Source organism: Streptomyces sp. NPDC005485, from assembly GCF_040606085.1.
Taxonomy (GTDB): Bacteria; Actinomycetota; Actinomycetes; order Streptomycetales; family Streptomycetaceae; genus Streptomyces.
Window position 1 is genome coordinate 1 of sequence record NZ_JBEXDZ010000067.1, and the last position, 45487, is coordinate 45487.

The window sequence follows — 45487 nt, forward strand, 5'->3', positions numbered from 1 at the left end:
CGCGGGCCGGCTGCGCGGCGCCGCGCACGAGCAGTTCGTCGTCCTGGGAGGGGGCCTCCTGCGGAATGGTGCGTACGGCGGTCAGGACGCGGTCGCGCAGGGCCGGCGGGGGCGGCGCCGCGGTGGACCAGGCGAGACGGACGGCGTCCTCGGCGAGGGCGCGCACCTCGGCGGCGCAGCGCGTGCAGCGCCGCAGGTGCCGCTCGAAACGGCGCCGCTCGGCGGGCTCCAGGGCGTCGAGTGCGTAGGGGGCGGCAAGCGAGTGCGGATCGCGGCCCCTCAGTCGGTCGAGGACGCTCATGCGACTCCTCCCAGGCAGTCCCGCAGCCGCGTGAGTCCGTCCCGCATCCGGGTCTTCACGGTGCCGAGCGGCAGGGAGAGCCGTTCGGCCACTTCACGGTACGTGTACCCGTCGTAGTAGGCGAGGGTGACGGACTGCCGTTGCAGTGCCGTCAGACGGTCCAGGCAGCGGCGGACCCACTCGCGTTCGAGCCCGGCCTCGACCTCTTCGGCGACCTGGTCGAAGGCGGGGTGGTGGGCGCGCCGTCCTTCGCGCTGCTCGCGTTCGGTGGCCGCGCGGGCGCTGCGCACCCGGTCGACGGCCCGCCGGTGCGCAAGGGTGAGGATCCAGGAGAAGGCGCTGCCGCGGCCGGGATCGAACCGGGCGGCGGAGCGCCACAGTTCGAGCAGCACCTCCTGGGCGACCTCCTCGGACTGGGCCGCGTCCCGCACCACGCGCCGTACGAGTCCGAACACCGGCCCGGACACCAGTCCGTACAGCTCCTCGAATGCCTTCTGGTCGCCTCCGGCCACGAGCACCAGGAGTTCGTCCGCCTCCACCCGCTCCCCCTCTCCCTCTCCGGCCGCGCACGGCCCGTCCCCTCGGTCACACCGTCATTCGCAGCGAGTGCCCCTTCGGATGGGGTTACGGATCAGCGGGGCGAAAACGCGGGTCGACGGCCGGTCAACTGGCGGCCGGGACAGGAAGGTTCACACAACATGTTCCGCGAGCGGTGAAACAAGATTCGAAAGCCGACGTAAGAACGTTTGAGATTCGACCAATCCACCCCGGCGGGCGCTCCGAATGGCGTTGCGTCAGGCAATTGGGACGTGAGGACGGACGGCATGACACCTATCTCCAGGAGTGGCGCGCGACGCAGGAGCATCGCGACCCTCGTCTGTGGTGCGCTGGCCGCCGGGGGGCTCGCAGCCGCCGGCGTGACCGCGCTGGAACCGGGGGCGGCCAACGCCTCCAGCCACCGTGAGGCCCCGCTGATCTCGGGGCAACCGCAGTACGACAACACGGACGTGTACGCGTTCGTCAGCCCGGACAAGCCCGACACGACGACGATCGTGGCGAACTGGATCCCCTTCGAGGACCCGGCCGGCGGACCGAACTTCTTCACGTTCGCGGACGACGCCCAGTACGACCTGCACATCGACAACAACGGTGACGCGCAGGGCGAGCTGATCTACCGGTACACCTTCAAGACGCACCGCAAGAACGGGGACACGTTCCTCTACAACACGGGCCCGGTCACCAGCCTCGACGACCCCGACCTGAACATCACGCAGACGTACGACATCGATCTGCTGAGGCTGCACAACCAGAAGCTCGTCTCCCGGACGAAGGTCGCGGACGACGTGCCCGTGGCGCCGTCGAACGTCGGCAAGGCGTCGATGCCGGACTACGGCAAGCTGCGCGACCAGGCCGTGTACAAGCTTCCGGGCGGATCCACGACGTTCGCCGGTCAGGCGGACGACCCGTTCTTCCTGGACCTGCGTGTCTTCGACCTGCTGTACGGCGGCAACCTGACGGAGGTCGGGCGGGACACGCTCAAGGGCTACAACGTCAACTCGCTCGCCCTGCAGGTGCCCAACGACATGATCCGCGAGTCGTCCGGGCAGCCGATCGTGGGGATCTGGTCCACCACGCAGCGCAAGGACGCGCACGGTGACTGGACGCAGGTCTCGCGGCTGGGCAACCCGCTGGTCAACGAGGTCGTCAACCCGCAGAAGGACAAGGACAAGTTCAACGCGTCCGCGCCGTGGTACGACGCCCAGTTCCTCAAGAACGTGACCAACCCCGAACTGCCGAAGCTCATCGAGGCGATCTACAAGATCAAGGCGCCCGCCGAGCCGCGCAACGACCTCGTCGACGTCTTCCTGAAGGGCGTGAAGGGCCTCAACCAGCCGCCCAACGTCCGCCCGGCGGAGGAGCTGCGGCTCAACACCTCGATCAAGCCGACCATGCATCCCAAGCGGCTCGGCGTGCTCGACGGCGACAACGCGGGCTTCCCGAACGGGCGCCGGCTCACCGACGACGTGATCGACGCCTCGCTCCAGGTGGTCGAGGGTGAACTCGTCGGCTCCAAGAACGACCTGGGCGACGCGGTCGACAAGAACGACAAGAAGTTCGAGAGCTACTTCCCGTACGTCGCCGAGCCGACCTCGGGCTCGCGCGGCGCCCTCGCCAAGGGCACGACCAGTGGGACCGACGTGCGCAACCAGCTCGGTGACGCGCTTCAGCCTGCGGGTGCCTCGGGCAGCTCCGGCGACACCACGCTGATCGCCCTCTCGGCGGGCGCCGGCGCCGCGGGAATCCTCCTCGTCGGCACCGGCCTGATGTGGTGGCGCCGTATGCGCGGCCGCGCGTACTGACCCCCACCACCGACTGGCGCGGCCCGCACGTACTCATCCCCCACGGCGCGGGCCGCGCCGCTCCCCCCGCAACGACCGTTGCACCCAAGGACTTTGAGGAGAGCCCATGTCCCCGCGTAAGAACCACGACGCGCCGACAACCGCCCCCGGCGAGACACCGGCCGACCGCACAGCGGAGGCCACGCCCGGGGGTGAGGAGACGGGGGTGGACACCGGGCAGGCCACCGAGACCGAGGCGGCAGCGGACGGCAGTACGGCGACCGGGGCCGAGGCGGGAACGGACGGCGCCGCGGCAGCCGGTGACGGGCAGGACGCTGCGGCCGACGAGCGCGTGGTCGCCGTGCGGCGGGTGGCGGCGGCCGGGCGGCGTTGGCGGGGAGCTCAACTCGCCGGGTGCGCCGCTCTGCTGGCCGTCGCGCTGACCGGCGGGGCCATCGCCTGGGGGGGCGCGCGGGACGGCGGCACGGCGACCGTGGCGGCCGCGCCCGCGGGGCTGTCTCCCGAACTGCTCACCAGCGGCAGCCTGGACGCGAGCATCAGCTCGCTCCAGGCCCATCTGCGCGCCCAGCCACAGGACTTCGGCTCATGGGCGACGCTCGGGCTCGCCTACGTGGAGCAGGCGCGGACGAAGGGGGATCCCGCGCGCTACCCGCAGGCGCAGCGCGCGTTGGACCGCTCGCTGAAGCTGCGCCCGGACAACGACGCGGCGCTCACCGGACGCGCGGCGCTCGCCGCCGCCCGGCACCAGTTCCCCGAAGCGCTGAAGTACGCCGACAAGGAGCTCGCCCAGAACCCGTACAACGAGCGCGCGCTGTCCTCCCGTATCGACGCCCTGGTCGAACTCGGCCGCTACGACGACGCGTCGAAGGCCGCCGACCTGGCCGACAGCCGCCGCCCCGGCGTGCCGGTCTTCACGCGGTACGCGTACGTGCACGAGCTGCGCGGGGATGTGAAGACCGCCCGCCGTGTCCTGAAACTGGCACTGTCCACGGCGACTTCGCGCGGGGACGTGGCGTACGTGGCGTCGGCTCTCGGCCAACTTTCCTGGAACCAGGGCGAGTACGGCACCGCACTGACCTACTACGCGCGGGCGCTGGCGGCCGACGACACCTACCTTCCCGCGCTGGAGGGCCGGGCCCGCGCACAGGCCGCGCAGGGCGACCGGGCCGGTGCGATCCGCGCCATGGAGGACGTCGTGTCCCGCTATCCGCTGCCCCAACCCCTCGTCGAGCTCGGCGAGTTGTACGAGGCGCGCGGCGCGAAGGGGGACGCGCGCAAGGCCCACGACCAGTACGCCCTCGTCGATGCCTGGACCGCGCTGGCCCGCGCCAACGGCGTCAACGCCGACCTCGACACGGCCCTGGCCGCCGCCGACCACGGCGACCGCGGGGCCGCCCTCACCGCGGCTCGCGCCGAGTGGGCCCGCCGGCACACCGTGCACACCGCGGACGCCCTCGCCTGGGCGCTGCACGTCAACGGCCGGGACGCGGAAGCTCTTGCGTACGCCCGCCGCGCCACGGCCACCGGCTACCGCAACGCGACCTTCCTCTACCACCGCGGCATGATCGAACGCGCCACCGGCCACAAGAAGGACGCCCACGACTCCCTGACGGCGGCCCTGAAGCTGAACCCCGGCTTCTCGCCGCTGGGCGCTCGCGTCGCCCGCAAGGCTCTGGAGGCCGGCGAATGAACCCCCGTCGTCTCTTCGCGTCCTGCGCGGCCGTCCTCACGGCCGCCTGCGCCCTCGTCCTCGTGCCGGCGAGCGCCGCGAGCGCCCACCCGCTCGGCAACTTCACCGTCAACCGCTACGACGGCCTCGTCGCCGCCCCCGGTGAACTGCGGGTCGCCCACGTCGAGGACCTGGCGGAGATCCCGGCGACGCAGGCCAAGCCCGACATCGAGAAGCTGGGCATGACCGCCTGGGCCCGGCAGCGGTGCGAGACGGCCGCGGTCGGCAGCAAGGTCACCGTGAACGGGCGCCGGGTCGCGCTCGGCGTCGGCACCAGTCACGCGCGCGTGCGGCCCGGTCAGGCGGGTCTCGACACCCTCCGGGTGGAGTGCGGGCTGACGGCGCCGCTCCCCGAGGGGGACACCGTCTCCGTGGGCTTCCACAGCGCCGGGGCGTCGACCGGGCCGGGCTGGCGGGAGATCACCGCCCGCGGCGACCGTATGACGCTGACCGCGTCCGACGTACCGAAGAAGTCGGTGTCGCACGAACTCACCGGCTATCCCAAGGAGTTGCTCTCCTCGCCGTCGGACACCGCGTCCGCGTCCCTGCGGGTGCGCCCCGGCGGTCCGGCCCTCGTCGACGAGCGGTCGAACGCGCCCGCGGCCTCCGTGCTCCCCCGCGGCGCCGACCGCTGGACGCGCGCCCTGGACAACCTGGTGGCCCGCCACCACCTCACGCTCGGCTTCGCCTCGCTGGCCCTGGTGATCGCCATCGGCCTCGGTGCGATGCACGCGCTCGCGCCGGGCCACGGCAAGACGCTGATGGCGGCGACGGCAGCCGCCCGCGGCGGCCGGGCCGGACTCCGCGACGTCCTGCCGCTGGCCGCGTCGGTGACGATCACGCACACCCTCGGGGTGGTCACACTGGGCCTCCTCGTCACGGCCGGCTCGGCGGCGGCCCCTTCCGTGATCGCCTGGCTGGGCCTCGCGAGCGGCCTCCTCGTGACCCTGGCCGGCGCCTCCCTCGTACGCCGCGCCTGGCGCAACCGCGAACGCGCCCACGGACACAAGCACCCGCACCCGCACCCGCACCCGCACAGCCACGATCACGATCACGACCATCCCCACAAGGACGACCACCACCACGAGGACCCGCACACCCACACCCACACCCACACCCACGGCGGCGTCACCCACACCCACGCCACCGCGCCCACCATCCGCGGCACGATCCTGCTCGGTTTCGCCGGTGGACTCGTGCCGAGCCCCTCCGCCGTCGTCGTACTGGTGGGCGCCGCGGCGCTCGGACAGGCCTGGTTCGGCTTCCTGCTCGTGCTCGCCTACGGCGTCGGGCTGGCCCTCACGCTCACGGCGGCCGGGTTCGCCGTGGTGCGGCTCGGCGGCGGGATGTCGCGGCTGCTGGCCAGGCGGCCGCGCTGGACCGGTGGCCCCGTGGCGGCGCTGCTGCGCAGGGCCGCGCCGCTGGGATCCGCGTTCGTCGTCGTAGCTCTTGGGGCTGGATTGGTGTTCAGGGGGGCGGCATCCGCACTCGGCTGAGCTACTTTTGGGGAGAAATCACGCGGAGTGGAGATTTCGCGCGGATGCGCATGCGGATGCGAATGGGGGGCGCCCGTGTCCGAAGCACCGGGCAGTGAACGTGTGATCGCGGGACGATACCGGCTGCTGTCCCCCTTGGGGGAGGGCGGCATGGGGACCGTCTGGCGCGCCCGCGACGAGGTGCTGCACCGCGAGGTCGCCGTCAAGGAGGTGCGCGCGCCCCACGGACTCCCGGACAGCGAGGTCCAGCGGATGTACGCCCGCCTGGAACGGGAGGCGTGGGCGGCGGCGCGGGTCTCCAACCGCAACGTGGTGACGGTGTACGACGTGGCGACCGAGGACGGCCGCCCCTGGATCGTGATGGAGCTGGTCCGCGGTCTGGCCCTCTCCGACATCCTGGACGCGGAGGGTCCGATCACTCCGCAGCGCGCCGCGCACATCGGCGCCGAGGTGCTCGCCGCCCTGCGCGCCGCCCACGAGGCCGGGGTCCTGCACCGCGACGTGAAGCCGGGCAACGTACTGATCTCGAATGACGGCCGGGTCGTGCTGACCGACTTCGGGATCGCCATGGTCGAGGGCAGTTCCGCGCTGACCATGACCGGCGAGGTCATCGGCTCGCCCGAATTCCTCGCCCCCGAACGGGCGCTCGGCCGTACGCCGGGTCCCGAGTCGGACCTGTGGTCGCTCGGGGTCCTGCTGTACGCGGCGGTGGAGGGCAACTCGCCGTTCCGGCAGAACACCCCGCTCAGCACCCTGCGGGCGATCGTCGACGAGGAGTTGCCGCCGCCGTACCGTGCGGGGCCGCTCGCCCCGGTGATCGAGGGGCTGCTGCGCAAGGATCCGGAGCAGCGCCTGTCCGGCGAGCGTGCCGAGCAGGACCTGCGGGTCGTCGCCGCGGGCGGTACGCCGCGCGCGGACGCTCCGCCGGTCGCCCCCTACGCGCCGACGGTGCACACCTTCCCGGCGGAGCCGCCGACCGCGCCGCTCCCCTCCCCCGCCCCCACCGTTCCGGCCCAGCCCGCCGGGACGGCCACGACGACCACGGCGGAGCCGGGGCGCAACCGGCGCGCGGCCGTCGTGCTGATCGCGGGCCTGGCCGCCCTAGCCCTGGCGATCGGCGGGCTGACGTACGCCCTGCTGAACCGGGACGACGGCACCCGTGGAGGCTCTGCCGGGCAGACCACCAAGGAAGGCTCGGGCGGCGCGAGTTCGAGCGGGGGGAAGAGCAGCAGCTCGCCCAGCGGTACGCATGCGAGCAGCAGTCCTTCCAGCAGCTCGCCCAGCAGCGGGGGTACGACGACGCAGCCCCAGCAGTCCGTGTCGGTGTCGGTGGCGGGCTCGCACACGGACTACTCCGGCAGTTGTCCGCCGCCCGAGGCCCAGGCGCCCACCTTCACGGCGACGTTCACGGTGGGCCGCGTCCCCGTGGAGGTCGACTACCGCTGGGTGACGAAGACCGGTGAGGTGTCCGACCCGGGCTGGAAGACCCTCTCGTTCCCGGCGGGCGGCGGCCGGTCGCAGCAGAAGACAGTGATCGTGACGACGTACGACGAAGGCGGGACGTACGAGAACGAGATCAGCGTGGAGGTCCGCGGTCCGGTGCACGCGACGTCCAACTCGGTGCCGTTCTCGGTGACGTGCGAGACGGACACCTCGAACGGCGGGACCTCCGTCTCCCCTTCGTCCTCGGCTTCGTCGGGCGGGCTGTTCGGTGGTCCGGTGGGCCCCGATGCCGTGCTGCCGGCGCCGGGTCCCACCGGAGCGGGTCGCTGAGGCCCTCAGGCCACTGCGTTGAGGACGGGCAGGTAGCCGCCGGACTGGCCGGCCGCGGTCGGGTGGTAGGACTCGCCGATGTTCAGCCATTCGAGGCTGTGCAGCCAGGAGCTGCCGGAGCAGATCTCGTGGCCGCTGAAGGTGGGCCGGACATCGCCGAAGGTGAAGCCGTGGTTGCCGGCGACCTTGGCGATCGCGCTGTCCAGGTAGTCGGCGGCGCCGTTGATCGCGGCCCGCTTCGTGTCGGAGAGGCCGGTGAGGCAGCTGCCGCCCAGCTTGTAGAAGCGGGGGTAGCCGAGGACGACGACGTGCGCCGAGGGGGCCTTGGAGCTGATCGCCGAGTAGACGGTGTCGAGTTGGCCGGGCAGCGTCGAGTCGACGTACGCCCTGGCCGTGGCGATCCGGGACAGACAGGCGCTGTCGGACTGGAGTACGCAGGTCGTCATGACGTCGGAGAAGCCCGCGTCGTTGCCGCCGACGGTGATCGAGACGAGGCCGGTGGAGGACGTGAGGGTGCCCAGCTGGTTCGCCAGAACATCACCCGTACGAGCGCCTGAGCAGGCCTGGAAACTGAACGACGAGGGTGAGTGCGCGGCCTGCCACAGGTACGGATGGGCCTTCGTGCTGCGTTTGCAGTCGCCGCTGGAGCTGAGGTAGCTGCCGGATCCGACACCGGAGGCGTAGGAGTCGCCGAGGGCCACATAGCCGGTGCCTGCGGCCAGTTGGGACGCCTGCGCCGTCGCGGCCCCGGTGAGGGCGACGCCGACGGCGAGGAGGAGCGAGGTCATGTATGCCGTAAATCGGGAACGTCTCATGGAACCTCCCTTTAGCAGGATCTCTGCCACAACTGTCGTAGCAGCTACGCGTGTTGACAGGAAGTGTCCATGCCAAGACTTTCGCCCTTACCGGATCCCCCTCCCGGGGCGGACGGCGCCTCCGGGGAACTCTCGCGCCCCCCTGCACACCAAACGGCGTGAACGTATTCCGCACCTTGACGACCCCCCGCCCGCTGCGCGACATTGAAGTCCGGCATCCGGCGCTTCAGGGGGCAAAGTCGCCAATGCAGACGATAGGCATCAACCCGCCGTCGGACGGTGACGAGCGGTCGGGGCAGGAACCGGGGAGGGACCTGCTTCCACTGCTCGCGGGTGCGGCGGTGGCCGTCGCGGGAGTCGGTGCGGTGCTCGCACTCACCGACGTGGACTCACCCCTGCGCGGCCCGTTCACCCTTTTCTTCCTGATCGCCGCACCGGGAGCCGCCGTCGCAGCGGCGTTGCACGGCCTCGAACCGTGGGGCCGCACCATCGCGTCCGTAGCGGGAGCGATCGCCATTGATCTCCTCGTCGCCGAGGGAATGCTGGCGGTGCACCGGTGGTCCGTTCACGGAGGTATCGCGGCCGTGACCGTGATCAGTTCCGTGATTCTGCTTCTGGTCGTCCTCAAACGGATGAGGAAAATCCGTTCGAGGCGTTAGGTAACAGCCAAATCAACAAAAACGTGAGGCCACGTTCCAGGTCTTGCCATACGTGCACAATCGTCAATACCGTCGTACATCTCACCCGCATCGGTCCATCATCGAGCGGCTCATGGGGAGGGCTCAAGGACCGCGATGGATCCCGGCGCGGGGCGCGGTAGGGGGGTGCCGTGCTCGGTGACCGCACTTGTGCCGAGTCGTGCCGCGCGACCGACTACCGACTTCTGTAGTCGGCCAGCTTTGCCAGCTCACCCGGCATGCACGGAGATCGATTTCGTCATGCCGTAAGTGAGAACCCCCCTTTCGAACCGGAGTAGAGAACCGGACCGCCCAGGGGCGGGCGGTCCACCGGACGAGAGGGACCAGACTCATGAGTTCATTTCTGCGACCCGCATTTTCGAGTCAAGATCCGTTAATGGCCGGCAAGTACCGGCCCATCTCCTCTCACCTGGCCATTGCGCCTCCGGTGAGCGTCGTGATTCCCGCCATGAATGAGGCCGAGAATCTTCCCTACGTCTTCAAGACCCTTCCTGACTGGATTCATGAAGTGGTGCTGGTCGACGGCAATTCCACGGACGACACCGTCGAAGTGGCCCGCGGGCTGTGGCCGGAGGTCAAGGTCGTCGAGCAGCGCGGAAAGGGCAAGGGAGATGCCCTGATCACCGGATTCGAGGCCTGCACCGGCGACATCATCGTGATGGTCGACGCGGACGGCTCGGCGGACGGCAACGAGATCGTGTCGTATGTGTCCGCACTGGTGTCCGGGGCGGACTTCGCGAAGGGGTCGCGGTTCGCCAACGGCGGCGGCACCTCCGACATGACGCCGATCCGCAAGCTCGGCAACCGGGTGCTGTGCGCGGTCGTCAACGCCAAGTTCGGCGCCCGCTACACCGATCTCTGCTACGGCTACAACGCGTTCTGGCGGCACTGCCTCGACAAGATCGACCTCGACTGCACCGGCTTCGAGGTCGAGACCCTGATGAACATCCGGGTCGTCAAGGCCGGCCTCAAGGTGCAGGAGATACCCAGCCACGAGTACCTCCGCATCCACGGCGCCAGCAATCTGCGCGCCGTGCGGGACGGGTTCCGGGTACTCAAGGTGATCCTCAAGGAGCGCTCCAACCGGCGCGCGCTGGCCCGTAGGCCGCACGCGGTGGCGCTCAACTCAGGCCGGGGAGAGATGCCTTGAACGATCCGGACATCTCGGTGGTGATCTGCGTCTACACCGAGGACCGCTGGGAGGACATCCTCGCGGCGGTCGCCTCGGTGCGGGCGCAGTCCCTGCCCGCCCTGGAGACGCTGCTGGTCGTGGACCACAACGCGGCGCTCCTTGGCCGGCTGACCAGGGAGTACAAGGAAACCGGGGAGGTCCGGGTGCTCGCCAACGCGGGCCCCCGCGGCCTGTCCGCGGGCCGCAACACCGGCATCGCCGCCTCCCGCGGCGGGATCATCGCGTTCCTCGACGACGACGCCGTCGCCGAGCGCGACTGGCTGCGGTACTTCGCCGAGGGGTACGCGGATCCGCGGGTGATGGCCGTCGGCGGCCGTACGATGCCGATCTGGGCGTCGGGCCGCCGCCCGGCTTGGTTCCCCGAGGAGTTCGACTGGGTGGTGGGCTGCACGTACAAGGGACTCCCGCCGGGCCGCGTCCGGGTGCGCAACGTCCTGGGCGGCAACGCCTCCTTCCGCCGTACGGCGTTCGACGCGGCCGGCGGCTTCGCCACGGGCATCGGACGGGACGGCGACAAGCGTCCGCTGGGCTGCGAGGAGACGGAACTGTGCATCCGCCTCACCCGCGCCAGACCCGACGCCATTCTGCTGATCGACGACCGCGCGGTGATCCATCACCGGGTGCCCGAGGCCCGCGAGCACTTCGCCTACTTCCGCACCCGCGCCTACGCCGAGGGCCTCTCCAAGGCTCTGGTCGCCCGAAGCGTGGGCGCCGGCAAGGGGCTTGAGTCGGAGCGCCGGTACACCACGCGTGTCCTGCCGGCCGGGGTGGTCCGCGGGGTGCGCGACGCGCTGGTGGCCCGCGGGGCCAGGCCGGGCGGCGCGGGCCGCGCGGGTGCCATCGTCGCCGGAGTGCTCACGGCGGCGGGCGGGTACGCACTCGGCAGCGTCCGGGCCCACAGGGGTGGCGCCGTGTTCTCGGTGGTGCGGATCGAGGAGGCTCCGGACAGCGAGGGGGCTGCCGCATGACCATGCGCACCGTGCACGGGGGTGTCCGATGAACGCCCCCGTGCCCATCCTCATGTACCACTCCGTGGCGACCGCACCGAACGACGCCACCCGGGCCCTGTCCGTCGCGCCCGAGGCGTTCGCGGAGCAGCTGACACTGCTGGCCGACCAGGGGTTCACCCCGGTGAACACGGCGACGCTGGCGGCGAGCTGGCGCTCGGGCGACCCGCTGCCGCCGCGCCCCGTCCTCATCACCTTCGACGACGGCTACGAAGGCGTGCACCGACACGCGCTGCCGGTCCTCGCCAAGCACGGCTTCGCCTCCACCCTGTTCGTCTCGACGGGCTGGCTGCGCGGCGCGCACGACACCGGCGGCGGCCTCGACACGATGCTCGACTGGGACCAGGTGCGCGCACTCGCCGGCGAGCAGGTCGAGATCGGCGGGCACAGCCACACGCACCCGCAGCTCGACCAGCTCGACGACGACGCGCTCCGCTTCGAACTGCTGCGCTGCAAGGAGATCATCGCCGACGAACTCGGCACCCGGCCGGCCTCGTTCGCGTACCCCTACGGCTACTCCAGCCGCCGGGTGCGGCGCACGGTGCGCGAGACGGGCTTCACCCAGTCGCTCGCCGTCGGCAACGGTCTGGCGCGCCGCCGGCAGGGCCCGTACGCACTGCAACGGGTCACCGTGCGCCGTACGACCGGCATCGAGGAGTTCGAGCGGTTGGTCGAAGGCCGCGCGATCGCCCGGAACTTCGCCAGGGACCGCGTCCTCACCAAGGGGTACGCGTTGATCCGAAGAGCACGACAGGTCCGCCGAAAGGCCATCCGTTCCCGTGTCTGACACGACCACAGCCCAGGCAGAGTCGCCCGCGCCCGAGGCGCCCGAGCAGCAGTCGGGGCGCCGCCTCCGGCTGCCCGGCCGGGGCAAGGGCGCCGGAGGCAACCAACTGTTCCGCAACGCGTACGCGCTGATGCTCAACACCGGCATCTCCGCGGTGCTCGGGCTCGGGTACTGGCTGGTCGCGGCGCGCTACTACACCGAGGACGCGGTCGGGCAGGGCTCCGCCGCGATCGCCGCGATGAAGCTCCTGGCGGGGCTGACCGCGGTCACCCTGACGGGCGCCCTGGCCCGCTTCATCCCGGTCGCGGGCCGCCACACGGGACGGCTCATCTTCCGTACGTACGCGGGCAGTTCGGTGATCGTGGCGGTGGCCGCCGTGATCTTCCTGCTCACCCTCGACCTGTGGGGACCCTCGTACCGCTTCCTGCACGGACCGCTCAACGGCCTCGGCTTCATCCTCGCCGTCGCCGCCTGGTCGCTGCTCACGCTGCAGGACGGGGTGCTGACCGGGCTGCGCAGCGCGCTGTGGGTGCCGGTGGGCAACACGGTGTTCTCCGCGGTGAAGCTGGCGCTGCTGGTCGCCCTGGCGGCCGCGATCCCCACCACGGGCGTCTTCGTGTCCTGGGTCGCCGCGATCGCGATGTCGGTGGTCCCGCTCGGCTTTCTGGTCTTCCGGCGGCTGGTGCCCCGGCACATCAAGGCGACCGAGGAGCACGCGAAGCCGCCCACTCTCAAGGAGATCGGGCGGTTCCTCGCGGGCGACTACACCGGCTCGCTGTTCTCGCTCGCCGTGGTCTACCTCGTTCCGGTGCTCGTGGCCTCGCAGGTCAGCTCCACCGACAACGCGTACTTCTACATCACCACCACGATCGGCGGCACGGTCAACCTGCTCGCCATCAACATGGGCGCCTCGCTCACCGTCGAGGGCTCGCACGACCCGGCTCAGCTCGCCGCCAACACCCGGGCGGCGCTCCGGAGGATGGCCCGGATCATGCTGCCGGTGTGCGGCGGGCTGTTCGTCGGGGCGCCGTTCATCCTGCACGTCTTCGGACAGGGGTACGCCGATGCGGCCACGCCGCTGCTGCGCTGGTTCGCCGTCGGCGCGCTGCTGCGGGTCGTCATGGAGACCTACTTCGCGGTGCTGCGCGCGCAGAGCCGCACCTCAGGACTCGCCTATCTCCAGGGCCTGCTGTGCGCTCTCGTGCTCGGGCTGACCGTGCTGCTGCTGCCCCGCATGGGACTGACCGGCGCGGGCGTCGCGGAGATCTCCAGCCTCGCGGTGATCGTCGCGATCGCGGCGCCGAAGCTCTACAGGACGATCAGGGCCGTACCCGCCGCGGTGCCCGAGGCCGCGGCCCCCGACGGGGACCTCGCCGACCTGGGGGCGCGCGAGGTCCCCGCCTCGAAGACCCGCGAACCGAAGCGGGGGCCCGCCTGGTCCCTAGACTCGGACACCATCGCGCTCGGCATCCACGTCGACTTCGACCACCAGGAGCGCCGCCCCGACGTCCGCCCGGGCCCCGGGACCCCGCCCGCCGGAACGCCCCGGGCGCGGCCCGACCACCGGCCGACCTGGGCGCTGAAACCGGTGCCGCCACTCGAACGGGAACTCTTGCTGGGCCTGCCCGTCGAAGCGCGCGAGCCCGGCTCGGAGGCCTCGCTGGGACCGGTCGAAGTGCCGGAGGTGGACGCGCCGTTCAGCCCGCAGGAGTCGGCGCTGCGGGAGATCACGCCCGTAAGGGAGGCCGCGGCATCCTCCACAGAGGCGGAGGAGTCCCCGCTCGTCCTCGGCGCACCCGAGCCGCCGCAGTCCCTGCGGGAGCGTCTGCGGCACCCCACCCGGCCGGGTGTGGTCCTCGGCTGTCTGCTGACGGCCGCGCTGCTGCTCTACTGGGTGCCCGTACTGGGCCTCGGCGAGTCCGACCTCGACCGGATGGGCGGGCTCGGACTGATCTCCGTGCTCCCCCTGCCGACCCTGGTCGGGGCCGCTCTGCTGATCACGGTCTTCGCCGCGCTGCTGTGGACGGCCCGCGAGCACAAGGGACTTCTGCTCATCACGCTGCTGGCGACCGTGGTGTCGCTGCACGCGCTGCCCGCCGTGATCGAGACCGAGCCGCGGTTCGCGACCGCGTGGCAGCACCTCGGCTTCATGGACTACATCGACCGGACCGGCTCGGCCGTGCCCGATCTCGACGCGCGCTGGAGCTGGCCGGGCTTCTTCGCCGCGGCCGCGTTCTTCGCCAAGGCCTGCGGTGTCACCGACCTCACCGAGGTCATCCGCTGGTGGCCGCTGGCCATCCAACTGCTGTACCTGGCCCCGCTGTTCCTCCTGGTGCGCTCGATGCGGGCGAGCTGGCGCGCCAAGTGGACCGGCATCTGGATCTTCGTGCTCAGCGGCTGGGTCGGCCAGGACTACTTCTCCCCGCAGGGCTTCACGTACCTTCTCTATCTGGCCTTCGTGGCGATCCTGCTCGTCTGGTTCCGGGCCCCGCGCGTGCTGTGGACGAAGCGGCGGCCCGGTGAGGCGGAGGTCGAGCCGAGCAACCGGCGCCAGCGGGCCGTGCTCCTCATGGTCCTGATAGGGCTGTTCGCCGCGACCGTACCGGCCCACCAGCTCACGCCGTTCGTGATGCTGGGCGTCCTCGCGGTCCTCGTCCTGGTCGGCCGCTCCGAACTGCGCGGCCTGCCCGTCCTGTTCGCCGTACTGGTGGCCGTCTGGGTCGGCTTCATGGCCGAGCCGTACTGGTCGGGGCACTTCGACGACCTGTTCGGCGGGGTCGGCGGGGTCGGCAGCAATGTGTCGACGTCCGTCTCCGGCCGTATCCAGGGCGGCAGTTCGACCCACAAACTCGTCCTCTACACGCGCGTGCTGCTCGCCGGTGGCGTGATGGCCTTCGCCTGCTGGGGCTGGTGGCGGCGGCGCGACCACAAGTACCGCGAGCGCTCGCTGCTCGTCCTCACCTTCGTACCGTTCCTGGGCTTCGGCATGCAGTCGTACGGCGGCGAAATGGCCCTGCGCGTCTTCATGTTCGCCCTCCCCGGCGCGGCGCTGCTCACCGGTCTCGCCCTGTTCCCGCGCACCGGAGTCACCGCGAAGGAACGGGAGAAGGACCGCATCAGCCTGGCCCCGGTGGCCGCGCTGCTGGCGGGCCTGATCCTGATGGGCGGCTTCCTGGTGGCCCGTTGGGGCAACGAGCCCTTCGAGCGGATCCGCCCCGGCGAGGTCACCGCCATGAACTACGTGTACGCGCACGACGATCCGACCGTGCGCCTGCTGTGGATGAGCAACGACACCCTCGACAACGTGACGCCCGCGATGCCGTGGGGGGCGCGGGACATGGAGAAGGTGCAGTACGTGCCGACGCTGGCGCCGGCCGACCCGGTGCTGGTGTCGGGGCTGGTCAAGGCGCTCAAGGACGCGGGCCCGAACTCGTATCTGATGATCAACCGCAGTCAGGTGGTCTATCTGCAGATGGACGTCGGCTACTCGGCGAGCTGGGACTCCCGGCTCGTGCGCAACCTCGACGCCCGGAAGGAACTGAAGAAGGTCCTCGTCAACGACGACGTCACGATGTACGCCCTGCGCAAGCAGCCCGCCGGAAAGGTCCCGAAGGCCGAACCAGGCCCGATCGGACCCCAGGTGACATGGACACCATGGTCCGTGGTCGGCGGTCTCGCGGCGATCGCGCTCATCCTGATGCTGACGGCCCGCGAGATCGTACGGGTCGCGTTGCGGCCGAGCGTGCGGCAGTTGCGGTGGCTGCAGAGCACCTTCTGGTTCTCGCTGCCCCTGCTGGCGGTGCTGCTGGCGTCGCTCGTGCAGCGGTTCCTGTCGATGAAGTAGGGCTGGGGGACGGCAATTCGTACGGGGTGAAGCGGCTCAGCGCCGGAGCCACTTCACCCCGTACGCCTGCATCTCGAACCGCTTTCCGTCGATCTTCGCGCTGATCGACCGGTCCAGGGTGTTAACGACCAGGACGGCCTTGTCGGTGGCGAGCACGCGCACGTTGGGCACGTCGTCCGCGGCGACCGACACGGTCCGGTACTCGGTGCCCGGCGGGAACTCCTGGCTGAAGCGGGAGATCAGGTCGTACATCGCGAGCGGCTTGCCGCCGTCCGCCGCGGAGGTCGGCGTCCACATGCAGCCCGCGCAGCCGGAGCCCTTCTCGTCCTCCGGGTTCCAGTAGAAGCCGGAGGAGGCGCCGCCCTTGACCATGGCGATCATTCCGGAGGCCTGGACGGCGACTCGGCGGGTCTCGGACCAGCCCTTGCGGTCGTCGTTGCCGTCGGCGGGCTCGACGTAGTACTCCGCCCACCACAGCGGCAGGTCGCGGGTCTGCGCGCGCACCCACTTGCCGACCGCGGTGAGCTTGTCGGTGGCCCCGAACTCGTCGGGCAGCAGTTCGTCGTCGTTGGTGTAGCTGGAGCCGTCCACGACGACGAAGTCGGCGCCGGCCTTGTTCTTGTTCCAGTAGTCGAAGGCGTCCAGGATCCGCTGGTCCATGGCGCCCCAGGGCCCCTTGAAGGTCTTGGAGGCGTCGTCCGAGCGCGGGTCGACGCTGTCCATGACCAGGTACGGGCCGCCGACCATGATGTCCTTGTCGACGTTCTTGAGCGCCTTGTAGACCAGGTTGTAGAGCTGGGTGTAGCCCTCGTAGTCCCAGCGGGCCTCGCTGTTGTTCCAGAAGCCCTTGAACTCGTTCCAGACGACGAAGTGGCGTACGTCCGGATAGCGCTTGGCGACGGTCGCGGCGAGCGCGGCGAAGTCCTTGTAGTGGGCGCGGTCCGGGGCGGTCTCCAGCGCCTGCTGGCTCCAGTCGGTGTTGCCGGCGCCGGCCTTGCCGCCCTTCATCCAGTCCGGCGCGCAGCACAGGGTGACGACCGGGGTGCCGCCGGACTTGCGGATGAAGTCGATCCGGCGGTCCATGTCCTCGAAGTCGTAGCGTCCTTTGACCGGTTCGGGGTTGTCGGAGCCCCAGCCCATGATGTGCTGGATCTGCGGCAGCCCCTTCCCCTCGAGCAGCCCCTCGACGCGTTCGGTCGCGGCGGAGCTGCCCTCGTCGGCGCTGTACTGGGTGTGCGTGAAGCCCCAGCCCACCTCGGGTTTCGGCGTGCCGGGCGGCACCACCGGGGTGCCGTGCACCTTGTCGCCGTCGCGGGTGGTGCCCGCGTTGCTCGAACTGTCTCCGGGCAGGGTGTTGAGCAACGTCACCACCAGCGCCAGAGCGGCCACCCCTACGCCGAGCAGCGCGGTGAGCCGCCACCGCAGTGCCCCCGAATTCCACCCATGACGTCCCATCAAGGGCAACAGTATCGGCGAGTATCGGCCGTAGGACAGGCCTCGTCGGTGCACAGCCGTGCCACATTTTCCGGAAGCCGGCCCCCCGGGGCCTCCGGCCGGGAGCCGTTTGGCCGGGACACGCCTCGAAGGACGCCTTCGAAGAAACCGCGGACGGGCGGGCTGTGGAAATTCCATGCGGAGGTTCCCTTGGTGACAGATCATGGCGACATGTCTGCGAACCCACACGACGCTCTGCCGATCCGGCTCAACGTCGACGACAGCGACTCGCCGTCGGATGTCGTCGACGCGCTGTTCCTCGGCCGCTTCGCGACGGGCGAGCAGCCGCACTCGCACGCGGCGAACATCGACCGGGTACGGTCCGGGGCCACCCTCCTGCCGTCCGGCGCCCGTGTGCTGCGCTCGGCCCGCGACGACGACCGCAGCGCCACGCTCGCCGAGGGCGACGGCTGGACGCTGCTGGTCTCGCGCTGGAACCGCGGCGCCGACATCACGGTGACCGCCACCAGCGCCGAGCTCGCCGAGAAGGTCCTCGACCAGGCCACGGACGGCGCGGCGGACGAGCCCGAACCGCAGCCGGAGAACGTCACGATGGGGTTCTGGTACGTCTCGCCGAGGCGCGGCCCGCACCGCACCACCCGCCAGATCTCCGCGGGCACGTGGGACGAGGTGCGGTCCAACTACACAGCGCCGGTCGCCGACGCGATGGACCACCTGATGAAGACGACCCCCGAGGACATCGCCGGCCGGCTCCTGCTGCTGCACGGCCCGCCGGGCACCGGCAAGACGTCGGCGCTGCGCACGCTGGCGCGCTCGTGGCGGGACTGGTGCCAGGTGGACTGCGTTCTCGACCCGGAGCGGCTCTTCTCCGACGTCGGCTATCTGATGGACATCGCGATCGGCGAGGACGACGGCACGGGCAAGGGCCGCTGGCGGCTGCTCCTCCTGGAGGACTGCGACGAGCTGATCCGCGGCGAGGCCAAGCACACGGCCGGCCAGGCCCTGTCGCGGTTGCTCAACCTCACGGACGGTCTGCTCGGCCAGGGCCGCAACGTCCTCGTGGGCGTCACCACCAACGAGGACCTGGAGCGTCTGCACCCCGCGGTCGTCCGCCCCGGCCGCTGTCTCGCCCGCATCGAGGTGGGCGCGCTGACCCGCCGCGAGGCCGTGAACTGGCTCGGCACGGAGGAGGGCGTCGGCCGCGAGGGCGCGACCCTGGCGGAGTTGTACGCGCTGCGCCGCGGTACGCAGCCGACGTCGGTGCCGGATCCTCGCGAGGGGGCCGACGCGGGCTTGTATCTGTGAGGGACGGCTCCCCTTCTGTCCTGCCGCGACGGCGATCAACCACCGCCGCGGCATCCAACGGTGCCGCACCCGGCACAGACCGGGCCCTCCGACAGCGGTGCCCACAGCCACCGGGCCCTGGTCCGGCCCCGGGGTGCTTCTGATGGCTCCTGGTCGGGCGCCGAGCGGCCGGTCCGCCCGCCACCGGGCACCTCGCGAGGCGCCGGCCGCCTCTCCGGACCCGCCCGTTCCACCCCGAGGGCCGCTTCAAGACTCGTCAGAAGCGGCCTACTCCCCGTACGCCGCCCGCAGGGCGTCCCGCACCGCGGCAAGCGCGTCCGACTCGCCGAGTCCGAGGCGACGCACGCGCTCGGCATAGCCCTGCGCGGCGGTCGCCGCCTCGCGCTCGGCGGCCGAACCCGCGGCGGCCACGAACGTGCCGTTGCGTCCCCTCGTCTCGATCACCCCGTCCGTCTCCAGAGCGCGGTACGCCTTGGCGACCGTGTTCGCGGCGAGGCCCAGCTCCTCGGCCAGCCCCCGCACGGTGGGCAGCTTGTAGCCGACGGGCAGCGCACCGGACCGGGCCTGCTCGGAAATCTGGGCGCGCACCTGCTCGTACGGCGCGGCCCCCTCTTGGATGTCGATCTTCAGAGTCACGGGGCGATTCTCCCGTACCTCCGGGGAAATGACGCGCTGCGCCGCCTTGGCGAAGAGCCGCGGCCCGCCGCGAAATTGAGGGGCGCCCGCGCGCTCCCCGCACGTAACGTGCGCATTCATGACTGTGATCGTTCGTGACCTCCGCCCTCACGACCGGCAGGACGCCGAGGGCTTCACCCGCGTCCGCCACCTGGTCCTCCCCTTCATGCTGCACACCCCGGAGTCCGTCGCCTACGACGTGCTTCACGCCCACCCCGACGCGCACTACCGACCGCTGGTCGCCGAGGCCGACGGCGAGATCATCGGCACGGCGCAGGTGGGCCTCGCCCATGACAGCCCGGAGCCGGGCCAGGGCTACGTCAACGTGTATGTGCACCCGGAGCGGACCGGCCGCGGCGCCGGCGCGCTCCTGGTCGCCACCGCCGAGCGGCGGCTGGCCGCGCTCGGCGCGACGAAGCTCTTCGCCTGGGTCCTGGACTCCCCCGGAAACCGCGCCTTCGCCGGACGTCGCGGCTACCGCCCGAGCCGCTCCGCGCACTTCCTCCGCCTGGACCTGGCGAACGGCGTGCTGCCGCCCCTCCAGGAGCCCCCGGCGCGCGTGGAACTGCGCAGGGGCTCGGACTTCGCCGACGACCCGCGCCCGCTGTTCCTCCTGGACGCCGAGGCGATGGCCGACGAACCGAGCGACGTGGCCCAGGAGTTCACGGACTACGAGGCGTGGCTCCTGGAGACCTGGAAGCATCCCCTGTTCAACGCGGAGCTGACCTCGGTCGCGGTCGTCGACGGCCGGCCCGCCGCGTTCAGCGCGGCCCGCACCGACGGCTCCACCCGCTACGGCACCGTGATGACGGGCTCGGCGCGCGCCCACCGCGGCCGCGGCCTCGCCAAGCTCGCCAAGAACGACTCGCTGCACCGCGCCCGCGCCGCCGGCCTCACCGAGGCGTTCACCGGCAACGACGGGGGCAACGGGCCGATGCTGGCGATCAACGAATGGTTCGGTTACGAGATCTGTGCAACGGAGGTCCGCCATGTCCGCGAACTCACCTGACTCACCCACGTCACCTCGCGCACCTGAGGCAGCGGCCGTCCTGGAAGTCGTCCTGGTCAAGGCGGGCCGGACGAAGATCCGTTACCCCGCCGACCTGCTCGACGACGACGGCAACAGGATCACCGTCCGCGCGCCGTGGGCGGGTGAGGGCGTCCGCGACTTCGGCTTCGTACGGTTCGAGCCCGGCGATGTCTTCACCGAGTACTACTGGCGGGACCGCTGGTACGCCGTGAAGGAGGTCCGCGACGCGGAGGGCGTGCTGAAGGGCTGGTACTGCGACATCACCCGCCCGGCCGCCGTCACCGGTGGCGAGCTGGTCGTCGAGGACCTCGACCTGGACCTGTGGCGCTCCGCCGACGGCACCGCCGTACTGCGTCTGGACGAGGACGAGTTCGAGGCGAGCGGCCTGTCCGCCACGGACCCGGAAGCCGCGGCCGCCGCACACAACGCCCTCGACACGCTCGAACGCCTCGCCCACGAGGGCGGCTTCGAGTCGCTGACGGCCCCGCGGGCGTCCGCCTGACCGCTCACGGCGACCCTGGGGCCTTGAGGCCGGCCACCACCGCGTACCGCTCGTCCGCCACCTCCCGTCCCCACAGCCGCGCGTCGTCCGACAGCCGCTCCAGGCGCACGTCCGCGACAAGAGGCTCGAGGAGCGCGGTGAGCCGGTCGGCGGGTATGCCCACCGGGCTGACCGTGCCCCAGACGCCCTCGACCAGGACGAGCCGCCCTCCGGGACGCAGGAGTCCGCACCACTGCCGCAGCACGCGCGCGGGGTCGGGCAGCGCCCACAGCACATGGCGCACGAGGACCACGTCGAACCGCTGCTCGCCGACGGGCGGCGCCGCCGCGTCACCGACGAGGAACACGGCGTCACGTCCGGCGAGCTTGGCGCGGGCGAGGTCGATCATGCGGGGCGAGAAGTCCACCCCGGTGACATGGTGGCCCCGCTCGGACGCGAGGAGTGACAGGCTGCCGGTGCCGCAGCCGAGGTCGAGCACGTCGGACGCGGCTCTGGGCAGCCACTCCTCCAGCCGGGCCGCCCAGGCCGCGCGCACGCCGGGGTCGCGCAGCCCGTGGTCCGGCTCGTCGTCGAAGGTGGCGGACTGCGCGTCCCAGTCGACGTCCGCTTCCGGGTTGATGCCGTTGTCACTGGTCATGGGCCCCAGAGTGACACCCGCCACTGACAATCGAATCGTGACGGCCGCCACTGACAGACCGCGACCGATGAGGAACCCTCGCCGAAAGGGTCTATCTCCGTGCAATCGCGGAACTCGGATAGGCACAAGGAGGCAGCCATGCGCCGTGTAACCGTGCAGAAGCCCCTGAGGAAGTCGGATTCCCGGCGTGTGCGGGACGAGGCCGACGAACGCCCGGCCGAGCGCCCGGAGGTCCGAAAGGACATCGCGCGCACCTGGTGGCCGGACGGCTGATCGAGCCGTGGAGCCGTCAGGCGGCCAGCCGCCTGCGGTAGTGGATGCGGTCGTAGGGACCGTCCACACGACGCTCCACGATCTCGTAGCCGTACTTCGGGTAGATCTTCTGGTTCTCCCACATCATCGCGTTCGTGTAGAGCCTGACCTCGGGCAGACCGAGCGCACGCGCGCGTGCGTCCACGAACTCCAGCAGCCGTCGCCCCACGCCCTTGCCGTGGGCGTCCGGGTGCACGGCGATGCTGTCGAGGAACAGATGGTCCTCGTACGCCTCGATCACCACCAGGCCGATCACGGGCTCCCCCGTGACGAACACCCGTCCGGCGGCCACGTTCGCCGCGTGGTCCGCCTCCATGGGCACGGGCACCACCCCGATGCGCGCGATGTAGGGCTGATACGCGGCATCGGTCACCGACTTCACCGCGGCCACGTCTCCGGCACCGGCCGGCCGGATCTCCTCGACTGTCATACGGCGAACGGTACCTACCTGATCGCGGTTGGCCCGAGCCCTCGCCCGCGATGGCCGGCGCGCTGCCCGGTCGGACCTTCTTGGGCAGGTAGATCCGGCCAAGTCGGTTCTCCCGTCGGTGAGTTGTGGCAGTATCGGCTGGCATGTCGCCGTCAATCGCATGGCCGCACCTGTCCCGTCGTCGCCTGTTCCTCGTGCTCCTCGTGCTGCTCGTTGCGGTCGGCGCCGGTGTGAGCGATGCTCGCGCGGTGCCCGGGCCGGGAGCGACCAGGGCCGCGGCGACGCCCGATCGCGCCCGCTACGACGTCGCTCTGCGCTCGGATGCCGACGGCAGTCACTGGACGGGACGGCAGCGGGTGTCGTTCCGCAACGCGTCGGACCGGCCTCTGCGTGAGGTGTACCTACGGCTGTGGGGCAACGGCGAGGACAAGTGCGGCACGCCCGGTGCCCCCTCCCCCATCACCGTGTCAAAGGTAAGTGGTGGCACACCAGGGCCTCTCGCCGTGGATTGCACGGCCCTGCACATCGCCCTGCCGAAGCCGCTCGCGCACGGCGAACGGACGTCCCTCGCCTTCGATGTCTCCATCACCGTGCCCGACCGCAATGCCCGCTTCGGCCGCGAGGACGCCTACCGCTTCCTCGGCAACGCGCTGCCGGTGCTTGCCGTGCACGACGCGAAGGGGTGGCACCTCGACCCGTACGTGGCCCTCGGTGAGAGCTTCTACGCGCTGACGGGCGACTTCCGGGTCCGTCTCGATCACCCCTCGGCCCTGCGAGTGCCCGCGAGTGGCCGCACCCGCACCTTCCCCGGCCGTCCCGGCCGCACGGTCACCCTCAGCGTCGCGGACCGGGTGCGGGACTTCGCGTGGGCCGCGGGCCCGTTCCGCACGGCGACGCAGACCACACCCGGGGGCGTGCGCGTGAAGTCGTACTGGGCGCCCGGCACGTCCGCTGCGGGCGTGCGCTCGACCCGCGCGGACGCCGCAGCCGCGGTCGACCGGTTCGGCCAGGAGTTCGGCCGCTATCCGTACGGCGAGATCGACCTCGTGATGACCAGCGGGTTCGGCGGCGGCATGGAATACCCCGGCCTCGTCCTCCTGGGCACCACCGACGAGGGCAGCGCCGCCGTCCACGAGGTGGCGCACCAGTGGTGGTACGGCATCGTCGGCAACGACGAGTACACCTCGCCGTGGCTGGACGAGAGCTTCGCCCAGTACGCCAACGCCCGCTTCTACGGCTGGGAGACCCGCGACTGCTGGTCGGACGACGACTGGCCCGACGACAGCACCGCACTGACCGCGTCGATGGCCTACTGGTCGCAGCACCGCGGCGAATACCATCTCGTCTACACGGCCGGGCCCTGCGCCCTGTCCGACCTGGAACGCACCCTCGGCGCCGACACCATGGCACGGCTCCTCAAGCGGTACGCCCACGACCACTGGTACGGCGTCTCCACCACCGCCGACTTCAAGAAGGCCGCCCAGTCCATGACCGTCCAGGATCTCGGCCCCCTCTGGAAGACCCACCGCATCCGGTGAACGGGCCCCGCCCCGTGCTCCGAGGCGGGCCCCGTTTGTTCATCGGTACCTGTCGGGAGGATCGGCCGCATAAGGATCCCTGACGGAGAGCGGTACGCGAGGCCCGTCATTGCGCGGCCTGGATCCGCTCGACTTGCGGCCGAGTGCCGCGTAGGGCCTACGGCCATGTGCTGCGTGCCCAACTCACCAGGTTCGTCAGCGCGGATCCGCCGGCGGCACAGTTCTGCATTGGCTCACCAGGGTTGTCCTCGCATCCGGAGTGGGTGCCAACGACGTCAGGTGACCCGTTGAACCATGCGAACACTGGCGCGCCGCTTTGGCCGTGGTAGGCATCGCCCCGATATTCCAGCTCGACGCCGGCACCGTCGTTGTCGTCGTCGATAATCGGGAAGTTCAGGTGCAGCCACGGCCGCTCAGCGTTGTCCTTGTCCCCGGGATAGCCCGGAAGCGTGAAGACGCTTTGGTCTTCCCAGGCGCTGTTGTACGTCCGGCATCCGAAGTAGCCGAACGAGGTGCCGAGCGGAGCAGCCAGCCGCATGACCGCCATGTCGTCGCCTTGGGAGTGGTTGCTGTATCCCTGGGCGTTCGTTACCCACGAGGCCGCAGACGAGCCATAGAGCGAGCTCCCGTTGTAGTAGGCGGGGATGAACAGCGCCTTCCAGTTCGAGGAACCCCACGGCACCATGTGGCTGGCTGTCAGAATCGTCCGCGTACCGAGGAGCGCGGCCGTTCCTGAATTGTCCCAACCCGGACTGGATGCGTTTGACCAGACGAAAAGCCGGCCGACGCAATTCCACGGATAGGAGTTGGGGTAGTACGACGACCGGTTGTCCGGCAGGATCACGCATTCGGGGCGCACCCGTGTTCCGTTGCGGCGTACCAGCCGGGTCGGATCGATTCGGGGCGCCAGGGCCGGCGTGACGGATACCGCGGTCCAGTCAGGAATGTACGACGAACTGTCGGTTCCCGCCTTGGCGTCGGCCGCCCGCATCTCAGCCAGATCGGACTCGATCGCCTCCGGCGTCGTCGGCTCAACCTTCCGAACGACGACACCGAGGACGGTGTCGGGATCACTGACGCCCACGTGCCCGTCCGAGCCCGTGTTGAAGGCGCTGGTCGGGTCGTCCAGCGGGTCGCCGAGGCGGTCGAAGGTGAGGTAGTTGTGCGGGGTTTTGAGGGCCTCGGGCGGGTCGCCGTTCTGTGGGCGCGAATTCTTGATGATGCTGTCCAGTTGATCGGGCTGATCGTCGGGCATGTCTCCCCTTCGAATGCGATCCGGGATGGTGCGGCACGGGCTCATCACACTGAGATGCGATGAGGGGTCATGACGCAGCTCTCATCGGCGTTGCGTGAAGCGTCAACGACCCGTGCTGCGCTACTGATCAGGCACTCCCGAGCCTGCCATCGGGCATGGTCCCTCGCGCGTCATCGGCGACTGAACGGGGGATGCCGGCGGGTCCTGGCCCTTCGTGTCCCTCCCGGAAGCAGCACCGTCCGTCGCACCCGAGAGGTCCATATTCAGGTCGCGTTTACCAACGGACACTGGTTCACAGAAGTCACAAGACCAAAGCTGTTCGCACCGCTCCGGATGGTTCGGGGCATCAAGCACCCGGCTGCGCTCCGCTCCGCCGGACGGGCACGAAGGCCGTAGATCGTGATCTCGATGGTGAGGGGCGTCGAGGCGGCAGGTGTCCGGCGTGGATCATCTCGCCCGAGATCGCCCATGCCGTCGCGGGCGTCGGCTCCTTCTCCGTCTAGCCGAGTTCACCGCGACGGAGGGCGTCCCTCATCTCGCTGAGCTTCGCGGTCGTTGCCGGGGTCCGCTCCTGTGCTTGTTCAGCGAGTCGGAGGGCATCGTCGATCTCGCTGAGCTTCCTGGAGGACAGGACGGCCGCCCGCTCCATCAGGTCGTCCCGGGACACGGTGGTCAGCCATGTGCACGGGGTGAAGCCCGGACGCGGGAACGCGAGCCGCAGCACGCCTTCGAGCGGCAGCCCTTCGCCCGCGCCGACCGTCACTTCGATGCCCAGACCGCTGATGTCGAGGCCCGCCGGAGCGACGACCTGCATCACCTGGAACCCGGACGCGTCGTCTCCTGACAGCAGTACGACCAACCTTCGCTCGTCGAACTGGACCCACCAGACTTCACCACGTTGCACAAGCCCTCCGATACACAGGACGGCAGGCAGAAGCTGCGCGACCTGCCCCGGTGTGGATACGGGTGCGGCCCCCGTTGATCATCGGCGTGTGAAGACAAACGATCATGCGGTGGCCGCAGGTCACAGCGTAGACCCCGCCTGCCGGCAGGAGGCGTTCGAGGGCCTGATGAGCCGGATGGCGGGACGCTTCACACGGGTCGAATCCCGAGGCCGGGCCCGGAAGTTGGTACTCGGCCTGACCTGCCGCGCAAGAACTGAGTGGGCCGGGGACAGGACCCGGACGGCATGCAACTCGGGAGGGATCTATGTTCCGCGTTCCTGGACCTCCGATCCCGACCGCTGCCGGACCGCCGGCCTCGGTGACAAGACGAAGTTCGCGACCAAGCCGGAGCCGGCCGCTCGCATGGTCACCCGATTCCTCGACGCCGGCCATCGGGCCGCCTGGGAGCCAACAGACGCGTCCGACGATGGACAACCGTGAACGGCCACGGACAGCGGCGCCGCTCCCCCACTGATGAGGCACGACTCTTCGACCACGCTGCCTGAGCCCTCAGTTAGCTCTGTCTTAACGGCGCCGTAAAGGCCCCATGACCTGCCAAAAGAGCCTTTGCCCAGCTCAGGAGGCAGGCCATAGGAGCGCTTCTAAGCGCCGGGAGCCAAACAGGGAGCCACGGCGTATGAATCAGCCTGCTTCGGGCTCCCCTCCGTCCACCGCATCGTCGTTGTCTCCAAAGATGTCGTCCATCGCTTCCGCCCCCTCGGCGATGACGGGGCGCAGTTGCTTGCGATAGACCCGCTCGGTCGTTCCGCTGCCGTTGTGCCCGACGAGGCGAGCGATGACCTCGATCGGGATGCCGTGATCCGACAGCAGGGAGACAAAGCTTGTCCGCAACTCGCGCGGAGTCCACTCCTGCGGATTCTGGAACCCCGCCGCTTTGAGGAGTGCCCGGAAATTTCGACGCACGTTCAGGGCGCTCCGCAGCTCACCGCTATCGGTCGGGAAGACGAGCCGCTCGTCGGTCCACTCCTCCCCCGCTGCCAGGCAGTCAGCCTTCTCTCGGCGCTTGTGCGCTCTCATGACCAGAGCTGCCTGCCGGGGCATGGCCAGCGACCGCCGGCTCTTCCGCGTCTTCGTGTCGCCATGCCGACGCACGGAGCGCCACACATCCACGTGCGGCTTGTCCTTGCCCGAACCTGCGAGATGGACATGCGCCCAGGTGAGGGGCCGCGCCTCCTCCGGGCGGACCCCCACGAGAAGCGACAGGACCACGTAGACGTGAATCCAACTGCCTTCCGTCGCCCGAAGAACAGCCTCACCCTGCTTCAGGGAAAGCGACTTGCTCGGCCGCCCGGCTCGCCCATCGGGAACGTCGACCAGTTCGGCCACGTTGTGGATGGCCTTGCCTCTCCTCTGAGCATGGCTGATCGACCGTCGAAGGACCGAGTGGACCATCTTCAGAGACTGGCTTGCGAGAACTGCCGCTTCAGCCTCCAACCACTCATCGAGATCGTCGGCTTCAAGGTCGCGCAGCTTGGCTTTGCCCAGGTGCGGGACGATGTGGTTGTCCGCCAGACTCTTGTACGTATCGACGCTAGTCACCTCCCTGCCCTTGAGCCCTTGGGAAAGCCAGTCGCTCACGGCTTGGGCAACGCTGTAGTTGGCAGGAGCCTTGGCTCCCTTTTCCAGCTCTTTCCTCAGCTCGCGCAGCTTCTGGCGGACCTCGGCCTTGGTCTTGCCTGACACCTTCGGCCGGTTGCGTTTACCGGACGGCAGGTAGCCGAGAGACACCGCACCGATGTACCGGTTCTTGGACTTGTCCCAGTAGATCGAATCGTCGCCATGCCCTGCTCTGGTACGCCTCTCGGGCGCCTCAGCCATGCGTTCCTACCTCCGGACAGAACGAGCAGGGCCGCACCCGAAGGTGCGGCCCTGCTCTGCTTTGGGGTTATGCGGCGGCTTCTGCCTCGTGTTTCAGGAGTTCGACGTATTCGTCGATCCACTCAGTGGGCACGAGACGCCGACGACCGCGGCGGACGGTGCGAAGGCGCCCAAGGCGTATCTCGTCGTAGGTTGCGGTGCGCCCGATGCCGAGAAGCTCGGCGGCGGCTTCCACGCTGTGAAGACGGGGCTGCGCCGGTTCGGCGATAGCGGCCGCGTCCATGGGTTCCTCCCTCATGGTTCCGTCGCGGTAGACCCCTCTGGGGAATCCGCAACATCCGCCACGCCGCAACATTGCTGGTCAGCGGGGGTAAATCTGTGGCGGATCTGTTTCTGTTGCGGATAGGTGCCGCCGGGCGGGAGCCAGGCGGCACCTTCGGGGGTGGGCTCGGTCAGCCGACGCTGCGGAGGGTTCGTGTGTCGGTTTCCGCGAACATGTGGCGGCTCTCAGAGGGGCCTTCCGCCACAGATTCACCCCCGTTGACCTGCGGTGTTGCGGCTGTTGCGGATGTTGCGGATTTCTGGGGGTCCGGGGGGCAGTAGCGGTTCCAGGCGTCCTGGAGGTCTTCCGCGTAGTAGCCCTTGGGGGTGGTGCTGCCGACCCGGATGCCCTTGGGCTTGATCGGGGCGTCGTCGGGCTTCATGTACTGGCTCAGGAGCGTCGCCAGTCGGCGGGAGTTGAGGGGCTTGGCGCTCTGTCCGTCCTCGCTCATGTCGTCCCACGGCGAGTCTTCGAGTGAGAGGAGGACTTCGAGGATGGCGGCGGTGGGCATCCGATCCGCGCCGCAGAACACGCGGTCGCGCAGATCGGTAAGCAGCCGCACCCCCAGGGATGCCTTGTCGCCGACGCTGGCGGCCTTGATGAGCGCGATGCACGCCGCGCGGCCCCGCTCGGGCCAGTGCCCGCCAGCCGCGTCCGCGACGGCGAGGAGCGGTTCCCACACGTCGGCGGGCCGGTCCACGACGCCTTCGGGCATCTCGGGCCAGGCTTCGGCGACATGGTCGTGCAGAGTGGCCGTCCACTCCGCGAGCCGATCGCGCAGGACATGGCCCTGCTTCTCGTGGATGCGCCGCCGGTAGGGCTCGCACTTCTCGTTGGGGGCCTTCTTGCGCATGCGGATGATGACCGAGCGGGTCAGGATCGTGTCCGGCAGCGACCCGAGCCCGGCCATCGCGACCGCGCAGAACGACGGGAGGAACCCGGCCTTCTGGTCGTTCCCGTCGCCGAAGCAGCGAAGGGACTTGGCACCCCGCCGGTAGCCGGAGTTGAGGAACCCTCGGACCTCCTCGTTCCCGCCGGCCTTGGGCCCGAAGACGGTGTCGATCTCGTCGAAGAGGAGGGTGGGGGTTCCCTCGTCGGCCGATACGAGCCGGAACAGGGCGTTCGCGGAAGCGTTGACGGTGGTCGCCGCGCGGGGGGTGAGGGTTTCCACGATCTCCAGGGCGCGGGACTTGCCCGAGCCCGGTTCGGGGCTGAGGAAGGCGAGGCGGGCAGTGCCGTCGAGCGCGTCCATGAGGTGGGCGTGGGCGTCCCACAACACGACGGCGACGTAAGCGGCCTGGGTGGGGAAGACGTTGAAGCGGCGGTGGAACGCTTCGACCTCGTCGAGCAGCGCGGCTCCGTCGATGGACGGCGCGGGGGGGTTGGTGGGGGTCATGCGGCGTTCCTCCCTTCCTGGGGAGTGCGGAGCGGGCAGACGTCTCGATGGGCTTCGTGGTCTTCGATCAGGACCAAAACCTTGCGATGACCGACGGCGCTGCGGTCACGGCCGCATTCGCACGTCGACGTGGCCGTCGGCGTCGCGCCGCGCGGGGCAGTGATACGCAGCCACGCGATCGGGTAACGGCCGTCTCCCGGCGGCCGGTTGGAGCGAAGAACTGAAATGACGCCTTCGGCGACGACCTTTCGGGCGCCCACAGCCATCGTCTCCACAGGCTGTGGAGCGGCGTGCGGGCCGGAAACGGTGGCGGTGTGGCAATCCAGGGCGGGGGAGGTGGGGGTACTCATGCCGTCTCCCGCGGTGTGGCGTGGGCGATGACCCAGTCCAGGGCGCTGCGGATGGTGGTGCGGCACTCGGCCGACGGCAGGCCCGTCGACTCCCCCGCCCCCTGGATTGCCTGCTCCACCACGTGCCGGGGGATGTCGCCCCACGCGACGAACCGCGCCACCTTGCAGGCGCTCTTGTGCAGGATGGCGTTGCGGCCATCCGGTCCGCCCTCGGTCGCGGCCTGGATGACCGCGCACTCCCGGTCCAGAGCGACCCGCGCGGCCCGCGTCCCGTCATGCACCCGCACCGGCACGGGAGCGGGCTTGACCGGCTCGCTCAGCAACGCGGCAAGCCAGTGCGGCAGTTCGGCCACCGGAGCATCGTGGGCGACCTCGTACGTGCCGTCGGGGGTGGTGCTGGCGGGGGCGACGACGTAGCCGCCCCACGCGCGGGTGTCGATGTGCGGTCCGAGCCGGTCCACGCTGCACTTCAACCGCACCCCGGCAGGGGTGGTGAAGTACAGGTGTTCACCGCGCGCGGTCCGCACCCGGTAGGTGTCCGGCAACACCTGTCCGGCGCGCTCGCAGAGCGCTTGCAAAGATGTGGCGCCGTCCGGCGCTCCTTTCGGCTCTTCGGGCTTGACCGGGTCCAGGTCGATGACGAGCAGCCCGGCCGGACCCGTCGCAATGCCCACGTTGTAGGGCCGTTGGGCCCACGCGGCGTGGATCAGGTCCGGGTCGGTGGTGGCCCGCTCCTCCGGGGTGCGGTGCCCGCTGGTGCAGCGTCCGGTGCGGGGGCAGGCCCGTTCCGGGTGCCCGGCGGGACGCTTCGTGCCGGGGTGCAGGGCGATGACGGGCCAGTCGCGTCCGGCAGCGTGTAAGGCCGCATCGAGCAGGGACGCTCGCCGGATGTTGGTCGGTTGGGTCATGCTGGAGACCTCCAACAGGTCTGTTGAGGACTGGTTGGCAAGGGCGGCCCCGTGATCTTTGGCGAGATGAGGGGGGCCGCCCTTGGCGTAGCTACTGGTTGTGGGTGAGGGTGCGGGCGTACTGCTGGCGGACGTAGGCGCGCGGGTCGCAGATCACGCCCGGCTGGTCCACGTCCAGCAGGAACAGGGCCGCCTCAAGCGCGGTTTCGGCCGCGTCGTCGTGGAAGCCGTCGGACTCGCCGTGCAGTGCGATGCGGTCCAGCAGGGCGGCCTTGCGCAGGTAGAACTCCCGCTCCAGCTCGCTGAAGCAGGCGGCGTCGGCCACGGTGCGGGCCGCCCAGTCGATCTCGCTGATGATGTTGGGCGCGAGTGCGTAGGCCTCTTCCGGCGTGGGCCACGGTTCCGGCTGCTCGCGGTGCTCGGCCCTGAGGTAGAGGCGGTTCTGCTGGCCGTCCTTGGTGGGGTAGACGCTCACGGTGCCCGCCGTGAACGCGCGGTCCAAAGCGGCGACCACGTGACCGGTATCGGCGGGAGTGCAGATGACGCGGATCTCGAACATTGCTGTCCTCTCGGTTCAGTTCTTGCCGCGGGTGAGCTTGAGGGTGATGCCGCCGGCGCCGATGGGTCCGGCGGCGCCGCCGATGACGGTTGCGGTGTGCGCGGCGACGTCCATCAGCCAGCACAGGGCGGCGACGACACCCCAGGTGCCGAGGGCGGCGGCCCCGGCGATCGCGAACGGGATGAGCAGCCGCTGCCAGGGGAACGGGGGCGGGGTGTCGTTGACGACGAACACGACCGGCTGACCGGTCGCCTGCGCGCGGTGGAAGACGTCGGCGGGGATGTGCGGGGCCATCTGGCCGGGCGGGGTGTGCTGGCTCATTTCAGGCTCCCTCGGGGTAAGCCGCGGGCCCGCGCCAACTGGTGGCGCGGGCCCGTGCGGTGGATGGGTGTGCTTGTCGCGTTGCTTGTCGTCTCTCTTGTCGTGCCGCTTGTCGCCTTGCTTGTCTTGTCGCTTGTCTTGTCGCTTGTCGCCTCCCAGGTCACAAGCCGTATCCGGGCCCCACAGGCCCGTCAGACGACATGCGGTGGAGCGGGGACGACAAGCGACAAGCGATCAGCCCTCGGTTGTGTGGGAGCGGTGGACGTAGCGGGCTTTAGTGCCATCCCCGACGCGGACAGCGATGCCGTCATGTGCCCACGTTTTCAGCCAGCCCACGACCGTCTGACGGGTAGTCCCGAACGCCTCTTCAAGCGCGCGGGCGATCGCGGATGCTCCGGTCCCTTCGGGTCCGGCGGCGAGCAGTGCGGCGAGCGCGGCCTGTTGCGCGGGGCTGTCCTGCTCATCCCGCAGCGCCGACAGATTCAGGCCCGTCGGCCGGTCCGGCCCGGCGTCCTGCTCGGTGGTGTGGGGTTCGAGTGCGGTGCCGAACTGCGCGTCGATCTCCTCACGGAAGCGGCGCGCCAACGCATCCTCCGGAGACTCCGCCTGCTCGCTCAGCGCGGACAGGCGCAGCGCCGACGCCGGCCCGTACGGCTCGGCGTCGGTGCTGTCGTCGTAGGCGACCCGCTCGCGCATCCATGCGGTGCGCTCGGCATCCCAGCGCCGGGCGTAGGCAGGACCGGCAGCCTTCACGGACACCGCATCCAGCATCGGGTGCCGGTCGGAGGTGGCGGCGGTGATCTCCCGAATCTGGTTCGGCAGGATCCGCCAGGTCTTGAACAGCGCGGCCGGTGACTCGGGAGTGCCCATGAACCCGGCGCCCTTGTGCGGGGCCTGGTCCACGCGCAGACCACGGGAGCCGGGGAACATCTTCGACAGGTCCATGCCCTCGGTCTCACCACCGGTGAGGGCGACGCGCACCTTTGCCTCGCGCCGGATCATCAGGTTGCTCAGCACGCTGCCGGTCGCCCCGAGCGCGGTGAGCACGGTGCGTACGCCCATGGCGCGGGCGATGCGGATCACTTCCAGGATCTTGTCCCCGAGCTTACGGACCTGGCGGTCGGTGCTGGCCAGGATCTCCGCGCCCTCGTCGATGACGAGCATGATCTGAGGAATCTTCGCGCTGATCGGCAGCAGGTCGGTGTTCGCCTTGGAAAGGAGGTCCTGATACCCCATCTTGCGCTGCTTGGCCACGCACACGGCCGCATCGAGCATGGTCAGGGCTTCGTCGTAGGTCCCGGCGAGCCAGTCCACTCCGGGCCGGACAGGCTTGCCGTCCTCCCGCACGAGTTCACCGTTCAGCGCGGGCAGCACCCACGGCAGGCCAGCCGATCCTGCGTTCAGGTCGATCACCCACGTGAGCATGTCCTCGGCGCGGGCGAACCCGGCGAGGATCGCGTGCACCATGTTCGTCTTGCCCGAGCCCGTCGGACCCACGATCAGCGCGCACTGCTCGCGCAGGTACGCGAGGATCTGCTCCGCGTTGGTCCGGTATCCCCAGGGGATGCCGGTGTGGATCGACAGGGTGCCGTAGTCGGCGGGGTAAGTGCGCTCCTCTTCGAGGACGTTGACGGTGGTCACGTCGATGATGACCCGGCCCTGGTGGATGCCGGGGGAGGCGGTGGCGGTGCAGCCGTGCGGCAGCCGGGCGTCCGCGGACAGCCGCGGGGCCTCACCCGCGATCTTGTTCCAGGTGGCGCCGCCGGGCGGGAGTTCCGCGTCGATGGAGAACCCGGCGCCGGTCGCCCACATCTCCACCCCCACCACCCGCACGGTGATGGAGCACACCCGCTGGATGCGGTCCACCCACTCCGCGGCGATCGCGCGGCGTTCCGCGGACAGTTCCGCGGCGATCTGCCGCTGCTCCGCGGCAATGGCCTCCTCCTCGCGGGCCTCCTCGAACAGCGCGGTGGAGCGGGCGGCGGCGCCGATGCCGACGCCGAGGGTGGCCAGGGATCCGAGGGCGGCCCAGGTGAGGGGGCCGTTCGTCATGGCCCAGGTGGTCCAGCCGGCGCCGACGAGCCAGGACGCGGCGCGGGTGGCGAGGGTGCGGCCGGCGTTGCGCACCCGCAGGCCGACGACAGTGTGGCCGAGGGCGCCGGCGGCGCCGACGGCCAAAGCCCAGCCGGGAGGCATGGCGGTGGCGGCGCCGGTGGTGGCGACGGCGAAGGCTCCGGTGGTCGCGGACAGGGCGCCGGTCACGGGTCCGTGACCGGCCGCCCAGTCCAGCACCGGACCACTGCTGACGTTCTGCTTCTTTGCGGTGGCGGTGCTGCTCATCTCAGACGTTCCAGCCCTTCTCAGCCTCGCTGCCGTTGCGGGGGTCCTCGTGGCGGGCGATGTCCTGCTCGTGGACCTGCCGGAACATCGGTCCCATGTCCTCCGCGACCGCGACGGCGCTCATCAGGGCGCCGAAGATGTCGTTGAAGCCGTCCGCGACCTCCTTCTCCAGCGGGAACTCGGAGTCGGAGCGCTCCGCGAGAAGCTTCATCACGTCAGCCACGAACGTCAGCGCGGCGGGCAGGCCCTCGACCATGGACAGGATCTCCATGCAGCCGTCCGGCTCGTAGGTGTTGGCCGCGGCGCACATGTCCATGGCGTGGTTCTCGAAGTTGAATCCGGAGTCGATCGACACGTTCTCTCCTTCATTGGCGGGGGTGTTCGTGCTGGTGGGGACCGTGGCCGCGGGGCGTTCGACGCCGTCCGCGATGCCCTCCGTGCCGTCCTTCTGGGCCTCCGCGTCGGCGGCGGCTTCCTGCTCGCGCAGGGTTTTGCGGGCGTTCTCGTCCCGCTCTGCGCGCTGCTCGCCGGCCGTCTGCACGATCCGCCGGAACAGGCGGCGGCCGGGGTGGATGAGCTGTGGGATGCCGAACTTGCGGCCGATCCAGGTGGTCAGGCACCCGATCAGCCCGACCGGCAAAGCGAGGAGCGAGGCCAGCAGGCGGCGGCCCTGGAAGCGGGCCGCGGACCGGCGCAGTGCCTGACGTGCTGCCTTGCGGGCGGGGGCCTTGCGCACCCGAGCACGCTGCGCCGCGATCGCGCCGCCGTTCTTGGCGTCGCGCCGGTTGCGGTTCCTGGCGATCGCCGCATCCCGCATGGCCCGCGCCTTGCGGGTAGTGCCGCCCATGAGGCGGCCGGCCAGGCCTGCGCGCTTGCCCGACCGGGCGTTGCCCGCGCTGGCCTTGGCGTTGCGGCGGGCATCGGCGACCGCACGCCGCGCGTTGGTGGTCTGCGCTCGCTGCCCGGCCCGAGAGCCTGGCCCGGTCTTCTGCGTACGCAGCGCCTTGACCTGCCCAGCCCGGCCCGCAGCCTTCCCCGCCCCGGCGGCCGTTGCGGGCTTGGACGGGCCGTGACCGGTCTTGCGGAGGGTCTTCCCGCCGGCCGCAGTGCTGGCGTGGCGGGCCGCCGGACCAGCGCCGGCAGTGCGGCGATGCTGGCCGGGCATCTTGCCCGACCGGCCACCGGAGCCACCGGCACGCGAGCCGGCCGAACGACTCCCCCGAGTGCCGCCGCGGGTACCCGCACCGGTGCTCCGCAGACCAGCGGAGCGGGCGGCGGTGCGGCCAGCAGTGCGGGCCGCGGCCCGGCGAACCTCCCGGCGCGAGTCGGGCGTGCGGGATCGGACAGCGGCGACCGTGCCGAGCACCACCATCCCGGTGGCGGCGACAACCGCGGCGATCGGCCCGCCGGTCAGGGCGGCGGCGGCGACCGCACCGACCGTGCTGTTCGCCCCGGACAGGGCCAGGGGGACGATGGGCCAGCCGCCGGGCGTGTGCTCCACCTCCTTCACCTCCTGCGCCTTGGCGGGCGGGGTGTCGGGAGGCGGGGGCGGTGTGGTCGGGGCAGCCTCGACGGCTACCGGTTCCGTGCTGAGTTCCGTCATGCTGAGTGCACTCCTTCAGGGGAGTCGAAGGGCCCGGCCGGATCTGTGGAAGGTGAGGGCCGGGCCCGGTTACGAGGCGGGGGTTCAGGCGTCGTGGCGGGGGTGGGCGGCGGCGATCTCCTGCCAGCGGCGGTTTTCCGCAGCGTCGACGTGCTGCACCCGCGCCTGGAACGTGCAGCGCGGGGCAGTGCAGCGGTGCGTGGTCGTCGTCAGTGCCTGCTCGATGCGGCCGAACAGCCACAGCGCCGACGACACGGCGCTCAGGGCGCACGCGGTGAGCAGCAGCCACGGCACGCCGTAGGAGGCCAGCCGCACCCCGATCGATGCGCCGACCGCGAGCGCGGCGGCGACGATGAGCAACGACACGATGCGGCGGCGCAACGTTCGCGGGAAGTTCAGGGCGTTCATGTGGAACCTCCAGGTCAAAGGGGTCAGGCGGTGCACTGTTCCTCGGCGGCCACGCACAGGCCGCAGATGCCGTGCGAGGGCGGGATGCAGTAGCCGACATCGATCCGGCAGCGGGGGCAGGTGCGGCGGGCCAGCATCGCCAGCGCGAGCGCACCCCACTTACGCGACGTCATCGGCCGCACCGGCAGGGCCAGGTCCTCGCGATAGAGGTAGGCGACGCGGACGTTGCCGCGCCGACGGTTGACCCGCATGAGCTGCGCGGCGATCGGCTGACCGCCCGGACGCAGCCCGTGGGCGCGCAGTTGGCGGCGAGTGGCATAGCCGTCCGGGGCCAGCCGCCACGGGTAGGTGGGCACGCCGTAGCGGGCCCCGGAAGGGTCGAAGCACTTGCCCCAGGCCGCGGACATCAGACCAGCACCCCGTCAGCCGCGACGGCCGGGTGGCCTGCGTCGCGCAGTTCCTGGTAGCGGCTGGAGACCCAGCCCACCGACCAGCCGCACAGCTCGGCGGCGGCCCGCACGGACAGTCCCGCCTCGAACGCGGCCAGCACGGTGGAGCGGGCCCGGTCCTCGGGAACCTTCTCCACAGCGGGGCCGGCGGCCAGCAGCGCGGCGCGTTCACGCTCGGCCCGCGCTACGCGCTCGGCCCGTTCACGGCGTTCACGCTCCACACGCTCAAGCTGCTCGCGCTCGCGGTGCTCGGCCTCCGCGTGTTCACGGCGTTCACGCGCTTGCTTCTGCTGTTCACGCTCGCGCTCAGCGTGTTCACGCTCGTCCCGCGCGGCCTGCTCGCGGGCTGCGGTGCGCTCGCGTTCCTCGCGGCGGGCCCGTTCCTCGCGTTCGGCCTGCTCGCGGATCAGGAGGGCTTCGTGTTCACGCTGTTCACGCGCCAACAGTGCGGCGTGCTCGCGCTCCTCACGGGCCAGCCGAACGGCCGTCTCGCGGCGCTCGGCCTCCGCCTGCTCGCGGGCTTCTCGCTGCGCCTGCTGCCGCTCTTCCAGCTCGCTGACGGCGGCGGCGATGGCGCGCCGGTAGGCGAGCCCGGTTTCCGCGGTGACGATCAAAAGCAGCGGTGCGACCGCGTGCACGGCCACGCCCACCAGGTCCTTTTGCAGGGCGGAGTCGGCGACGTTCAGGGCCAGGGTCATGCAGCCGGTCATCCAGCGCAGGACGATCGGCCACCGCCCGCCATGGCCCCCGAGGCGGGCCAGGACCGCATCGAGCCGGACCACGATGACCACCGCGGCATCGACCACCAGCGGCAGAATCGGCGCCGTCCACGCCCACTCAGCCGGGGTGTGCTCCGCGGCGAGCGGGGTGACGGTGAGGATCGAGTAGAGCATCGCGCCCGCCACGATCAACCACGTGCCCACCGACAACGCGCGCTCCGCTGAACGGATCTGAACGGCGTTCACGCGTCCACCCCCGCCCATGAACGCACCGTCAGGCTGGCGAACAGACAGATCGGAGAGGCGGGGTCGTCGGGGGTCTCGCTGTACTCCATCCACTCCCACACAGCGCCCGGCACCGGCTCGAAGCCGAGCACGCTGAGCGCGTCCACGCGCTCCGTGAACGTCGGCACCGACGCGGCCCGGTCGAAGCCGTGCTCCGGCCACTGCTCCGTCGTGTTCAGCAGCACCACGTACAGGCGCCACCGCCCCCTGTACACGGACATCTGCGCCGTGAACTCCCCCGCCATCAGGCCACCTCACCCGAGCCGAGGGCGTTGGCCAGGACCGTGCGGGCGGCCAGTACCTTGTGGCCGGCGCGGCGGATGCGCCGCTGGTCCAGCTCGTTGGGGGTGCGGTCCAGTAGGGTGATGCGGACGTCCAGCAACTCGACTTCCGCCCTGATGAGCGGCATCTCGGCGTCGATGGCGTCCAGCTCCGCGGCCGTCGGCTCCAGCCAATCGGCGAACGCGGTAACAGCTTCCTGAACAGTCACGATGTGGCTCATGGGTCGTGGTCCTCTCGAAAGGTGAACGGCCCGAAAGCGGCTCTCGGGAGGCACCCCGGGAGCCGCGCGCCGTAGAAGGAGAAAGCCGCTGAAGCGGCCGGCGGTCGCCGATGGCAACCGGAGCGCCCCGGCCGGGAGTCGAACCCGGCCTTCGACCATCGGGGCGGAATGAACGAGCGGGACGGCGGGACTGGTCAGAGCCTCTGCAGCTCACCCGCGGCGCACAGGACCGGACCGGTCAGCACACCGATGCGGCCGACGGTCCACCTACCGCCTGTCAGCGGACCGGGCGGCACCTCGTCGACGATCCGGCCGGTCTTGCCGGCCGCACTCGGATTGTCCGCACAGGAGATGATCCGCACCTTGTCACCAGCCTGGAACGACACAACGAACTCCCTTCTGCGAGCCGGACGCTGCCGACTCGCCACCCCGAAACGGGGCCGGTAGACCCGGCTCCCCTCAACCCCGCCCGTACGGGACCGCTCCGTGGAACGCCCGGACGGACGGAGGAGGCAACCGGCGCGGCGCTATCCGCCGCGATTCGGTGAAAGGCGACCGGTTGGCCGCGGCACTCTGCGGTGCTCGCGGACCGGGGATGGAGCGGCGCCGCCGTGCCGGTCGATCACGGCCGCGCCCATCGCTTTCGTCGACTCACTGACACTCCTTCAGAACGCTGAACAGGGGATACACACTGCAAGGGGGACCAAGTCCCCACTCTCCGGCCGTTGCTCGCGGTCACCGGGCCACCTCGCCAGACCGGGCCGAAGCCCTGATTGATCCCCTGGCCTTTAGCGGACTTGCAGCGTCCTCCGCCCTCTGCTTTGCACACCGCGAATCGGAGGCGACTCCGTTATCTGGTGCGCACCAGAAGGTAAGCATCTGGTGCGCACCAGAGTCAAGGCGTTCGCTAAGTCGAGCGGCGTTTGCCCTCCGCGGTGCATCTCTAGAAGACCGCCCCAGGTGGGGGAGCCGGTAGCCAACAGGACTTAACTCCCGTCCTGTTAACCCCTGTTGACCTGCGGCGATGTGAGGCATGCTGGGAAGGTCAGTTGGTGGACCTATCGCCGGGCGGTGACCTGTGGGCACAGGACTTCGGAGTGCGCGGACGGCGCGAGGCTGGTCTCAGGAAAGACTGGTCCGCGAGATCGAGCAGTACGCCCGACGGCACGTCACCGACGTCGCGTCGACTGCGAGTTTGCGGGTGTACGTGTCTGAGTGGGAGAACGGCAAGCGCACCCTCTCGGACCGCTACGCGGCGATTCTGCGGCAGCTCCTCGGCGTCACGGACACGGAGCTGAGGGGTAGCCCGCTCGCGGTCGCGCCGTCCATGGCCGACGGGTACGACGACTTGCTTAGCCGGATCGATTCAGCGAGCAGCGTCAGCGAATCCATGGTGAAGACGTTCAACGATCAGACCGAGCTATTGCGCACCATGGACCGTCAGATGGGTGCGTCCGGTCTCGTGGACCAGATGACGGGACATCTCGCCGCTCTTGAAGACGCGCTGAACTTCGCGGTACTCCCCGCCGCGCGTCGACCCGTGGCGCTTGCTCTCGCGGGGGCGTCGACTCTTGCCGCGTGGCAGGCAATCGACACGGGGGCGGTCGAACGTGCCTGGCGGCACTACGAATTGGCGAAGCGGGCAGCGCGCGACGCTGAGGCGCCCATGTACCTCGCCCACGCGATGGCAGAGCAGGCGTACGTACTCTGCGAGGCTGGCCGGCCGTCTCTCGGCGTCGACCTGGTCCGTGATGCCCAACGCACCCTTGGCCAGGCCGGATCGCCCCGCCTCCGGGCATGGCTGTACGCCGCTGAGGCGGAGTTGTGCGCCCACGCCGACATGCCTGACGACTGCAAGCGAGCGTTGGACGCGGCTGTGGCGAGCATCCCGCCGGGTCCTGAGGACCGCGACCCGGACATGCTGAGCATCTTCCTCAACAGCGCTCACCTAGCCCGATGGCGCGGCAACGTCCTTGCCCTGCTTGGAGACAACGACGCGGTGACCAGCCTGTACGACGCCTTGGACGTGGTGGACCCATCCTTCGTCCGAGCGAAGGCCGGACTTCACGCTGACCTCGTACAGGCTCACGTGGCGCGAGCCGAGTACGACGACGCGAACACCCATCTCAGGCAGGCACGGTTGCTGGCAAGCCGCACCGGATCGGTGCGGCAGCGCCGTCGTGTCGACCTGCTCAGCGCGCGGTTGTAAGTCCCTGCTTGCCGCGGCTCGCCAGGATGTGGAGCAGGGCAACGAGGGTGCCGGAGCCCATCAGCTCACCGCGCGCCATCAACCCCGGAATGTCGGCCAGTGGTACCCACTCGATGTGCCCCGCCTCTTCCAGGTCTGTCGGCGAACCAACCTGTTCGGCGCCGTGGCCCACGAAGATCTCGTGAGGTGAGTCGACCATGCCAACCATGGGCTGATAGGTGACGACGTGTTCCACGGACTTCGGTCGCCAGCCGGTCTCTTCCACGACCTCCCGAAGCGCCGTGTCCGCGGGGTCTTCCCCTTCGTCCACGATGCCTCCTGGCAGTTCCCAACCGAACTGCTGCGGGACGAAGCGGTACCGCCACATCATCAGTACGCGGTCCTGATCGTCCAGAACCGCGGTGATGGCGACATGGTGGAGCTTCACCACGTGATGCTCGAAGCGCTCCACTCCGGGCGGTTCCACGTCCCAAAGCTGAAGCTTGACCCAGCGGTTGTCATAGACGTCGCGCTCGCCATGGATGCGCCACGGCTCCAGGCCCTCAGGTGTCTTGACGCTCACCGCGCCGGGCACCCGGTAGGAACTCCGGCCGCGAACCTCCAGGGCGCCTTCCGATACAAGTCGGGCAAGCACTTGTCGCAGCGCGGTCCGACCGATGTCGAGTTCCTCCGCGAGCGTGCGCTCGGACGGCATCTTGTCGCCGGGGGCGTACTCGCCTGCCGCGAGCCGTGCACGGATCGTCTCGTAGACCTTCGCCGTCTTCGGTCCCATTCGCAGGGCACTCTCCATCCTGAGGTGGTGCGTACCAGCGTAGCGGGCAAAGGTCACGTTGCCTGCGGTCACAGTCGAACGTGTGTCACGGGCTCAACGTTCTCGACGGAGGCAAATTCGCACTCTGTGCAGGCGTGGTACCTGATTGAGGCGCACTCACAGGCTGCTGCGGATCCTGGGGTTGGCTCACTCCCTGACGCATGGAATCCATCAATTCTCGGGGGGTTCCGACCTTTTTACTTCCCCAGAGAGCGGCAGGGCCCATTAGGAAGATTAGGGCCGCAGGCACGACAGCGCCTGTAGGAACGCCTAACGAGATCATTACTCCGGCAGCCACGGCAGCCGCGGTGGCACCCCAGAGCACGATACGACCATCGCTTTTCCTTGTTTCTTCCTCAAGTTCAGCCGCAGACGGAGGACAGTAGGCAGGGAGCTCACTTTCATCCAACAGGCCCAGTAGACGCCCCTCCGAAAGACGTTCAAGAAGTTTCATAAGCATGACCATCAAACGAGGAAGGGCATTCTTACCCTCTTTTAGCACTCTTCCTGCGCACTCATCCAGCGCCGCCTTAACACGCACAGTATGTTCAAATAGTTCACTCTGCCGAGCAGATCCACCTTTGCGTAGCTCGCTCTCACCGAACCGCGTAAGAGCTCTTCCGGCGGCGTGAACTCTCCGGTCAATCCCTAAAGGAGAAGTCTCCCCCTCCAGCGCATACAGACACATGGCGACACATTTACAGTACTCATAAAAAGCTCTCTGGTGGCCCACCCCCGACATGAGAGACCTGACCCTCTTAACCTCAAGGGGCCACCACGCGACCGCAAATACGTAGAGCGCAATTGCGGAATAGAAGGGGTTCCTGTCACCCAGCTTCTGGAATTCCGACTCGTACGCCTCTCGAACAAAAGGTGCAGCCATGAGAGTCGAGACGACGAAGGCCGCGATAGGAAGCAGAAATGCACTGTACGCACCAAAGAGCGCGATGCCTCTCGATGCCCTGAATCCGTTGAAAGCCATAGCATTCAACTTTTTTCCGGGAATCGAGAAGCGGACCCCGAAAGTGCGACAACTGAGCCTGAGGTCAGGAATCAGGAATTGCTTTCTGTAATCCTGGCGAACAAGGACCGCAAAGGACATGGCAACCCGTGTCGACATCATGGAATAGCCCGTAACGAGCATAAAATTCACAAATCTCGTGAGCAGGAAGGCGGCGAACGCAGCTACGGCGCAGGCCGCAGCAAATTGAATCCAGTTCAGAACTGTCACGAAGAGCAGAGTACTTACAGAAGGCTCTCCTTGTAACCCAAATGGTGAATTCTCTAGCCCCTCCCGCAGAGACGTTGCGAACCTGACAGGGCTGGCTGCCCATCGACCGAAGCGGAGCCTTGCTCTGGCTTGATGTGGGCATCGACTACCTCGCGGCGTGGAGCATGGGAACCAACATCACCAAGGAAGTCGGAACATCTGACGTAGCCGCGTCTCCTGTTGGCCAGAGGCTGGCGCCAGCGCGATGATGGGTGATGAACGGTGAGTGCCGGCACAGGGAGGCTCAATGACTCTCGCGATCACGTTGGTTACCCCGAACGGCGTCTGGGGAAGCACAGACCACCGGCTGACGACGTACCCGGGCGGAAGGCTGGTGACGGACAGCAGCGTCAAGCACGTTGTGATCAGGTGTCACGATGGCTCCGCGCTTCTTTCATACACAGGACTTGGCCGTGTTGGCCGTCTTGACGTTTCTGAGTGGATGCGCGGGGTACTTCGTGGACAATCTCGCACCCTGGACGAAACACTCATCGATCTCAGCCAGCAGGCGACCGCCTGCTTTGGCGCGGAGGCAAAGGCGCTCGGCGTTTTCCACGTATTCCTCGCCGGAGCCTTTTTGGGTGGGGAGCCATGGGCAGTCGAGATAAAGAATCTACGCCAACCATCCGCTTTTTGGACAGGCGGCATACATGCCCAGTTTGAGACAGCCGCAATTCGTGTACGAGATTCTGTCGTGATGGGGGCTGGCAGCGGCTGGGATGCTGTGTCTACCAAAGATCGCGAGCTACTCAATAAGGTCAGCAATCGTAAGCCACGAAATCCTGAGGACTTTATGCGCTTGCTGGGTGATGTAAACCAACGCGCAGCTGACCGGATTAAATCGAGACCTCGCTCCGTAAGCCGATCATGTACCGTCGTATTCATGCCCCCGGAAGGGGACGGCATCCAGCGCGGATGGTATGGGCCCGATGAGGAACGACACCTTGCACCAGTCGATCTCTCCCACATGCTGTTCGGCATCGATCTAGGAGAAGTCTCACGGACAATTCTCAAAGATTTTCAGGACATCCGAGAGGGTCGAATATCGGATGAAGAGTTCGGCAGGCGCGTCGAGAAGGCCGGGAAAAAATCTGTCGAGCCGAAAGGACGCCATAGTGGTGACGTAACCCCCACATGACCGCCCGGTTTAGGTGCGGGCGATCCGTCGTGACTCCACGTTCCAGCCTCTGTGGAGCGCTTTCCCGCTTCCGTCTAGGGGGTGCGCCTGGCCACGGGTTCTGTGGCGCTCACTGCCCCACAAGCCGCGTGAGGCGAGCACAGAGCTCCGCAACGACCGGTCGGAACGATGCTTTCCGGAGAATGCGCGGCGACGTTTATCAGGGTGGCACCCCCGGTCAGCGCTCCACCGCGGGTCACGGCTTTGATCACCCGAACAAAACCGCTTGGCCGCAAGCTCGGGTGGCCGCGAGCCCAAGACCCGACGTTCTGTCCTGGTGTCCCTAACCGGGCGGGCCCCGGGGCCCTGTTGACGCCGCTCTTCCCCGTGGGCAGCCTGTCGTGCAGGGTCCGTTCAGTTCAGGGGGGAGGGGCGGCGTGGAGTTCTGGTTCGTCTGCGGACTGTGCGATGCGGACTGCTCTGTCTACTGCGAGCGCACTGGTTTCTGGAACAACCGCTTTGAGGACCCGGGGACGTTCTGGTGCTGGAACTGCGGCGAGGAGAACACGACCCCGCCAGGCCCGTGGACACCGTGGGAGGACTGACAGCGCGTGTCGGCGTCGGCTCCGACAGGAGAGCAGCCACCCCGTTCTTCTGCGTCTCTCGACCGACCCGCCGGGAGCCATACGGGGAGCCAACAGAGGCGTCCGACGGTGGACAAACGCGAACTGCCACGGACAGTAGCGCCGCTCCCCCACTGGTGAGGCACGACTCTTCAACCACGCTGCCTGAGCCCTCAGTTAGCCCTGCCTTAACGGCGCCATAAGGATCTCCATCACCCGCCTCCAGCAGGCGATTTCACGGATTCTTGGGGCTAGCTTGCTGATCGCCCCCACAGGGTCCGCCCCACGCATCGAGGCCGTTTCGAGGAGTTCCCCATGCCCGTACGCCGCCAGGTCGCCGCTGTCGCCGCTGTCGGCATCGCCCCGCTCGCCCTGACCGCACTCGCCGCCGCGCCCGCGGCGGCACACGGCTCGATGGGCGACCCGGTCAGCCGGGTCGCCCAGTGTTATGCGGAGGGTCCGGAGAGCCCCGGGTCCGCCGCCTGCAAGGCGGCGGTCGCGGCGGGTGGCGCCCAGGCGCTCTACGACTGGAACGGCATCCGGATCGGCGACGCGAACGGCCGGCATCAGGAGCTGATCCCGGACGGCAAGCTGTGCAGCGCCGGCAACGACGAGTTCAAAGGGCTCGACCTGGCGCGCGCCGACTGGCCCGCGACGGGCGTGAGCAGTGGCTCGTACACCTTCAAGTACCGCGTGACCGCCCCGCACAAGGGGACCTTCAAGGTCTACCTCACCAAGGCCGGCTACGACCCGTCGCAGGAGCTCGCCTGGGCCGACCTGGACCTGGACCATCCGGTCGCGACGGTCACCGATCCGGTCGCGTCGGGCGGCTTCTACACCTTCTCCGGCACGCTCCCCGAGCGTGCCGGCAAGCAGCTGCTGTACGCCATCTGGCAGCGCTCGGACAGCCCGGAGGCGTTCTACTCCTGCTCCGACGTCAACTTCGGCGGGAGCGGTGGAGGCAGCAACGGCGGCGGTACGGCGACCGGTTCCACCCCCGCCCCGCCCACCGCCTCCGCGTCCTCCGCGCCTGCACCCACCGCCTCCGCGCCCTCCGACGAGCAGATCGAGGCCGGTGCCGACAAGTCGACCGTCGAGCACCACGGGCACGGCGACTCCGACGCCAGTACGTCGGCGAAGCCCAGCGGGAAGCCCGGCGCGGCCAACCGGCCCGACGCCGCGGGCGCCTCGGAGAACCTCGCCGAGACCGGCGGCGACGGCAGCACACCGTACGTCGCGATCGGCGGGGCGGCCGCCCTGGCGGTCGGTGCCGCGGCGTTGTTCGCCTCGGTCCGGCGCCGCGCGACGAGCGGCCGCCGCGGCCGTTAGGACGGGGCAGCACAGGAGGGGCTGTCCGGCGGCTCAGGCCGG

The 45487-nt window shown here is 69.5% G+C and carries 43 protein-coding genes and 1 pseudogene; 18 read left to right on the forward strand and 26 right to left on the reverse strand.

The window, feature by feature from the left end:
- Both ABZS97_RS22645 and ABZS97_RS22650 read right to left on the reverse strand, forming a co-directional pair.
- Positions 1-301: zf-HC2 domain-containing protein (locus tag ABZS97_RS22645; RefSeq protein WP_356140112.1), on the reverse strand; the 301-nt coding region annotated here is incomplete at its 3' end.
- Positions 298-840 (reverse strand): sigma-70 family RNA polymerase sigma factor, encoded by a 543-nt coding sequence (locus tag ABZS97_RS22650; protein ID WP_356140113.1) that lies wholly within the window; start codon positions 838-840, stop codon positions 298-300. The genes ABZS97_RS22650 and ABZS97_RS22645, both read right to left, overlap by 4 nt.
- A gap of 285 nt (positions 841-1125) precedes the next feature.
- On the opposite strand from ABZS97_RS22650, the gene ABZS97_RS22655 reads away from it, so the two are divergent.
- From ABZS97_RS22655 to ABZS97_RS22670, 4 genes are all read left to right on the forward strand, one after another.
- Positions 1126-2661, forward strand: coding sequence for a DUF4331 domain-containing protein (locus ABZS97_RS22655; RefSeq protein ID WP_356140114.1), 1536 nt, complete (start codon positions 1126-1128; stop codon positions 2659-2661).
- A 106-nt stretch (positions 2662-2767) separates the two neighbouring features.
- Positions 2768-4351 carry a tetratricopeptide repeat protein gene (locus tag ABZS97_RS22660; RefSeq protein ID WP_356140115.1) on the forward strand — a complete coding sequence of 528 codons (1584 nt, stop codon included), beginning with the start codon at positions 2768-2770 and terminating at the stop codon, positions 4349-4351.
- Positions 4348-5886 (forward strand): sulfite exporter TauE/SafE family protein, encoded by a 1539-nt coding sequence (locus ABZS97_RS22665; RefSeq protein ID WP_356140116.1) that lies wholly within the window; start codon positions 4348-4350, stop codon positions 5884-5886. The genes ABZS97_RS22660 and ABZS97_RS22665 overlap by 4 nt, the downstream gene beginning before the upstream one ends.
- A 75-nt stretch (positions 5887-5961) precedes the next feature.
- A complete protein-coding gene (locus ABZS97_RS22670) occupies positions 5962-7659 on the forward strand; it encodes a serine/threonine-protein kinase (RefSeq protein WP_356140117.1) in 1698 nt (565 codons plus the stop codon).
- 5 nt (positions 7660-7664) lie between these two features.
- Here the strand turns inward: ABZS97_RS22670 and ABZS97_RS22675 are convergent, their stop codons facing one another.
- A complete protein-coding gene (locus ABZS97_RS22675; RefSeq protein ID WP_356140118.1) occupies positions 7665-8474 on the reverse strand; it encodes an SGNH/GDSL hydrolase family protein in 810 nt (269 codons plus the stop codon).
- A 245-nt stretch (positions 8475-8719) separates the two neighbouring features.
- Between ABZS97_RS22675 and ABZS97_RS22680 the strand changes: the two genes are divergently transcribed.
- The 5 genes from ABZS97_RS22680 (at position 8720) to ABZS97_RS22700 (ending at position 16002) form a co-directional block, all read left to right on the forward strand.
- Positions 8720-9133 carry a hypothetical protein gene (locus ABZS97_RS22680; protein ID WP_356140119.1) on the forward strand — a complete coding sequence of 138 codons (414 nt, stop codon included), beginning with the start codon at positions 8720-8722 and terminating at the stop codon, positions 9131-9133.
- Positions 9134-9503: 370 nt separating this feature from the next.
- Complete coding sequence (locus ABZS97_RS22685; RefSeq protein ID WP_356140120.1) at positions 9504-10322, forward strand: glycosyltransferase family 2 protein; 819 nt, start codon at positions 9504-9506, stop codon at positions 10320-10322.
- On the forward strand, positions 10319-11332 hold the full coding sequence (locus tag ABZS97_RS22690; RefSeq protein WP_356140121.1) for a glycosyltransferase family 2 protein: 1014 nt from the start codon (positions 10319-10321) through the stop codon (positions 11330-11332). The genes ABZS97_RS22685 and ABZS97_RS22690 overlap by 4 nt, the downstream gene beginning before the upstream one ends.
- Before the next feature lie 28 nt (positions 11333-11360).
- Positions 11361-12158, forward strand: a complete 798-nt coding sequence (locus ABZS97_RS22695) for a polysaccharide deacetylase family protein (protein ID WP_356140122.1) — start codon at positions 11361-11363, stop codon at positions 12156-12158.
- Positions 12151-16002, forward strand: a complete 3852-nt coding sequence (locus ABZS97_RS22700) for a lipopolysaccharide biosynthesis protein (RefSeq protein ID WP_356140123.1) — start codon at positions 12151-12153, stop codon at positions 16000-16002. The genes ABZS97_RS22695 and ABZS97_RS22700 overlap by 8 nt, the downstream gene beginning before the upstream one ends.
- A gap of 36 nt (positions 16003-16038) precedes the next feature.
- Here the strand turns inward: ABZS97_RS22700 and ABZS97_RS22705 are convergent, their stop codons facing one another.
- Positions 16039-17457 (reverse strand): xylan 1,4-beta-xylosidase, encoded by a 1419-nt coding sequence (locus tag ABZS97_RS22705; protein ID WP_356140124.1) that lies wholly within the window; start codon positions 17455-17457, stop codon positions 16039-16041.
- A 192-nt stretch (positions 17458-17649) separates the two neighbouring features.
- On the opposite strand from ABZS97_RS22705, the gene ABZS97_RS22710 reads away from it, so the two are divergent.
- Positions 17650-18762, forward strand: coding sequence for a DUF5925 domain-containing protein (locus ABZS97_RS22710; protein ID WP_356140153.1), 1113 nt, complete (start codon positions 17650-17652; stop codon positions 18760-18762).
- A 267-nt stretch (positions 18763-19029) separates the two neighbouring features.
- Here ABZS97_RS22710 and ABZS97_RS22715 read toward each other — a convergent pair whose 3' ends face one another.
- The gene (locus ABZS97_RS22715) at positions 19030-19398 is read right to left on the reverse strand and encodes a GntR family transcriptional regulator (protein WP_356140125.1); all 369 of its coding nucleotides are present in this window, start codon (positions 19396-19398) and stop codon (positions 19030-19032) included.
- Positions 19399-19516: 118 nt separating this feature from the next.
- Here ABZS97_RS22715 and ABZS97_RS22720 point away from each other — a divergent pair, with 118 nt between their 5' ends.
- Together ABZS97_RS22720 and ABZS97_RS22725 are read left to right on the forward strand one after the other, a co-directional pair.
- On the forward strand, positions 19517-20446 hold the full coding sequence (locus tag ABZS97_RS22720) for a GNAT family N-acetyltransferase (protein WP_356140126.1): 930 nt from the start codon (positions 19517-19519) through the stop codon (positions 20444-20446).
- A complete protein-coding gene (locus ABZS97_RS22725; protein ID WP_356140127.1) occupies positions 20427-20969 on the forward strand; it encodes a DUF402 domain-containing protein in 543 nt (180 codons plus the stop codon). The genes ABZS97_RS22720 and ABZS97_RS22725 overlap by 20 nt, the downstream gene beginning before the upstream one ends.
- A gap of 4 nt (positions 20970-20973) precedes the next feature.
- On the opposite strand, the gene ABZS97_RS22730 is transcribed toward ABZS97_RS22725, so the two are convergent.
- The gene (locus ABZS97_RS22730) at positions 20974-21606 is read right to left on the reverse strand and encodes a class I SAM-dependent methyltransferase (protein ID WP_356140128.1); all 633 of its coding nucleotides are present in this window, start codon (positions 21604-21606) and stop codon (positions 20974-20976) included.
- Between the two features lie 138 nt (positions 21607-21744).
- On the opposite strand from ABZS97_RS22730, the gene ABZS97_RS22735 reads away from it, so the two are divergent.
- Positions 21745-21879 (forward strand): hypothetical protein, encoded by a 135-nt coding sequence (locus ABZS97_RS22735; RefSeq protein ID WP_356140129.1) that lies wholly within the window; start codon positions 21745-21747, stop codon positions 21877-21879.
- A 16-nt stretch (positions 21880-21895) separates the two neighbouring features.
- Here ABZS97_RS22735 and ABZS97_RS22740 read toward each other — a convergent pair whose 3' ends face one another.
- Positions 21896-22348 carry a GNAT family N-acetyltransferase gene (locus ABZS97_RS22740; RefSeq protein WP_356140130.1) on the reverse strand — a complete coding sequence of 151 codons (453 nt, stop codon included), beginning with the start codon at positions 22346-22348 and terminating at the stop codon, positions 21896-21898.
- Positions 22349-22491: 143 nt separating this feature from the next.
- On the opposite strand from ABZS97_RS22740, the gene ABZS97_RS22745 reads away from it, so the two are divergent.
- Positions 22492-23886, forward strand: a complete 1395-nt coding sequence (locus ABZS97_RS22745) for a M1 family metallopeptidase (protein ID WP_356140131.1) — start codon at positions 22492-22494, stop codon at positions 23884-23886.
- A 157-nt stretch (positions 23887-24043) separates the two neighbouring features.
- Here the strand turns inward: ABZS97_RS22745 and ABZS97_RS22750 are convergent, their stop codons facing one another.
- Positions 24044-25141, reverse strand: a complete 1098-nt coding sequence (locus ABZS97_RS22750) for a trypsin-like serine protease (protein WP_356140132.1) — start codon at positions 25139-25141, stop codon at positions 24044-24046.
- A gap of 499 nt (positions 25142-25640) precedes the next feature.
- The gene (locus ABZS97_RS22755) at positions 25641-26045 is read right to left on the reverse strand and encodes a type II toxin-antitoxin system PemK/MazF family toxin (protein ID WP_356140133.1); all 405 of its coding nucleotides are present in this window, start codon (positions 26043-26045) and stop codon (positions 25641-25643) included.
- Positions 26046-26211: 166 nt separating this feature from the next.
- Between ABZS97_RS22755 and ABZS97_RS22760 the strand changes: the two are divergent.
- Positions 26212-26475: pseudogene (locus ABZS97_RS22760) on the forward strand (hypothetical protein); the annotation flags it as partial.
- 252 nt (positions 26476-26727) lie between these two features.
- Here ABZS97_RS22760 and ABZS97_RS22765 read toward each other — a convergent pair.
- The 15 genes from ABZS97_RS22765 to ABZS97_RS22835 form a co-directional block, all read right to left on the reverse strand.
- Complete coding sequence (locus tag ABZS97_RS22765) at positions 26728-27924, reverse strand: site-specific integrase (RefSeq protein ID WP_356140134.1); 1197 nt, start codon at positions 27922-27924, stop codon at positions 26728-26730.
- 67 nt (positions 27925-27991) lie between these two features.
- Positions 27992-28207, reverse strand: coding sequence for an excisionase family DNA-binding protein (locus tag ABZS97_RS22770; protein ID WP_356140135.1), 216 nt, complete (start codon positions 28205-28207; stop codon positions 27992-27994).
- Positions 28208-28376: 169 nt separating this feature from the next.
- Positions 28377-29642, reverse strand: coding sequence for a DUF3631 domain-containing protein (locus ABZS97_RS22775; protein ID WP_356140136.1), 1266 nt, complete (start codon positions 29640-29642; stop codon positions 28377-28379).
- Positions 29639-29992 (reverse strand): hypothetical protein, encoded by a 354-nt coding sequence (locus ABZS97_RS22780; RefSeq protein WP_356140137.1) that lies wholly within the window; start codon positions 29990-29992, stop codon positions 29639-29641. Before ABZS97_RS22780 ends, ABZS97_RS22775 begins: the two co-directional genes overlap by 4 nt.
- Positions 29989-30900, reverse strand: coding sequence for a bifunctional DNA primase/polymerase (locus ABZS97_RS22785; protein WP_356140138.1), 912 nt, complete (start codon positions 30898-30900; stop codon positions 29989-29991). Before ABZS97_RS22785 ends, ABZS97_RS22780 begins: the two co-directional genes overlap by 4 nt.
- Positions 30901-30991: 91 nt before the next feature.
- Complete coding sequence (locus ABZS97_RS22790) at positions 30992-31459, reverse strand: hypothetical protein (RefSeq protein WP_356140139.1); 468 nt, start codon at positions 31457-31459, stop codon at positions 30992-30994.
- A gap of 15 nt (positions 31460-31474) precedes the next feature.
- On the reverse strand, positions 31475-31780 hold the full coding sequence (locus tag ABZS97_RS22795; RefSeq protein ID WP_356140140.1) for a hypothetical protein: 306 nt from the start codon (positions 31778-31780) through the stop codon (positions 31475-31477).
- 234 nt (positions 31781-32014) lie between these two features.
- Entirely contained in the window at positions 32015-34120 is a 2106-nt protein-coding gene (locus ABZS97_RS22800) for a hypothetical protein (protein WP_356140141.1), read from the reverse strand.
- A gap of 1 nt (position 34121) precedes the next feature.
- Positions 34122-35723 carry a hypothetical protein gene (locus ABZS97_RS22805; RefSeq protein ID WP_356140142.1) on the reverse strand — a complete coding sequence of 534 codons (1602 nt, stop codon included), beginning with the start codon at positions 35721-35723 and terminating at the stop codon, positions 34122-34124.
- An 84-nt stretch (positions 35724-35807) separates the two neighbouring features.
- Complete coding sequence (locus ABZS97_RS22810) at positions 35808-36131, reverse strand: hypothetical protein (RefSeq protein ID WP_356140143.1); 324 nt, start codon at positions 36129-36131, stop codon at positions 35808-35810.
- A 23-nt stretch (positions 36132-36154) separates the two neighbouring features.
- A complete protein-coding gene (locus ABZS97_RS22815) occupies positions 36155-36538 on the reverse strand; it encodes an RRQRL motif-containing zinc-binding protein (protein ID WP_356140144.1) in 384 nt (127 codons plus the stop codon).
- The gene (locus tag ABZS97_RS22820; RefSeq protein WP_356140145.1) at positions 36538-37545 is read right to left on the reverse strand and encodes a DUF2637 domain-containing protein; all 1008 of its coding nucleotides are present in this window, start codon (positions 37543-37545) and stop codon (positions 36538-36540) included. The genes ABZS97_RS22815 and ABZS97_RS22820 overlap by 1 nt, the downstream gene beginning before the upstream one ends.
- The gene (locus ABZS97_RS22825) at positions 37542-37829 is read right to left on the reverse strand and encodes a DUF6303 family protein (protein WP_356140146.1); all 288 of its coding nucleotides are present in this window, start codon (positions 37827-37829) and stop codon (positions 37542-37544) included. The genes ABZS97_RS22820 and ABZS97_RS22825 overlap by 4 nt, the downstream gene beginning before the upstream one ends.
- Positions 37829-38086: a DUF6284 family protein gene (locus tag ABZS97_RS22830; protein WP_356140147.1), complete on the reverse strand. Its 258-nt coding sequence runs from the start codon at positions 38084-38086 to the stop codon at positions 37829-37831. The genes ABZS97_RS22825 and ABZS97_RS22830 overlap by 1 nt, the downstream gene beginning before the upstream one ends.
- 194 nt (positions 38087-38280) lie before the next feature.
- A complete protein-coding gene (locus ABZS97_RS22835) occupies positions 38281-38472 on the reverse strand; it encodes a hypothetical protein (RefSeq protein WP_356140148.1) in 192 nt (63 codons plus the stop codon).
- 815 nt (positions 38473-39287) lie between these two features.
- Between ABZS97_RS22835 and ABZS97_RS22840 the strand changes: the two genes are divergently transcribed.
- Positions 39288-40295: an XRE family transcriptional regulator gene (locus ABZS97_RS22840; RefSeq protein ID WP_356140149.1), complete on the forward strand. Its 1008-nt coding sequence runs from the start codon at positions 39288-39290 to the stop codon at positions 40293-40295.
- Here ABZS97_RS22840 and ABZS97_RS22845 read toward each other — a convergent pair.
- Positions 40279-41067: an NUDIX domain-containing protein gene (locus tag ABZS97_RS22845; protein WP_356140154.1), complete on the reverse strand. Its 789-nt coding sequence runs from the start codon at positions 41065-41067 to the stop codon at positions 40279-40281. The genes ABZS97_RS22840 and ABZS97_RS22845 overlap by 17 nt on opposite strands.
- Before the next feature lie 85 nt (positions 41068-41152).
- Positions 41153-42337, reverse strand: coding sequence for a hypothetical protein (locus ABZS97_RS22850; protein ID WP_356140150.1), 1185 nt, complete (start codon positions 42335-42337; stop codon positions 41153-41155).
- Between the two features lie 286 nt (positions 42338-42623).
- Here ABZS97_RS22850 and ABZS97_RS22855 point away from each other — a divergent pair, with 286 nt between their 5' ends.
- Together ABZS97_RS22855 and ABZS97_RS22860 are read left to right on the forward strand one after the other, a co-directional pair.
- Positions 42624-43514, forward strand: coding sequence for a hypothetical protein (locus tag ABZS97_RS22855; RefSeq protein ID WP_356140151.1), 891 nt, complete (start codon positions 42624-42626; stop codon positions 43512-43514).
- 917 nt (positions 43515-44431) lie between these two features.
- Positions 44432-45445, forward strand: a complete 1014-nt coding sequence (locus tag ABZS97_RS22860; RefSeq protein WP_356140152.1) for a lytic polysaccharide monooxygenase — start codon at positions 44432-44434, stop codon at positions 45443-45445.
- The last annotated feature ends 42 nt before the right edge of the window (positions 45446-45487 follow it).

What these genes read in the sequence shown, in the direction of transcription:
- ABZS97_RS22825 (WP_356140146.1), bottom strand. Translation starts at nt 37,829, where the DNA reads ATGGCGGGGGAGTTCACGGCGCAGATGTCCGTGTACAGGGGGCGGTGG.
- ABZS97_RS22655 (WP_356140114.1), top strand. Translation starts at nt 1,126, where the DNA reads ATGACACCTATCTCCAGGAGTGGCGCGCGACGCAGGAGCATCGCGACC.
- ABZS97_RS22775 (WP_356140136.1), bottom strand. Translation starts at nt 29,642, where the DNA reads ATGACCCCCACCAACCCCCCCGCGCCGTCCATCGACGGAGCCGCGCTG.
- ABZS97_RS22740 (WP_356140130.1), bottom strand. Translation starts at nt 22,348, where the DNA reads ATGACAGTCGAGGAGATCCGGCCGGCCGGTGCCGGAGACGTGGCCGCG.
- ABZS97_RS22660 (WP_356140115.1), top strand. Translation starts at nt 2,768, where the DNA reads ATGTCCCCGCGTAAGAACCACGACGCGCCGACAACCGCCCCCGGCGAG.
- ABZS97_RS22665 (WP_356140116.1), top strand. Translation starts at nt 4,348, where the DNA reads ATGAACCCCCGTCGTCTCTTCGCGTCCTGCGCGGCCGTCCTCACGGCC.
- ABZS97_RS22830 (WP_356140147.1), bottom strand. Translation starts at nt 38,086, where the DNA reads ATGAGCCACATCGTGACTGTTCAGGAAGCTGTTACCGCGTTCGCCGAT.
- ABZS97_RS22680 (WP_356140119.1), top strand. Translation starts at nt 8,720, where the DNA reads ATGCAGACGATAGGCATCAACCCGCCGTCGGACGGTGACGAGCGGTCG.
- ABZS97_RS22815 (WP_356140144.1), bottom strand. Translation starts at nt 36,538, where the DNA reads ATGTCCGCGGCCTGGGGCAAGTGCTTCGACCCTTCCGGGGCCCGCTAC.
- ABZS97_RS22770 (WP_356140135.1), bottom strand. Translation starts at nt 28,207, where the DNA reads ATGGACGCGGCCGCTATCGCCGAACCGGCGCAGCCCCGTCTTCACAGC.
- ABZS97_RS22675 (WP_356140118.1), bottom strand. Translation starts at nt 8,474, where the DNA reads ATGAGACGTTCCCGATTTACGGCATACATGACCTCGCTCCTCCTCGCC.
- ABZS97_RS22805 (WP_356140142.1), bottom strand. Translation starts at nt 35,723, where the DNA reads ATGACGGAACTCAGCACGGAACCGGTAGCCGTCGAGGCTGCCCCGACC.
- ABZS97_RS22790 (WP_356140139.1), bottom strand. Translation starts at nt 31,459, where the DNA reads ATGTTCGAGATCCGCGTCATCTGCACTCCCGCCGATACCGGTCACGTG.
- ABZS97_RS22750 (WP_356140132.1), bottom strand. Translation starts at nt 25,141, where the DNA reads ATGCCCGACGATCAGCCCGATCAACTGGACAGCATCATCAAGAATTCG.
- ABZS97_RS22810 (WP_356140143.1), bottom strand. Translation starts at nt 36,131, where the DNA reads ATGAACGCCCTGAACTTCCCGCGAACGTTGCGCCGCCGCATCGTGTCG.
- ABZS97_RS22720 (WP_356140126.1), top strand. Translation starts at nt 19,517, where the DNA reads ATGACTGTGATCGTTCGTGACCTCCGCCCTCACGACCGGCAGGACGCC.
- ABZS97_RS22860 (WP_356140152.1), top strand. Translation starts at nt 44,432, where the DNA reads ATGCCCGTACGCCGCCAGGTCGCCGCTGTCGCCGCTGTCGGCATCGCC.
- ABZS97_RS22855 (WP_356140151.1), top strand. Translation starts at nt 42,624, where the DNA reads ATGACTCTCGCGATCACGTTGGTTACCCCGAACGGCGTCTGGGGAAGC.
- ABZS97_RS22705 (WP_356140124.1), bottom strand. Translation starts at nt 17,457, where the DNA reads ATGGGACGTCATGGGTGGAATTCGGGGGCACTGCGGTGGCGGCTCACC.
- ABZS97_RS22795 (WP_356140140.1), bottom strand. Translation starts at nt 31,780, where the DNA reads ATGAGCCAGCACACCCCGCCCGGCCAGATGGCCCCGCACATCCCCGCC.
- ABZS97_RS22725 (WP_356140127.1), top strand. Translation starts at nt 20,427, where the DNA reads ATGTCCGCGAACTCACCTGACTCACCCACGTCACCTCGCGCACCTGAG.
- ABZS97_RS22730 (WP_356140128.1), bottom strand. Translation starts at nt 21,606, where the DNA reads ATGACCAGTGACAACGGCATCAACCCGGAAGCGGACGTCGACTGGGAC.
- ABZS97_RS22685 (WP_356140120.1), top strand. Translation starts at nt 9,504, where the DNA reads ATGAGTTCATTTCTGCGACCCGCATTTTCGAGTCAAGATCCGTTAATG.
- ABZS97_RS22785 (WP_356140138.1), bottom strand. Translation starts at nt 30,900, where the DNA reads ATGACCCAACCGACCAACATCCGGCGAGCGTCCCTGCTCGATGCGGCC.
- ABZS97_RS22845 (WP_356140154.1), bottom strand. Translation starts at nt 41,067, where the DNA reads ATGGGACCGAAGACGGCGAAGGTCTACGAGACGATCCGTGCACGGCTC.
- ABZS97_RS22735 (WP_356140129.1), top strand. Translation starts at nt 21,745, where the DNA reads ATGCGCCGTGTAACCGTGCAGAAGCCCCTGAGGAAGTCGGATTCCCGG.
- ABZS97_RS22695 (WP_356140122.1), top strand. Translation starts at nt 11,361, where the DNA reads ATGAACGCCCCCGTGCCCATCCTCATGTACCACTCCGTGGCGACCGCA.
- ABZS97_RS22745 (WP_356140131.1), top strand. Translation starts at nt 22,492, where the DNA reads ATGTCGCCGTCAATCGCATGGCCGCACCTGTCCCGTCGTCGCCTGTTC.
- ABZS97_RS22800 (WP_356140141.1), bottom strand. Translation starts at nt 34,120, where the DNA reads ATGAGCAGCACCGCCACCGCAAAGAAGCAGAACGTCAGCAGTGGTCCG.
- ABZS97_RS22765 (WP_356140134.1), bottom strand. Translation starts at nt 27,924, where the DNA reads ATGGCTGAGGCGCCCGAGAGGCGTACCAGAGCAGGGCATGGCGACGAT.
- ABZS97_RS22780 (WP_356140137.1), bottom strand. Translation starts at nt 29,992, where the DNA reads ATGAGTACCCCCACCTCCCCCGCCCTGGATTGCCACACCGCCACCGTT.